This is a genomic window from Fictibacillus sp. FJAT-27399, assembly GCF_001510655.1.
GTDB lineage: Bacteria > Bacillota > Bacilli > Bacillales > Fictibacillaceae > Fictibacillus_C > Fictibacillus_C marinisediminis.
Map to the genome: position 1 here is coordinate 1 of NZ_LMVC01000009.1, position 55,836 is coordinate 55,836.

70 protein-coding genes and 2 other annotated features are annotated in these 55,836 nt (G+C 44.4%); of the genes, 69 read left to right on the top strand and 1 reads right to left on the bottom strand.

The genetic code is table 11. The features are described from left to right. Positions 1-1,027: 1,027 nt before the first annotated feature. From AR335_RS21925 to gltX, 10 genes are all read left to right on the top strand, one after another. Positions 1,028-1,498, top strand: a complete 471-nt coding sequence (locus AR335_RS21925) for a CtsR family transcriptional regulator (protein ID WP_053356229.1) — start codon at positions 1,028-1,030, stop codon at positions 1,496-1,498. Positions 1,499-1,534: 36 nt separating this feature from the next. Continuing rightward, positions 1,535-2,071, top strand: coding sequence for a UvrB/UvrC motif-containing protein (locus AR335_RS21930; protein ID WP_062240182.1), 537 nt, complete (start codon positions 1,535-1,537; stop codon positions 2,069-2,071). Positions 2,072-2,074: 3 nt separating this feature from the next. Next, the gene (locus tag AR335_RS21935; protein WP_062240186.1) at positions 2,075-3,142 is read left to right on the top strand and encodes a protein arginine kinase; all 1,068 of its coding nucleotides are present in this window, start codon (positions 2,075-2,077) and stop codon (positions 3,140-3,142) included. A gap of 25 nt (positions 3,143-3,167) precedes the next feature. Further along, on the top strand, positions 3,168-5,600 hold the full coding sequence (gene clpC / locus AR335_RS21940) for an ATP-dependent protease ATP-binding subunit ClpC (protein ID WP_053356226.1): 2,433 nt from the start codon (positions 3,168-3,170) through the stop codon (positions 5,598-5,600). 220 nt (positions 5,601-5,820) lie between these two features. Further along, the gene (gene radA, locus AR335_RS21945; RefSeq protein ID WP_062240189.1) at positions 5,821-7,197 is read left to right on the top strand and encodes a DNA repair protein RadA; all 1,377 of its coding nucleotides are present in this window, start codon (positions 5,821-5,823) and stop codon (positions 7,195-7,197) included. A gap of 3 nt (positions 7,198-7,200) precedes the next feature. Continuing rightward, entirely contained in the window at positions 7,201-8,274 is a 1,074-nt protein-coding gene (gene disA / locus AR335_RS21950) for a DNA integrity scanning diadenylate cyclase DisA (RefSeq protein ID WP_062240191.1), read from the top strand. A gap of 83 nt (positions 8,275-8,357) precedes the next feature. Continuing rightward, the gene (locus AR335_RS21955) at positions 8,358-9,449 is read left to right on the top strand and encodes a PIN/TRAM domain-containing protein (protein WP_053356223.1); all 1,092 of its coding nucleotides are present in this window, start codon (positions 8,358-8,360) and stop codon (positions 9,447-9,449) included. Between the two features lie 64 nt (positions 9,450-9,513). Then, entirely contained in the window at positions 9,514-10,227 is a 714-nt protein-coding gene (gene ispD, locus AR335_RS21960) for a 2-C-methyl-D-erythritol 4-phosphate cytidylyltransferase (RefSeq protein ID WP_062240194.1), read from the top strand. Next, entirely contained in the window at positions 10,202-10,678 is a 477-nt protein-coding gene (ispF, locus tag AR335_RS21965) for a 2-C-methyl-D-erythritol 2,4-cyclodiphosphate synthase (protein ID WP_062240197.1), read from the top strand. The genes ispD and ispF overlap by 26 nt, the downstream gene beginning before the upstream one ends. Before the next feature lie 50 nt (positions 10,679-10,728). Then, complete coding sequence (gltX, locus tag AR335_RS21970) at positions 10,729-12,195, top strand: glutamate--tRNA ligase (RefSeq protein WP_062240199.1); 1,467 nt, start codon at positions 10,729-10,731, stop codon at positions 12,193-12,195. A gap of 67 nt (positions 12,196-12,262) precedes the next feature. Beyond that, positions 12,263-12,500 (top strand) — a binding site (T-box leader). A gap of 107 nt (positions 12,501-12,607) precedes the next feature. Here gltX and AR335_RS24595 read toward each other — a convergent pair. Beyond that, positions 12,608-12,790, bottom strand: coding sequence for a hypothetical protein (locus AR335_RS24595; protein WP_156419134.1), 183 nt, complete (start codon positions 12,788-12,790; stop codon positions 12,608-12,610). A gap of 54 nt (positions 12,791-12,844) precedes the next feature. Between AR335_RS24595 and epsC the strand changes: the two genes are divergently transcribed. From epsC to AR335_RS22270, 59 genes are all read left to right on the top strand, one after another. Continuing rightward, the gene (gene epsC, locus AR335_RS21980) at positions 12,845-13,495 is read left to right on the top strand and encodes a serine O-acetyltransferase EpsC (protein WP_053356219.1); all 651 of its coding nucleotides are present in this window, start codon (positions 12,845-12,847) and stop codon (positions 13,493-13,495) included. After that, complete coding sequence (gene cysS / locus AR335_RS21985) at positions 13,492-14,892, top strand: cysteine--tRNA ligase (protein ID WP_062240204.1); 1,401 nt, start codon at positions 13,492-13,494, stop codon at positions 14,890-14,892. The genes epsC and cysS overlap by 4 nt, the downstream gene beginning before the upstream one ends. Beyond that, the gene (locus AR335_RS21990; protein WP_062240207.1) at positions 14,893-15,318 is read left to right on the top strand and encodes a Mini-ribonuclease 3; all 426 of its coding nucleotides are present in this window, start codon (positions 14,893-14,895) and stop codon (positions 15,316-15,318) included. It abuts the gene before it with no gap. Beyond that, a complete protein-coding gene (rlmB, locus tag AR335_RS21995; RefSeq protein WP_062240208.1) occupies positions 15,315-16,061 on the top strand; it encodes a 23S rRNA (guanosine(2251)-2'-O)-methyltransferase RlmB in 747 nt (248 codons plus the stop codon). Before AR335_RS21990 ends, rlmB begins: the two co-directional genes overlap by 4 nt. Next, positions 16,061-16,570, top strand: coding sequence for an NYN domain-containing protein (locus AR335_RS22000; protein WP_053356215.1), 510 nt, complete (start codon positions 16,061-16,063; stop codon positions 16,568-16,570). Before rlmB ends, AR335_RS22000 begins: the two co-directional genes overlap by 1 nt. 82 nt (positions 16,571-16,652) lie before the next feature. Next, positions 16,653-17,303 carry an RNA polymerase sporulation sigma factor SigH gene (gene sigH / locus AR335_RS22005; protein WP_053356214.1) on the top strand — a complete coding sequence of 217 codons (651 nt, stop codon included), beginning with the start codon at positions 16,653-16,655 and terminating at the stop codon, positions 17,301-17,303. 182 nt (positions 17,304-17,485) lie between these two features. Continuing rightward, complete coding sequence (gene rpmG, locus AR335_RS22010) at positions 17,486-17,635, top strand: 50S ribosomal protein L33 (protein ID WP_062240211.1); 150 nt, start codon at positions 17,486-17,488, stop codon at positions 17,633-17,635. 206 nt (positions 17,636-17,841) lie between these two features. Next, positions 17,842-18,048, top strand: coding sequence for a preprotein translocase subunit SecE (secE, locus tag AR335_RS22015; protein ID WP_053356212.1), 207 nt, complete (start codon positions 17,842-17,844; stop codon positions 18,046-18,048). 83 nt (positions 18,049-18,131) lie between these two features. Further along, positions 18,132-18,665, top strand: a complete 534-nt coding sequence (gene nusG, locus AR335_RS22020; RefSeq protein ID WP_053356211.1) for a transcription termination/antitermination protein NusG — start codon at positions 18,132-18,134, stop codon at positions 18,663-18,665. Between the two features lie 172 nt (positions 18,666-18,837). Further along, positions 18,838-19,263, top strand: a complete 426-nt coding sequence (rplK, locus tag AR335_RS22025; protein WP_053356210.1) for a 50S ribosomal protein L11 — start codon at positions 18,838-18,840, stop codon at positions 19,261-19,263. A gap of 201 nt (positions 19,264-19,464) precedes the next feature. Then, on the top strand, positions 19,465-20,166 hold the full coding sequence (gene rplA / locus AR335_RS22030; protein ID WP_062240214.1) for a 50S ribosomal protein L1: 702 nt from the start codon (positions 19,465-19,467) through the stop codon (positions 20,164-20,166). A gap of 43 nt (positions 20,167-20,209) precedes the next feature. Continuing rightward, positions 20,210-20,357, top strand: a sequence feature (ribosomal protein L10 leader region). Between the two features lie 40 nt (positions 20,358-20,397). Further along, positions 20,398-20,898 (top strand): 50S ribosomal protein L10, encoded by a 501-nt coding sequence (rplJ, locus tag AR335_RS22035; protein ID WP_062240216.1) that lies wholly within the window; start codon positions 20,398-20,400, stop codon positions 20,896-20,898. Between the two features lie 52 nt (positions 20,899-20,950). Next, complete coding sequence (gene rplL / locus AR335_RS22040; protein ID WP_053356207.1) at positions 20,951-21,313, top strand: 50S ribosomal protein L7/L12; 363 nt, start codon at positions 20,951-20,953, stop codon at positions 21,311-21,313. 332 nt (positions 21,314-21,645) lie between these two features. Next, positions 21,646-22,248 carry a class I SAM-dependent methyltransferase gene (locus AR335_RS22045; protein ID WP_062240219.1) on the top strand — a complete coding sequence of 201 codons (603 nt, stop codon included), beginning with the start codon at positions 21,646-21,648 and terminating at the stop codon, positions 22,246-22,248. Positions 22,249-22,514: 266 nt separating this feature from the next. Continuing rightward, positions 22,515-26,057, top strand: coding sequence for a DNA-directed RNA polymerase subunit beta (rpoB, locus tag AR335_RS22050; protein ID WP_062240222.1), 3,543 nt, complete (start codon positions 22,515-22,517; stop codon positions 26,055-26,057). Positions 26,058-26,087: 30 nt separating this feature from the next. Continuing rightward, positions 26,088-29,714 (top strand): DNA-directed RNA polymerase subunit beta', encoded by a 3,627-nt coding sequence (gene rpoC / locus AR335_RS22055; RefSeq protein ID WP_062240225.1) that lies wholly within the window; start codon positions 26,088-26,090, stop codon positions 29,712-29,714. 83 nt (positions 29,715-29,797) lie between these two features. Then, on the top strand, positions 29,798-30,046 hold the full coding sequence (locus tag AR335_RS22060; protein WP_053356203.1) for a 50S ribosomal protein L7ae-like protein: 249 nt from the start codon (positions 29,798-29,800) through the stop codon (positions 30,044-30,046). 116 nt (positions 30,047-30,162) lie between these two features. Then, entirely contained in the window at positions 30,163-30,585 is a 423-nt protein-coding gene (gene rpsL / locus AR335_RS22065; protein WP_053356202.1) for a 30S ribosomal protein S12, read from the top strand. Between the two features lie 45 nt (positions 30,586-30,630). After that, positions 30,631-31,101 (top strand): 30S ribosomal protein S7, encoded by a 471-nt coding sequence (gene rpsG / locus AR335_RS22070; RefSeq protein WP_053356201.1) that lies wholly within the window; start codon positions 30,631-30,633, stop codon positions 31,099-31,101. An 80-nt stretch (positions 31,102-31,181) separates the two neighbouring features. Beyond that, positions 31,182-33,260, top strand: a complete 2,079-nt coding sequence (fusA, locus tag AR335_RS22075) for an elongation factor G (protein WP_062240228.1) — start codon at positions 31,182-31,184, stop codon at positions 33,258-33,260. Positions 33,261-33,372: 112 nt separating this feature from the next. Next, positions 33,373-34,563 carry an elongation factor Tu gene (gene tuf, locus AR335_RS22080; RefSeq protein WP_062240231.1) on the top strand — a complete coding sequence of 397 codons (1,191 nt, stop codon included), beginning with the start codon at positions 33,373-33,375 and terminating at the stop codon, positions 34,561-34,563. Between the two features lie 371 nt (positions 34,564-34,934). Continuing rightward, positions 34,935-35,243, top strand: coding sequence for a 30S ribosomal protein S10 (rpsJ, locus tag AR335_RS22085; protein WP_053356198.1), 309 nt, complete (start codon positions 34,935-34,937; stop codon positions 35,241-35,243). A gap of 47 nt (positions 35,244-35,290) precedes the next feature. Then, the gene (gene rplC / locus AR335_RS22090) at positions 35,291-35,929 is read left to right on the top strand and encodes a 50S ribosomal protein L3 (protein WP_062240234.1); all 639 of its coding nucleotides are present in this window, start codon (positions 35,291-35,293) and stop codon (positions 35,927-35,929) included. A gap of 17 nt (positions 35,930-35,946) precedes the next feature. Continuing rightward, positions 35,947-36,570: a 50S ribosomal protein L4 gene (rplD, locus tag AR335_RS22095; protein ID WP_053356196.1), complete on the top strand. Its 624-nt coding sequence runs from the start codon at positions 35,947-35,949 to the stop codon at positions 36,568-36,570. Beyond that, positions 36,570-36,857 carry a 50S ribosomal protein L23 gene (gene rplW / locus AR335_RS22100; RefSeq protein WP_053356195.1) on the top strand — a complete coding sequence of 96 codons (288 nt, stop codon included), beginning with the start codon at positions 36,570-36,572 and terminating at the stop codon, positions 36,855-36,857. Before rplD ends, rplW begins: the two co-directional genes overlap by 1 nt. Positions 36,858-36,885: 28 nt before the next feature. Further along, positions 36,886-37,716: a 50S ribosomal protein L2 gene (rplB, locus tag AR335_RS22105; protein WP_062240237.1), complete on the top strand. Its 831-nt coding sequence runs from the start codon at positions 36,886-36,888 to the stop codon at positions 37,714-37,716. 57 nt (positions 37,717-37,773) lie between these two features. Continuing rightward, positions 37,774-38,052, top strand: a complete 279-nt coding sequence (gene rpsS / locus AR335_RS22110; protein ID WP_053356193.1) for a 30S ribosomal protein S19 — start codon at positions 37,774-37,776, stop codon at positions 38,050-38,052. 19 nt (positions 38,053-38,071) lie between these two features. Next, positions 38,072-38,413 (top strand): 50S ribosomal protein L22, encoded by a 342-nt coding sequence (rplV, locus tag AR335_RS22115; RefSeq protein ID WP_007203546.1) that lies wholly within the window; start codon positions 38,072-38,074, stop codon positions 38,411-38,413. Between the two features lie 3 nt (positions 38,414-38,416). Then, complete coding sequence (gene rpsC, locus AR335_RS22120; RefSeq protein WP_062240240.1) at positions 38,417-39,076, top strand: 30S ribosomal protein S3; 660 nt, start codon at positions 38,417-38,419, stop codon at positions 39,074-39,076. A 2-nt stretch (positions 39,077-39,078) separates the two neighbouring features. Further along, a complete protein-coding gene (gene rplP, locus AR335_RS22125; RefSeq protein ID WP_062240243.1) occupies positions 39,079-39,513 on the top strand; it encodes a 50S ribosomal protein L16 in 435 nt (144 codons plus the stop codon). Further along, positions 39,503-39,706: a 50S ribosomal protein L29 gene (rpmC, locus tag AR335_RS22130; RefSeq protein WP_053356190.1), complete on the top strand. Its 204-nt coding sequence runs from the start codon at positions 39,503-39,505 to the stop codon at positions 39,704-39,706. Before rplP ends, rpmC begins: the two co-directional genes overlap by 11 nt. A gap of 21 nt (positions 39,707-39,727) precedes the next feature. Beyond that, positions 39,728-39,991 carry a 30S ribosomal protein S17 gene (gene rpsQ, locus AR335_RS22135; protein WP_053356189.1) on the top strand — a complete coding sequence of 88 codons (264 nt, stop codon included), beginning with the start codon at positions 39,728-39,730 and terminating at the stop codon, positions 39,989-39,991. A 44-nt stretch (positions 39,992-40,035) separates the two neighbouring features. After that, the gene (gene rplN, locus AR335_RS22140) at positions 40,036-40,404 is read left to right on the top strand and encodes a 50S ribosomal protein L14 (protein WP_053356188.1); all 369 of its coding nucleotides are present in this window, start codon (positions 40,036-40,038) and stop codon (positions 40,402-40,404) included. A gap of 62 nt (positions 40,405-40,466) precedes the next feature. Next, positions 40,467-40,775: a 50S ribosomal protein L24 gene (gene rplX / locus AR335_RS22145; RefSeq protein WP_062240289.1), complete on the top strand. Its 309-nt coding sequence runs from the start codon at positions 40,467-40,469 to the stop codon at positions 40,773-40,775. 24 nt (positions 40,776-40,799) lie between these two features. Next, complete coding sequence (rplE, locus tag AR335_RS22150) at positions 40,800-41,339, top strand: 50S ribosomal protein L5 (RefSeq protein ID WP_053356187.1); 540 nt, start codon at positions 40,800-40,802, stop codon at positions 41,337-41,339. 25 nt (positions 41,340-41,364) lie between these two features. Then, positions 41,365-41,550, top strand: a complete 186-nt coding sequence (rpsN, locus tag AR335_RS22155; protein ID WP_007203538.1) for a 30S ribosomal protein S14 — start codon at positions 41,365-41,367, stop codon at positions 41,548-41,550. A gap of 32 nt (positions 41,551-41,582) precedes the next feature. Next, positions 41,583-41,981, top strand: coding sequence for a 30S ribosomal protein S8 (rpsH, locus tag AR335_RS22160; RefSeq protein WP_053356186.1), 399 nt, complete (start codon positions 41,583-41,585; stop codon positions 41,979-41,981). Between the two features lie 28 nt (positions 41,982-42,009). Continuing rightward, on the top strand, positions 42,010-42,549 hold the full coding sequence (rplF, locus tag AR335_RS22165) for a 50S ribosomal protein L6 (RefSeq protein WP_062240246.1): 540 nt from the start codon (positions 42,010-42,012) through the stop codon (positions 42,547-42,549). A 35-nt stretch (positions 42,550-42,584) separates the two neighbouring features. Beyond that, complete coding sequence (gene rplR / locus AR335_RS22170; RefSeq protein WP_053356184.1) at positions 42,585-42,947, top strand: 50S ribosomal protein L18; 363 nt, start codon at positions 42,585-42,587, stop codon at positions 42,945-42,947. A 14-nt stretch (positions 42,948-42,961) separates the two neighbouring features. Next, complete coding sequence (gene rpsE / locus AR335_RS22175; protein ID WP_082316075.1) at positions 42,962-43,462, top strand: 30S ribosomal protein S5; 501 nt, start codon at positions 42,962-42,964, stop codon at positions 43,460-43,462. 14 nt (positions 43,463-43,476) lie between these two features. Further along, entirely contained in the window at positions 43,477-43,665 is a 189-nt protein-coding gene (gene rpmD / locus AR335_RS22180; protein WP_053356182.1) for a 50S ribosomal protein L30, read from the top strand. A gap of 31 nt (positions 43,666-43,696) precedes the next feature. Beyond that, complete coding sequence (gene rplO / locus AR335_RS22185; RefSeq protein WP_053356181.1) at positions 43,697-44,137, top strand: 50S ribosomal protein L15; 441 nt, start codon at positions 43,697-43,699, stop codon at positions 44,135-44,137. Then, complete coding sequence (gene secY / locus AR335_RS22190) at positions 44,137-45,438, top strand: preprotein translocase subunit SecY (protein ID WP_062240248.1); 1,302 nt, start codon at positions 44,137-44,139, stop codon at positions 45,436-45,438. The genes rplO and secY overlap by 1 nt, the downstream gene beginning before the upstream one ends. A 72-nt stretch (positions 45,439-45,510) precedes the next feature. Further along, complete coding sequence (locus AR335_RS22195) at positions 45,511-46,164, top strand: adenylate kinase (protein ID WP_053356179.1); 654 nt, start codon at positions 45,511-45,513, stop codon at positions 46,162-46,164. Beyond that, positions 46,161-46,907, top strand: a complete 747-nt coding sequence (map, locus tag AR335_RS22200) for a type I methionyl aminopeptidase (protein ID WP_062240250.1) — start codon at positions 46,161-46,163, stop codon at positions 46,905-46,907. Before AR335_RS22195 ends, map begins: the two co-directional genes overlap by 4 nt. Before the next feature lie 53 nt (positions 46,908-46,960). Then, a complete protein-coding gene (locus AR335_RS22205) occupies positions 46,961-47,245 on the top strand; it encodes a KOW domain-containing RNA-binding protein (protein ID WP_231689176.1) in 285 nt (94 codons plus the stop codon). Then, positions 47,238-47,456 (top strand): translation initiation factor IF-1, encoded by a 219-nt coding sequence (infA, locus tag AR335_RS22210; protein ID WP_007203527.1) that lies wholly within the window; start codon positions 47,238-47,240, stop codon positions 47,454-47,456. Before AR335_RS22205 ends, infA begins: the two co-directional genes overlap by 8 nt. A gap of 35 nt (positions 47,457-47,491) precedes the next feature. Then, the gene (gene rpmJ, locus AR335_RS22215) at positions 47,492-47,605 is read left to right on the top strand and encodes a 50S ribosomal protein L36 (protein WP_007203526.1); all 114 of its coding nucleotides are present in this window, start codon (positions 47,492-47,494) and stop codon (positions 47,603-47,605) included. A 19-nt stretch (positions 47,606-47,624) separates the two neighbouring features. Beyond that, positions 47,625-47,990, top strand: coding sequence for a 30S ribosomal protein S13 (gene rpsM / locus AR335_RS22220; RefSeq protein WP_062240252.1), 366 nt, complete (start codon positions 47,625-47,627; stop codon positions 47,988-47,990). 21 nt (positions 47,991-48,011) lie between these two features. Beyond that, positions 48,012-48,407 carry a 30S ribosomal protein S11 gene (rpsK, locus tag AR335_RS22225; protein WP_053356175.1) on the top strand — a complete coding sequence of 132 codons (396 nt, stop codon included), beginning with the start codon at positions 48,012-48,014 and terminating at the stop codon, positions 48,405-48,407. A gap of 172 nt (positions 48,408-48,579) precedes the next feature. Beyond that, complete coding sequence (locus tag AR335_RS22230; protein WP_062240254.1) at positions 48,580-49,524, top strand: DNA-directed RNA polymerase subunit alpha; 945 nt, start codon at positions 48,580-48,582, stop codon at positions 49,522-49,524. Positions 49,525-49,611: 87 nt separating this feature from the next. After that, entirely contained in the window at positions 49,612-49,974 is a 363-nt protein-coding gene (rplQ, locus tag AR335_RS22235; RefSeq protein ID WP_053356173.1) for a 50S ribosomal protein L17, read from the top strand. Positions 49,975-50,360: 386 nt separating this feature from the next. After that, a complete protein-coding gene (locus AR335_RS22240) occupies positions 50,361-51,200 on the top strand; it encodes an energy-coupling factor ABC transporter ATP-binding protein (protein ID WP_062240257.1) in 840 nt (279 codons plus the stop codon). After that, positions 51,176-52,048, top strand: a complete 873-nt coding sequence (locus AR335_RS22245) for an energy-coupling factor ABC transporter ATP-binding protein (protein ID WP_062240259.1) — start codon at positions 51,176-51,178, stop codon at positions 52,046-52,048. The genes AR335_RS22240 and AR335_RS22245 overlap by 25 nt, the downstream gene beginning before the upstream one ends. Further along, positions 52,042-52,842: an energy-coupling factor transporter transmembrane component T family protein gene (locus AR335_RS22250; RefSeq protein WP_062240262.1), complete on the top strand. Its 801-nt coding sequence runs from the start codon at positions 52,042-52,044 to the stop codon at positions 52,840-52,842. The genes AR335_RS22245 and AR335_RS22250 overlap by 7 nt, the downstream gene beginning before the upstream one ends. Before the next feature lie 19 nt (positions 52,843-52,861). Next, on the top strand, positions 52,862-53,599 hold the full coding sequence (gene truA, locus AR335_RS22255) for a tRNA pseudouridine(38-40) synthase TruA (RefSeq protein ID WP_062240265.1): 738 nt from the start codon (positions 52,862-52,864) through the stop codon (positions 53,597-53,599). Between the two features lie 276 nt (positions 53,600-53,875). After that, complete coding sequence (rplM, locus tag AR335_RS22260) at positions 53,876-54,313, top strand: 50S ribosomal protein L13 (RefSeq protein ID WP_007203517.1); 438 nt, start codon at positions 53,876-53,878, stop codon at positions 54,311-54,313. Positions 54,314-54,331: 18 nt separating this feature from the next. After that, on the top strand, positions 54,332-54,724 hold the full coding sequence (gene rpsI / locus AR335_RS22265) for a 30S ribosomal protein S9 (protein WP_053356167.1): 393 nt from the start codon (positions 54,332-54,334) through the stop codon (positions 54,722-54,724). A 145-nt stretch (positions 54,725-54,869) separates the two neighbouring features. Further along, on the top strand, positions 54,870-55,583 hold the full coding sequence (locus AR335_RS22270; RefSeq protein WP_062240268.1) for a DUF421 domain-containing protein: 714 nt from the start codon (positions 54,870-54,872) through the stop codon (positions 55,581-55,583). Positions 55,584-55,836: the final 253 nt, after the last annotated feature.

Sequence of the window (55,836 nt, forward strand, 5' to 3'; positions counted from 1 at the left end):
CCTAAATCTAATTGGTTTATAGTAGAATTATTCAAAAGACAAAGTCTCCTCTCATGGTTCTGGACAAACCCGAGAGTACTTTGTCTTTTTTTATTTGTCCACTATAAAATGCTTACACATACTTTTATACATCATCGCCAACGCCGCAAGTAAACCCACCAATTCCGCAAGTAACGCTCCCGGACAACAAAGCAGAACCTTCGAAACCGTATCCATTAGCCACAAAATGATGATTTTCAAAGAGAACACGAAAGGATAAAGCCTATACAAACTAATTACTTGTTCTATTTTTCATAAAACCATCGAGGGATCAACCAAATGAGGTGGTCTGCATCTCGCTGCTTAGGGCGTGCTCGGAGCAAAGGAAATTCGATGGTTAGCCATAGCGAAGAGGTCACACCCGTTCCCACACCGAACACGCGTCAATGGTAGTTGGGGGCATGCCCCTGTATAAGTAGGACGTTGCCAGGCACGAATGAAGCACTGTTGGATTATCCAGTGGTGCTTTTTTGTATGTTCTTTTTTATGACAATGATGGGTTTGGCATGTAAAGGCTGAAAAGTCGCACGTAAAGTCTCCATTCCCGCATGTAAACCCTTCAAAGTCGCACGTAAAAAGGCCAAAGCCGCATGTAAACCGTACAAACCCGCAAGTAACGCTCCCAAATCACCCAAGGGCAGGCCGTCTAGATCATTCTTATTCCGCCCCGCAGCCCTCCAATCGTACAAAAAAGGAAATTAAAAAACCTCTCATTAGTCCCTTTTTCAACAAAACCCAAACACCGCACAAAACTTTTAAAATCTAAAACTTCCTTGAGACCAGGCTCTGTAAAGTGTTGTCTGTTTTCGACACTGAAAAGTCTTCAATTGTTACGATTAATCCCAAAAATATCGGGTAATACTGTGATAGAAACAGCTAGTCCCCCAATCATGCGAAAAGTATACATTAGTTGCATAAACCCTGAAAAAGCGTCTATAATATAATTGTATAGTCAAAGATAGTCAAAGTCAGAGGGGAGGGGAGCAGGTTGAAAAATATCTCAGACATCATTGAAGCATATTTAAAGCAGGTCATCGCGGGATCAAATGAGACGTTCATTGAAATCAAGCGTACGGATATTGCTGAAAAGTTCCAGTGTGTCCCTTCCCAAATTAATTATGTCATCAACACCCGTTTTACGGTGGAAAAAGGCTTTGTTGTAGAGAGTAAACGGGGCGGCGGGGGATACATTCGAATCATTAAAGTCAAAACAGAGAATTATGTCGACCTTATTGATCAGCTGCTGCTTCTTATCAATGATCGTATTTCACAAGGAAATGCGGAGAATGTTATTTTGCGGTTGCTTGATGAGCAGATCGTATCCGAACGCGAGGCGAGGATTATGCTAAGCGTGACAGATCGCTCTGTTTTACACGTGTTAGACCTTCCTGAACGTGATCAATTAAGAGCTGAATTATTAAAAGCAATGATTCGGACATTAAAATTTAGAACCAGATAACGATGTATCACATTTATTAATAGGGAGGGGAAAAAAATGTTCTGCCAGGAATGCAATGAGCGGCCTGCCACTTTACATTTTACGAAGATTGTAAACGGCAAGAAAACAGAATTCCATATTTGTGAGCATTGTGCAAAAGAAAAAGGAGAATTCCTTCCGGGGTCGAATACTTTCTCTATTCATCAGCTGCTCTCTGGATTGCTTTATGGAGATCCTTCCATTTCGGGAACGACTTCTCCAGGACTTTCTCAACAGTCGGTCCAGGCTTGCCCTCAGTGCGGCATGACCTACAATCAGTTTGCCAAATCCGGCAGATTTGGCTGCAGCCATTGCTACGAAGTTTTTGATTCGAAGCTGGACCCTATTTTAAAGAGGGTGCATGGCGGGAATACAAGACATGCCGGGAAAATTCCGAAACGGATTGGCAGCGGGCTTCAAGAAAAACGCGAATTGGAAAAATTAAAGCAAGCGATGCAGCAGTATATTTTAAATGAGGAATTTGAGAAAGCGGCAGAGACCCGTGATCAAATTCGGCTTTTGGAAAAGCAAAAGAACCGGGAAAAGGGGGAATAGAGCATGTCACTTGAACATTTTATAAGTGAAGCTATCAGTCCCTGGATGAAAAAAGAAGGACCTGATTCAGATATTGTGTTAAGCAGTAGAATCCGGCTGGCCCGAAACCTCGAAAAATATAATTTTCCAGATCTGGCTTCCAAGGAGGAATCAGAGGCTGTTATTCAGACATTAGCGGGGGCTTGTAAGGAAAATAGCTGCGGGAATTTCGGAGAGTTTGAAATTCTTCATCTCGACCAGCTAAAACCTCTCGCAAAAAGGGTATTGGTAGAGAAGCACTTAATCAGCCCTCATCTTGCAGAACAATCAAAGTTTGGTGCAGTGATGCTTAATCATGATGAGTCTGTGAGCATCATGGTCAATGAAGAAGACCATCTCCGGATCCAGTGCCTTTTTTCGGGTTTCCAGCTGAATGAGGCTTTAACCCTCGCAGCTGAATTGGATGACTGGATCGAACAAAAGGTGGATTATGCGTTTGATGAGGAACGAGGCTACCTGACCAGCTGCCCGACGAATGTTGGAACAGGATTGCGTGCTTCTGTTATGATGCATCTGCCAGCTCTGGTCTTAACGAAACAAATCAGCCGTATTATACCGGCAATCAACCAGCTGGGTCTCGTAGTCCGTGGGATATATGGGGAAGGAACGGAAGCTCAGGGCAATGTTTTTCAAATCTCCAACCAGATAACCCTTGGAAAATCAGAAGAAGATATTGTAGAGGATTTGCGGGGTGTCGTCCTTCAGCTTATTCAGCAAGAGAGAACAGCAAGAAAAACTCTGCAGGACGGTTTGAAAATCCAGCTTGAAGACCGGATCTTCAGGTCGTATGGAGTTCTGGCGAACAGCCGGATCATCCAATCGAAGGAAGCTGCACAGTGCCTATCCGACGTCAGGCTGGGAATAGACCTTGGAATTGTTGAAGGAATTTCCCGATCCATATTAAATGAATTAATGATACTTACAAAACCGGGCTTTTTGCAGCAATATGCCAATGAAATGTTGAATCCTGATGAGCGTGATATCCGTAGGGCAACGCTAATAAGGGAAAGAATCAAACTTGAAGAAGCTTAAAATTTGAATGGGAGTGTGAATGATTATGATGTTTGGTCGATTTACAGAACGAGCTCAAAAGGTACTTGCGCTGGCACAGGAAGAAGCAATCCGTTTAGGCCATAATAATGTTGGCACCGAGCACATTCTGCTTGGCTTGATCCGTGAGGGTGAAGGAATTGCCGCTAAGGCGCTTCACGTTCTTGGTCTTGGACCTGAAAAGATCCAAAAAGAAGTAGAAACCTTAATTGGACGCGGCCAGGAATCCGTGCAAACCATCCATTACACTCCAAGAGCAAAAAAGGTTATTGAACTATCCATGGATGAAGCCCGTAAACTGGGACATTCTTACGTGGGCACGGAGCACATCCTGCTAGGACTGATCCGTGAGGGTGAAGGAGTGGCAGCCCGTGTACTGAATAATCTCGGAGTGAGCTTGAATAAGGCTCGCCAGCAGGTGCTTCAGCTTCTTGGAAGCAATGAGGCATCATCCAATCACCGGGGTTCTTCTACGAACGCGAACACACCGACACTTGACAGCCTTGCAAGAGATCTGACGGCGATTGCGAAGGATGGAAGCCTTGATCCAGTCATCGGCCGTTCTAAAGAGATTCAAAGGGTCATTGAGGTACTGAGCCGCAGAACGAAGAACAACCCAGTCCTCATCGGTGAGCCGGGTGTTGGTAAAACGGCGATTGCAGAAGGTCTTGCTCAGCAGATCATCAATAATGAAGTTCCGGAAACGCTTCGTGATAAAAGGGTCATGACACTCGATATGGGAACGGTCGTTGCCGGTACCAAGTATCGCGGTGAATTTGAAGACCGTCTCAAGAAAGTCATGGATGAGATCCGCCAGGCGGGGAACATCATTCTATTTATCGATGAGCTGCACACATTGATTGGAGCAGGCGGAGCAGAAGGCGCCATCGATGCATCGAATATTCTTAAACCGGCCCTTGCCCGCGGTGAGCTTCAATGTATCGGAGCGACCACACTGGATGAGTACCGAAAATATATTGAAAAGGATGCAGCGCTTGAACGCCGCTTCCAGCCAATCACAGTAAATGAGCCGACAAAAGATGAAAGTACACAGATTTTGCAAGGTCTCCGCGACCGTTATGAAGCGCATCACCGTGTCACCATTACTGATGATGCCATCGAAGCAGCCGTAACGCTGTCTGATCGTTACATTTCCGATCGCTTCCTACCGGATAAAGCGATTGACCTGATCGACGAGGCAGCTTCCAAAGTGAGACTGCGTTCCTATACTGCACCGCCAAACCTAAAAGAGCTTGAACTGAAGCTTGAAGAAGTTCGCAAGGAGAAAGATGCTGCTGTTCAAAGCCAGGAGTTTGAAAAAGCAGCTTCCTTAAGAGATACTGAGCAGCGTCTTCGCGAGGAACTTGAGAAAACGAAGAACGTATGGAAAGAAAAGCAAGGTCAGGAGAATACAGAGGTAACACCAGAGGATATCGCGCAGGTCGTCTCCAGCTGGACCGGCGTTCCAGTCTCCAAACTGGCTGAAGAAGAAACGGAACGCCTGTTGAAGCTGGAAGAGATTCTTCATAACCGTGTCATAGGGCAAAATGAAGCGGTTCAGTCCATCTCAAAAGCGATTCGCAGAGCCCGTGCCGGCTTGAAAGATCCGAAGCGTCCGATCGGTTCGTTCATCTTCTTGGGACCTACTGGAGTAGGTAAAACCGAGCTGGCCCGTGCGGTAGCCGAATCCCTGTTCGGTGATGAGGATGCGATCATCCGCATTGATATGTCTGAGTACATGGAGAAACATACGACTTCACGACTCGTTGGTTCACCTCCAGGCTATGTAGGACATGAGGAAGGCGGACAGCTGACAGAAAAAGTACGACGCAAGCCATACTCTGTTATCCTGCTTGACGAGATCGAAAAAGCGCATCCTGAAGTGTTCAACATTCTGCTTCAAGTGCTTGAAGACGGACGCCTGACAGATTCTAAAGGGCGTACAGTAGACTTCCGCAACACCGTCGTCATCATGACATCCAACGTTGGAGCCAGCACGCTCAAGCGCAACAGCTCTCTAGGGTTTACGGTTCACACGGAAGATCAGCAGTATAATGACATGAAAACGAAAGTGATGGCTGAGCTGAAAAAAGCCTTCCGTCCAGAGTTTTTAAACCGTATTGATGAGATTATTGTCTTCCATGCCCTTGAAAAGACACATCTCAAACAGATCGTTACACTTATGGCCGATTCACTTATCAAACGTTTGAAAGATCAGGGCATCGAGATCGAAATCACTGAAGCGGCACTCGATAAGATCACCGATGAAGGCTATGATCCGGAGTATGGAGCGCGTCCATTGCGCAGAGCCCTTCAGCGTAAGATCGAGGATCGCCTGTCAGAAGAACTGCTAAGAGGAAACATCAGCAAAGGAAACACCGTCAAAATTGATGTGGATAATAATGACTTTGTTGTTGAGACCGTCGGTGCTACATCGTAAATGATGGGATTTGTCCAATTGTATAGAAATAAATACAAAAACCCGGGAGGCAGTCACGTCTTCCGGGTTTTTGTCGAATCATTTTCTGTATTTTATCTAAATTCCAAATGCCCCCATTGGAAAGAGAGCCTGCTTTTTTGATAAGATAAAGACAGCAAGATTAAAAAAAGAGAGAATGGTCCAGCTGCTCCATAGCAGTCTGGAAATAGAGGAGAAATGGATGGCCAAAAACAAGTCTGTTTTTATGTGCCAGGAATGTGGGTATGAATCACCGAAATGGATGGGAAAATGCCCGGGATGCAACAAATGGAACACGATGGTGGAAGAAGTCATCAAGCGTGATACCCAGACAAGAGGCCTGACAACTTCTTCGGCTTCAGGCACCCAGCAAAAGCCCCAATCCATAGTTGATATAAAAAGTGAACAGGAGCCGCGCATCAACACTCATACGATTGAGCTGAACCGGGTGCTCGGCGGAGGGATTGTTCCTGGTTCATTGGTGCTCGTTGGAGGAGATCCTGGAATCGGGAAGTCCACCCTTCTGCTGCAAACCTCGGCAAAACTGGCCCAGCACGGGCAAAAAGTGCTTTATATTTCAGGTGAAGAATCAGTAAAACAGACGAAACTCCGGTCTGACCGGCTGAATATATCGGCGGGAGATCTTTTTGTCCTGTCTGAAACTGACCTTGATCTTATTGAAAAAGCCGTAACAGAAATCAATCCGTCGGTCGTCATCATCGACTCCATACAGACGGTCTACCGTCCGGAGGTCACAAGTGCCCCGGGAAGTGTCTCTCAGGTCCGGGAGTGCACGTCCCATTTTATGAGGATTGCCAAGACGAAAGGGATTGCTATTTTTATCGTCGGACACGTAACGAAGGAAGGTGCGATTGCCGGACCGAGAATGCTTGAGCATATGGTGGATGCGGTGCTTTACTTTGAAGGTGAGCGGCATCACACGTACAGAATCTTGCGTGCAGTCAAAAACCGCTTTGGATCAACCAATGAGATCGGTGTGTTTGAGATGAAGGAGCTTGGGCTGTCAGAAGTCCTCAATCCTTCTGAAATTTTTCTTGAGGAGCGTTCAAAAGGAGTAGCCGGATCGACTGTTGTTGCTTCTTTGGAAGGAACAAGGCCAATGCTTGTAGAAATACAGGCATTAGTATCCCCTACAAGTTTTGGAAATCCGAGAAGGATGGCAACAGGCATCGATCATAACCGAGTCTCATTGCTTATGGCGGTCCTTGAAAAAAGGGTGGGCCTCCTGCTTCAGAATCAGGACGCCTATTTAAACGTCGCCGGCGGTGTGCGTCTGGATGAACCAGCTGTTGATCTGGCCGTTGCCGTAAGCATAGCATCGAGCTTTCGGGATGCTCCTACCCGGCCGACAGATGTTATGATCGGGGAAGTCGGCCTGACAGGAGAAGTGCGGCGGGTTTCAAGAATCGACCAGCGGATTCATGAAGCTGCGAAACTTGGTTTCGAGCGGGCGATTATTCCGGATAAAAACCTCGGGGGATGGACAATCCCTAAAGGAATTGAAGTGATTGGTGTGTCTACTGTTGAAGAGGCATTGCACTATACTTTGGGAGGATAAGGTATGGATCATATACTAAGAGAAGCGATCATCAGCAACATGCTCCAGCTCGTTGCGCCAGGAACACCCCTCAGAGAGGGTATAGACAATGTACTCCGCGCCAATACTGGCGGCCTCATTGTTGTCGGCTATAATGATAAAGTTACACAGCTTGTTGACGGAGGATTCTCCATCAACTGTAAATATTCCCCGGCATCTCTTTATGAGCTCGCTAAGATGGATGGAGCCATCATCCTGAGTGAAGATGCCTCTCGCATCCTATATGCCAATACGCAATTGGTGCCTGACACGTCTATTCCGTCTACCGAAACCGGAATCCGGCACAGGACTGCTGAGCGTGTAGCCCGGCAGACCGGAAATCTTGTTATATCGATATCTCAGAGACGTAATGTCATCACACTCTATCAAGGTGTGATCCGCTATTCATTGAAAGACATCGGTGTCATTTTAACAAAAGCAAACCAGGCCATCCAGACCCTCGAAAAATACAAGGTTGTGTTCGACCAGAGCGTAACAAACCTTGGTGCTCTTGAATTTGAGGAGCTTGTGACATTTCAGGAGGTCTCCCAGGTCATCCACCGTATTGAAATGGTTCTAAGAATAAAGAGCGAAATCATAAAATATGTTAATGAATTGGGTGTAGAGGGAAGATTAATACGGATGCAGATGGAAGAACTTGTATCTAACATAGAAGATGAGGCAGTTCTTTTAATCAAAGATTATGTAAAAGACAGAAAACATGACCCGGCACACATTCTCCGTCAGCTCAAAAAGCTTTCCAGCGACGAGCTGTTTGATGAAAATGTCATTGTGAAACTGCTGGGACACTCCCCTTCTTCCAATGTGCAGGATGAAACCGTTCATCCGCGTGGCTACCGCATCCTTTCAAAGATTCCAAGGCTGCCGACGCTCATTGTGGAAAATTTAATCGGAACATTCGACAGTCTTCCGAGTATTTTGAGAGCTTCTATCAAAGAGCTGGATGAAGTAGAGGGCATCGGAGAAATCCGTGCCAAGAAAATTAAAGACGGCCTGAAACGGATTCAGGAGCAGCTTTTTGTAGACAGGCATATATAAATGGGTAATTTTTATGGAAATTATCAAAAGAGCACGTTTCAAAACAGACAATCTGTAAATAATGGTTAAGGGAGGTGAAATGCATGCTTAAAAGATTTGTACAGCTGTTTTTTGTTGTTGTTGGTGGCATGCTTGGTTTTATCTATGTCCCTGACATTATCCGTATTCTCAATTTGGGTGATCTGCCGTCAGAATTGACTTCATCTTATGCGGGCGCCGTCTTAGGGGCACTTATATTCTTTTTATCTACGTTTTGGGTGACTGATTATATTGTTGGGCTGATCCGGTGGGTGGAAGAAACCGTCGTAAAAGCTCCGGTCACTGATGTTCTTTTTGGAACGATGGGACTTATATTCGGACTTATAGTTGCTTTTTTTGTACAACTTCCTCTTAATAACATCAATATTGTGGTGTTCAGTTCGGTTCTGCCCATATTTCTAACGTTGTTATTAGGCTACCTCGGTTTCCAGGTTGGTTTTAAAAAGCGGGATGAGCTGATTAATCTGTTCTCCATTAACCGCTCAGGAAAAGAACGGAAAAAGGATACGGAAGAAGAAAAGCTTAAAGGAAAATATAAGATTCTAGATACGAGCGTCATCATTGACGGAAGAATCGCGGATATCTGCCAGACCGGTTTCCTTGAAGGCCCGCTCATTATTCCTCGCTTTGTGCTGGAAGAACTTCAGCATATTGCCGACTCGTCCGATGTATTGAAACGGAACAGAGGAAGGCGCGGACTTGATATTCTCAACCGCATCCAAAAGGAACTATCCATCAAAGTGGAGATCTACGAAGGCGACTTTGAAGAAGTGAGCGAAGTGGACAGCAAATTGGTGAAACTCGCCCAGCTTCTGTCCGGTATCGTTGTAACGAATGATTTTAATTTAAACAAAGTATGCGAGCTTCAAAATGTGTTAGTATTGAACATAAATGACCTTGCCAACGCGGTGAAACCGGTCGTATTGCCTGGTGAAGAATTGATCGTGCAGGTGATAAAAGACGGCAAGGAGCATAACCAGGGTGTTGGCTATCTTGATGACGGAACGATGATCGTGGTGGAAGAAGGCCGAAACTATATCGGTAAGACCATCGATGTCCTCGTGACGAGCGTACTGCAGACTTCTGCGGGACGGATGATTTTTGCCAAGCCGAAACTTCTGGAGAAAGCTTTATAATTAACGAGCTTACAAGAGAGCGATGGATTTCTCTGTACGCGGTATAGTGTGGTGGAGAAGGTTGTTGGAATATAGCGTAGTCATTCCTGCTGCAGGCCAGGGAAAAAGGATGAATGCAGGAAAGAACAAACAATGGATCGAACTGAACGGGAGACCGCTCATTGCTCATACACTTTCTGTATTTGAGCAAGATCCGTGGTGCCGGGAAATCATCCTGGCTGTGAATCGGTTAGAACAGGCTCAATTTCAAGAATTGGCTGAAAATGGGCGTTTTCAAAAGATTGCCCGGATTGTTGAAGGCGGGGCAGAACGGCAGCACAGTGTTTTTGAAGGATTAAAAGCAGTGCAGCACACGGACCTGGCACTGATTCATGATGGTGCACGCCCTTTTGTGGAAAGAGAAAACATTCATGAACTTGTGCTGAAAGCGAATGAAACAGGAGCGGCCATTTTGGCTGTTCCTTTAAAAGATACGGTAAAAAAAGCAACAGGCGGAACCGTGAGTGAAACGGTAGACCGTGCGAGCTTGTGGGCTGTCCAGACCCCACAAGCTTTTCGTCTTCCCGTCGTACTGGACGCTCACCGGGTGGCAGCTGAAGCTGATTTTCTCGGAACGGACGATGCGAGCCTCGTAGAAAAAATGAACTACCCTGTATCCATAGTCGAGGGAGATTATTTAAACATTAAATTAACAACGGTGCATGACATACTATTCGCCAATGCCATTTTGGCACAAAGGGAGAGGGAAAAACATGATTCGAGTGGGACAAGGCTATGATGTACACCAGCTCGTCGAAGGGCGCCCTCTGATTATCGGAGGTATCACTATTCCTTATGAAAAGGGGCTGCTCGGCCATTCAGACGCTGATGTTCTGCTTCATGCCGTAACCGACGCGTTGCTCGGAGCAGCGGGTGAAGGCGATATCGGCAAGCATTTTCCGGACACAGATGAGGCTTTTAAAGATGCGGATTCTAAAAAACTGCTTCAGGAGTCGTGGGAATTTGTAAAGAACAAAGGCTATATTCTAGGAAACGTCGATTGCACAATCATTGCGCAAAAGCCAAAGATGGCTCCATACATTGAAGAGATGCGAAGTGTAATCGCCGGGATTTTCGGAGCAGAAACGGACCAGATTAATGTGAAAGCGACAACGACTGAGAAGCTGGGTTTTACAGGCCGCAGTGAAGGGATCGCCGCAAACGCAGTCATCCTTATTACAAAAATATAGACAAAGTGTTACAATGGGAAAAGCAAAAAAAATATCGAGGTGGAATTGAAATGTCAAACGAAGTAAGGGTAAGGTATGCACCAAGCCCAACAGGACATTTACATATAGGGAACGCAAGAACAGCATTGTTTAACTATTTGTTTGCCCGCCACAATAACGGCAAGCTTATCATCCGTATTGAGGATACTGACCAAAAACGAAACATCCAGGGCGGAGTGGAAAGCCAGCTGACGTACTTAAAATGGCTGGGCATCGATTGGGATGAAAGCATAGATGTAGGCGGGGAGTATGGACCGTATACTCAGATGGAGCGCCTGGATATTTACAAAAAACACTATGAGGACTTGTTAGACCGCGGTCTGGCTTATCCTTGCTACTGTACTGAGGAAGAGCTAGAAGCATCACGTGAGGAACAGGTCGCTAAAAATGAAACTCCGCACTATTCAGGCAAATGCCGCCATTTGACGGAGGATGAACGTAAAGCGCTGGAAGCGGAAGGAAGAAAGCCAAGTATTCGTTTTGCTGTGCCGGCAGACCATACGTATGCGTTTGATGATATGGTAAAAGGACATGTTTCGTTTGATTCCAATGGGATTGGCGACTATGTCATCGTGAAAAAAGACGGCATTCCGACTTATAACTTTGCAGTTGCCATAGATGATCACTTGATGAAGATCTCTCACGTATTGCGTGGAGATGATCATATCTCCAATACACCGAAACAGCTTATGGTATATGAAGCGTTTGGCTGGGAGCCGCCAGTGTTTGGCCATATGACGCTCATTTTTAATGAAAACCGCAAGAAACTGAGCAAACGCGATGAGTCCATCATCCAGTTTATTGAACAGTACGAACAGCTGGGATACATTCCTGAAGCTTTGTTCAACTTCATTACCTTGCTTGGCTGGTCTCCGGTTGGAGAAGAAGAGATCTTCACGAAGGAAGAGTTCATTGAAATCTTTGATCCTTCCAGACTGTCAAAAGCACCCGCTATTTTTGACAAGCAGAAGCTGCTTTGGGTAAACAACCAATACATGAAAAAGCAAGACCTTGAAACAGTGATGGAACTTACCCTTCCGCATCTTATTGAAGCAGGAAGGCTCAAAGAGAACATGACTGAGGAAGACCGCGAGTGGGCATCCAGGCTCATCGCCCTCTATCAGGAAAAATTAAGCTATGGCGCTGAGATCGTGGAACAGACAGATGTCTTCTTTAAGGATCAGATTGAATATGAAGAAGAAGCGCTTGAAGTTTTGAAAGGCGAAACGGTTCCTGAAGTCATCGCTGCCTTTAAAGGCCATGTCGAAGCGATCACGGATTTCTCTGCGGAGGAAGTGAAAGCGGCGATTAAAGCGACACAAAAGGAAACGAAGCAAAAAGGGAAAAATCTGTTCATGCCGATTCGCGTGGCGACTACAGGCCAGACGCATGGTCCAGATCTTCCTCAAGCTATCTCATTGTTTGGCAAGGAAGAGATCCTGAAACGCCTGGATAAAACAGCATCCCGCCTATCATAATTTTTTGTCAGGCAAAATTAGTTAACATTTTGCTCCTAATGTAATATATTAAAAGAAATTAATTACAGCGACAGCAAGGATGAGGAGAGTAAGTTTGCCATTTTCCTATCAGAGAGAACCGCCATGGGCTGAGAGCGGTTTATGAAAAGGAAACTGAAATGCACCTCGGAGCCTTTTATCGAACCGATACAGTAGATAAAAGCGGCCCTCCACGTTACGGAGTACAAGGAGAACAGCAAAAATACGGCGTTATATTCCGTTTTTGCTGTTAAACAGAGTGGAACCGCGCAAAAAGCGTCTCTGTGCATACGCACAGTGGCGCTTTTTTTGTTGGAGCGGGCAGAGCAAGGGCCATGGATAAGTTTACTGGCGGAAATGAAGGGTTTACTGTCCGAAAGTGCACATTTACTGTCTAAAATGAAAATTTACTGGCGAAAAGCACACGTTTACCGGCCAAATGGGGATTACGGTAAACTAGCGGTTCGGCAGCTGCAGGAGCTTCAGCTTTTCTCGATCCAGCTTCAGCAGGCAGGGCCTCGGCCGCTTCACACTCCCACCACAACACAAAAAGCGTGTTGCTGTGTAAGTGTTCCACCGTCTTTCGGCCCTAAACGCCTGCTTCAGCTTTTCTAACTAAGGGGGGATTACAATGTGGAAACGCATGAGGGAGGATATACAGGCTGTCTTTGAGAATGATCCGGCAGCGCGCAGCAAGCTGGAGGTGGTTCTTACCTACTCTGGCCTGCATGCAATATGGGCACATCGGCTGGCACATAAGTTATTCAAACGAAACTTTTTGTTTTGGGCCCGCGTCGTTTCGCAGATCAGCCGCTTTTTTACAGGAATTGAGATTCATCCGGGTGCACAGATCGGGCACCGGTTTTTTATAGACCATGGTATGGGTGTGGTCATAGGGGAGACCTGTATTATCGGTAATGATGTTACCTTGTATCAGGGGGTAACACTTGGTGGTACTGGTAAAGAAAAAGGGAAACGCCACCCGACCATTGAGGACCATGCTTTAATTGCGACAGGTGCAAAAGTATTGGGATCCATCACAATTGGGAAACATTCTAAGGTAGGAGCAGGATCTGTTGTTTTGCGGGATGTACCTCCGAATTCGACAGTTGTTGGGATTCCTGGTCGGATTGTTATCCAGGATGGAATGAAAATTGGCAAAGAACTGGATCATTGTAACCTGCCTGATCCGGTGGCCTCTCAGTTCAGAGAGGTTCAGGAAGAGCTGGAACGATTGCAGGAAGAGATTGAACGTTTACGAAAGGGAAGTGAAGTACGATGAGTTTAGTTATTTATAATACGTTGACGCGTCAAAAAGAGGTATTCAAACCTCTCGAAGAAGGGAAAGTAAAGATGTATGTATGCGGACCAACCGTCTACAATTATATTCATATTGGCAACGCGCGTCCGGCCATCGTCTTTGATACCGTAAGACGCTATCTCGAATATCGCGGCTATGATGTAAACTTTATTTCCAACTTTACGGATGTGGATGACAAACTCATTAAGGCGGCAAAAGAGCTTGGTACTGATGTGCCAGCAGTCGCAGAGCGTTTTATCCAATCCTATCATGAAGATGTTTGCGCGTTGGGTGTACAAAAAGCGGATCACCACCCGCGGGTGACCGAAACGATGCCTGAAATCATTGATTTTATCAGCAAGCTGATAGAAAAAGGTTATGCATATGAAGCAAAAGGCGATGTTTATTTTAAAACCCGCTCGTTTGAAGGATACGGCAAGCTTTCTCATCAGTCGATCGATGACCTTCGTTCGGGTGCACGTATCGAAGTGGGGGAAATTAAGAAGGATCCGTTGGATTTCGCATTGTGGAAAGCGGCGAAAGAAGGGGAGATCTTCTGGGAAAGCCCTTGGGGCAATGGACGTCCGGGATGGCATATCGAGTGCTCGGCCATGGCTAAAAAATACCTTGGTGATTCCATTGATATTCATGGCGGCGGCCAGGATCTTACCTTTCCGCATCACGAAAATGAGATTGCTCAGTCTGAAGCCCTGAACGAAGCGCCGATGGCCAAGTATTGGATGCATAACGGCTATATTAATATCAATAACGAAAAAATGTCCAAATCGCTTGGGAATTTTGTTCTCGTCCATGACATGATCAAAGAATATGATCCTCAAGTCATCCGCTTTTTCATAATGGCGGTTCACTACCGAAATCCGATCAATTTCAGTGATGAACTGCTTCAAAGCGCACATGCCAGTTTGAATCGAATCCGTACAGCATACGAGAACTTGAAACACAGACAGGAAGTCAGTGCTGACCTGGCGGAAGATACAGCAGTTTGGGAAGCGAAAGTTTCGCAGTTTAAAAAGGACTTTATTTCTGAGATGGATGATGATTTTAATACAGCCAACGGAATTGCTGTCTTGTTTGACGCGGCTAGGGAAGCTAACGTTTACCTGCAGTCTGAAAACACATCCAAAAGTGTGCTGTCTGATTTTATCACCCTCTTTGAAGAGCTTACCGGGGTACTTGGTTTGACTCTATCGGCAGAAAAAGAACTGCTTGATGAAGAAATTGAAGCACTGATCGAAGAACGCAACAAATCAAGAAAAGACCGTAATTTTGCGAGAGCAGATGAAATTCGTGACCAGCTGAAGGATATGAACATCATCCTGGAGGATACTCCGCAGGGTGTCCGCTGGAAGAGGCAATAAATGAGCAGACAGATTTCGAGTTCGGATATAAAACAACTGAACGGGATGACGCTGGCTTACATGGGAGATGCTGTACTTGAAACATTTGTACGGCATCACCTCATCCATACCGGCCAGGTGAAACCGAACCGGCTTCATACCCTGGCAACCAAATATGTTTCAGCCAAGGCCCAGGCTTCTGTTGTTATTCGCTTGCTTGACGAGAAATTTTTTGACGAAGAGGAAGTTAGTGTCATTATGCGGGGCAGAAACGCAAAGCAAGGTTCCGTGCCCAAAAACACAGATGTACAAACGTACAGGTATGGGACAGGCTTTGAAGCGATTATTGGCTATCATCATCTGCTTGGGAATGAAGAGCGGTTACAGACCATTTTTGAAAAAGTAGTTTCTTTCGTCGAACAGGCGGGAGAGGGAGGAAAAAAATGAGCGAAGAATTTATTATTGGCAGAAACCCTGTACTTGAGGTATTGCGTGCGGGAAGAGACATAAACAAAATATTTGTAGGGGAAGGCTCACAGAAAGGGCCGGTCAGCCAGGTCATTCATATGGCGAAGGAGAACAATGTCATCGTGCAGTTTGTTCCGAAGCGCAAACTCGATCTGCTGAGTGACGGAGGCAATCACCAAGGAGTGATCGCTGCAGTTGCCGCATACGAATATTCAGAGATCGATGATTTATTTAAAAAAGCAGAGGAAAAAGGTGAAGAGCCTTTCTTCATCATCCTTGATGAGATTGAAGATCCCCACAACCTCGGATCCATTATGCGTACGGCAGACGCAGCAGGCGCCCACGGAATTATCATCCCTAAGCGGAGGGCGGTCGGATTGACGGCCGCTGTAGCAAAAGCCTCAACTGGAGCGATCGAATATATTCCGGTCGTGCGTGTGACCAACATCGTACAAACAATGAAAGAGCTTAAGGAGCGCGGCATTTGGTTTGTAGGAGCCGATATGAAAGGAAAGGAAGATTACAGGGAAGCCGGACTTGATATGCCAATCGGACTTGTCATCGGAAGTGAAGGCAAGGGCATGGGCAGGCTGGTTAAAGATACGTGTGACTTTCTTGTACGGCTGCCGATGGAAGGGAAAGTTACTTCTCTCAATGCTTCAGTCGCAGCCGGCCTTTTATTGTATGAGGTTTACCGCAAACGCCATCCGCTGTCATCATAATGGATAATATTTTACTCGTTGATGGCTATAATGTCATAGGCGCCTGGCCTGAACTCCGGTCATTAAAGGATACGGACTTTGCAAAAGCACGCGATATCCTGATTGAAAAAATGGCAGAGTATCAGGCCTTTACAGGCTGCCGGGTCATCATTGTATTCGATGCCCATATGGTAGCTGGAATGGAGAAGAAAGCAAAGAATTACAAGGTTGAAGTGATTTTCACAAGGGAAAACGAAACGGCCGATGAAAGAATCGAGAGGCTGGCTTCAGAGTACAAAAATGTGAATACCCGCATCTTTGTAGCAACCTCCGATTATACGGAGCAATGGGTTGTTTTTGCCAAAGGCGCTTTAAGAAAGTCATCCCGAGAGCTAAAGGTCGAAATGGACGATATAGAGAAAAGAATTGAGCGGAAAGTCAAGAAAGCGAGAGAACGAAACTTTTCCAGCATCTCCCTGTCCGAGGAAGTAGCTGAAATATTCGAAAAATGGCGAAGAGGTCAAAAATAAACAATCTTGACGCTTTTTCATGACATGCTGTATAATATTGTTATATTTTGCCTTGCATTCAGGCTCTGACGGGGGGATTGTCGTGAGCATTTACCTCAAAGAAATGACGGTTCTGGATTATGAACAGATTGAAGATGAAAGTCTGGTTGAACATGTCCATGAAGGAGACAGTGCTGCACTGGAATTTTTAATTAACAAGTATAAAAATTTCGTGCGCGCAAAAGCTAGATCCTACTTTTTAATCGGAGCTGACCGGGAGGATATTATCCAGGAAGGCATGATTGGCCTTTATAAGGCAATCAGGGATTATAAAGAGGACAAGCTTTCATCCTTTAAGGCTTTTGCCGAACTGTGCATCACGCGGCAAATGATAACGGCTATTAAGACAGCCACAAGGCAGAAACATATTCCGCTCAATTCCTATGTATCATTGGACAAGCCGATCTATGATGAAGAATCGGACAGGACGCTGATGGATGTAATTTGCGGGACGAAGGTTACCGATCCGGAAGAGTTGATCATTAACCAGGAAGAGTTTGATGATATTGAACTGAAAATGGGAGAGATATTGAGTGATCTCGAGCGTAAAGTGCTGATGCTCTACCTGGACGGAAGATCGTATCAGGAAATTTCGATCGATCTGGACAGGCATGTGAAATCGATCGACAATGCATTGCAGCGGGTGAAGAGGAAGCTCGAACGATATCTTGAGTTAAGAGAAATAACGTTATAAGCAGGGATCCCCCTGCTTTTCTTTTTTTATTTCAATAAAGTTTTCCGGAACGCGAAAGGGCACGATCTTCTCTCATGAGCCGTTCCGACCTTTATTGACAAGCCTTTTGGGCTGTGATAATGTGGTAAAAGTAGTATAGATATTGTGGATGAGTGGGTCTTAACAGCACAGAAGGTGTTATTATGCGAAAAAAAGTTATTTTAGCCTGCGGTCAATGCAACAGCCGAAATTATACCACCATGAAAAACCAGGCGGAAAATCCTGAACGTATCGAGGTTAAAAAGTTCTGCAGTCATTGCAATGCGCACACTACCCACAAAGAAACGAAATAAAAGGCCGGCTAGCCGGCTGTTTTCAAAGTAAGAAAGGTAAGACTGTGAGGAATTCGGCAGGGCTATGTCTAGCTGCAGCGCCCAAGGACGAAAACTAACTTCTTTTTTCGTCACTGGTCCTCGAAGGACGACATTTGAAACTATCTCGTCCCAGATCGCTTGCGCTTTTCTTACTCATATATCAATCAGGTAATGGGGGTAACATGATGGCTGACATTGCTGAAAAAACAAGGAAATCACCTGCAAAGTTTTTATCCGATGTTAAGAAGGAAATGAAAAAGGTAAGCTGGCCGAAACGTGATGAGCTGATCCGCTATACAACTATAACGGTCGTAACAGTGGTTTTGATGGCAATCTTTTTCTGGGCAGTTGATCTTGGTATTTCGAAGCTTATTGAACTCATTTTAGACTAGTTTGATTATATAGAAACATAACTGGATACAATGCTAGAGTATATCCGCTTAGGAGGGAAAGGACACGGGTTGTCCCGATGAATATGGAAAAAAACTGGTATGTCGTTCATACTTATTCAGGGTATGAAAACAAAGTGAAAACGAACCTGGAAAAGCGCGTGGAATCAATGGGAATGTCGGACAAGATCTTCCGTGTACTGGTTCCTGTTGAAGAAGAAACAGAAATCAAGAACGGCAAAACAAAAACCGCTATGAAAAAGGTGTTTCCTGGATATGTTTTGACTGAAATGGTCATGACGGATGATTCATGGTATGTGGTTCGAAATACGCCGGGTGTTACAGGATTCGTCGGATCTGCAGGAGCGGGTTCAAAACCGACTCCGCTCTTGCCTGAAGAGGTTGAACACATTCTTAAAGGCATGGGCATGGAAGAGCCTCGCATCGAAGTGGATTATGAGCTGAAGGAAGCGGTCAAAGTTAAAGAAGGACCGTTTGCTGACTTTGTCGGTACCATCGAAGAAATCGATCCGACAAAACGAAAACTCAAAGTTCACGTGAATATGTTTGGCCGAGAAACCCCGGTTGAATTAGATTTCAACCAGGTCGTCAAGCTTTAATTTTTGAAGTAATTTCAAAAACACTTGAAATCCAACTTTAAAAGTGATAGACTTTTTAATGTTTGATATTTCTAAACAACTGCTTTCTCCTAAGCAAGGGGGAAGCGTATTTTTGAGTGGGAGGGTATATCATACCCATATACCACATCACGGACTTAAGGAGGTGTGTCGCGTGGCTAAAAAGGTTATTAAAATGGTAAAGCTTCAGATCCCTGCTGGCAAAGCAAATCCGGCACCACCGGTTGGACCTGCACTAGGACAAGCTGGTGTTAACATCATGGGATTCTGTAAAGAGTTTAACGCTCGTACTGCTGATCAAGCTGGTTTAATCATTCCGGTTGAAATCACGGTTTTTGAAGACCGTTCATTTACATTCATCACTAAAACTCCTCCGGCTGCTGTTCTACTTAAAGTAGCTGCTGGAATCGAGTCTGGTTCAGGTGAGCCGAACAAGAAAAAAGTTGCAACTGTAAAACGTGATAAAGTTCGCGAAATTGCAGAATCAAAAATGCCTGACCTAAACGCTGCAAATGTTGAATCTGCAATGCGTATGGTTGAAGGTACAGCACGCAGCATGGGAATTGTTATCGAAGACTAATTCTAATGCTTCCAAAGGGTTGCGAGTAAAGGAGACATCCTACCGGTAACGGTTCGCAACCTTTATTAATGGAACCAAAGCCGGACGGAACGCGCGATAATCATCGGCGTTCCCAAAAAGGCATGGCGGCCTCAAAATCTCGAGAGACCGCTTAAGTGGGAGGAATATCCGCTAAACCACATAAGGGAGGAAATTTTTACAATGGCTAAAAAAGGAAAGAAATACCAAGAAGCGGCTAAATTAGTAGACCGCCAAAAATCTTATGAAGCTTCTGAAGCAATCGAGCTTGTTAAAAAGACTGCGACAGCTAAGTTTGATGAGTCTGTAGAAGTAGCAGTACGTCTTGGAGTAGATCCTAAGAAAGCGGACCAACAAGTTCGTGGCGCTGTAGTACTTCCGCACGGAACTGGCAAAACTCAACGTGTGCTAGTATTTGCTAAAGGCGAAAAAGCGAAAGAAGCAGAAGCTGCTGGAGCAGATTTCGTAGGCGATACTGACTACATCAACAAAATCCAACAAGGTTGGTTTGATTTTGATGTAATCGTAGCAACACCAGACATGATGGCTGAAGTTGGCCGTCTTGGACGCGTATTAGGGCCAAAAGGTTTAATGCCTAACCCTAAAACTGGTACAGTTACATTTGAAGTTGAAAAAGCGGTTAACGATATTAAAGCTGGTAAAGTAGAATATCGTGTAGATAAAGCTGGAAACATTCACGTGCCGATCGGTAAAGTTTCTTTCGACAACGACAAGTTGACTGAGAACCTTGGTACAATCATCGACACATTGCTTAAAGTGAAACCAGCTGCTGCGAAAGGGACTTATGTTCGTAACGTAGCAATCTCTTCTACAATGGGACCTGGAATCAAAATTAACCCATCTAACTTTTCTCTTAAAAAATAGTTGACACACATTAATTAGACTGTTATAGTTGTTAATGTTGTAAATAAATATCTATGTCATGCCGTAGACAGCGGGGGCTTAATGCTTAATTATCCTGCCGAGGTGTGTAGCACAGAATAAATCAATTATTGATTGCTTAATTTCTGACACTACGCCTTCATGTCTAACATGAAGGCTTTTCTTATGGCTACGGTATGAAGATGACTAGACTATTCTACAGGAGGTGTAAGGATGAGCAGTATTCTTGAAACTAAGAAGCAATTGGTTTCTGATATCGCTGGACAATTGCGTGAGAGCAAATCAACAATTCTTGTTGACTATCGCGGTTTGACTGTAGCGGCAGTAACTGAGCTTCGTAAACAACTTCGTGATGCTGGGATCGAGTTTAAAGTATACAAAAACTCAATGGCTCGACGTGCAGCTGACGAAACTGGCTTATCTGAGCTTAATGAGCATTTGGTTGGTCCTACAGCGATTGCGTTCAGCAATGACGATGTAGTAGCTCCAGCTAAAATTCTTAACAACTTTGCTAAGGAAAATGATGCTCTTGAGATCAAAGCAGGTGTAATTGAAGGCCGTATCGCATCGGTTGAGGAAGTTAAAGCTCTTGCAGATCTTCCATCACGTGAAGGACTTCTTTCTATGTTACTCAGCGTGCTTCAAGCGCCAATTCGCAACTTTGCGTTGGTTACTAAAGCAGTTGCTGAACAAAAGGAAGAACAAGGCGCATAAGCTTTGCGTTTTAACTGATTTATAGATTTAACTAACTAAGGAGGAAATTATAATGTCTAAAGAAATCATTGAAAGCTTAAAAACTATGACAGTTTTAGAACTTAACGACCTAGTTAAGGCAATTGAAGAAGAGTTTGGTGTTACTGCTGCAGCTCCTGTAGCTGTAGCTGGTGGAGCTGCTGGTGCAGACGCTGCTGCTGAGCAAACTGAGTTTGATTTAGTTCTTACAAGCGCTGGCGCTTCTAAGATCAAAGTTATCAAAGTAGTTCGTGAGCTTACAGGCCTTGGTCTTAAAGAAGCTAAAGAACTAGTTGACGGCGCTCCAAGCAATGTTAAAGAAGGCATTGCTAAAGAAGAAGCTGAAGAAATGAAAGCTAAACTTGAAGAAGTTGGAGCTTCTGTAGAAGTTAAGTAATTTTAAATCAAAAAGGGGTTCGCCAACAGGCGGACCTTTTTATTTGGAAGATAAGAAAGCATGAAAACTATGGAGCATTCGGCGAAGTATTGTCCAGCTCCATCGCCCAGGGCTGAAAACGTATTTCTTGTTTTCGGCATAAGTCCTCGGAGGACGAATTGAAAAACCACAATTCGTCTTAGGTCGCTTCACTCTTGCCCCTCAACACAAAAAGCGTGTTGCCGTGCATGAGTTCCAGCGCTTGTCGGACTTAAACAGGGCACTTGCGCTTATCTTGAGTAATCTTGGTCATACTGATAACAGGAATTCCTTTTAAGGAAAGGAAGATGAACATGGGTGGTCATTATTATTCTGAGCGGCCGGACGTAAAGAGCGATCCGAAAAACTGGACGTTTACGCTTAGAAACCATGAGTTCAAATTCACATCTGATTCCGGTGTCTTTTCAAAAAAGGAAGTGGACTTCGGAAGCCGATTGCTGATTGAAGAATTTGTATCTCCGGGAATTGAAGGAGATTATTTGGATGTTGGATGCGGCTATGGACCGATTGGACTCGCGATTGCTAAAGAAAATTCTGGCCGGCGTGTGCTGATGGTGGACATTAACGAGCGCGCCCTGGAATTGTCTGCGGAAAACGCGAAGAAAAACGGGATCTCCAACATCGAAGTGCGAAAAAGCAGCCTGTTTGAAAATGTTGCAGAAATGGGATTTGCGGCCATTCTTACAAATCCGCCCATCCGTGCAGGAAAAAAGGTTGTCCATCAGCTGTTTGAAGATTCGTATGATAAATTGCAGACTGATGGGGAATTATGGATCGTCATTCAAAAGAAACAAGGTGCTCCATCTGCGATTGAAAAACTTCAGTCCGTATTTGCGGAAGTGGAGACTGTTTCAAAAAGTAAAGGGTACTATATTATTCGAGCGATAAAACGTTGACTCTGTATGGAGTCTATGCTAATATTATAAAATGCCAATGAATTCACATTTTCTGCCCTTGTGTTCAAATGCAGAAAAAACCTCGATATTATAACCTTTTAAGGTATATCAAGAGAAGAATTTGGACAAAATTATATAATCTGTTGCTCGATTGAAATTGTGGTTTTTATAAAAACCCTTTTTCTTTTTGTCTTTCTGACATTCAATAATAGAATGTTAGAGTATATAGGAACAAGAAAAAACGCTGGATTTGAGGGGTGAATCAGTTGACAGGTCAACTAGTTCAGTTTGGACGCCACCGCCAACGAAGAAGTTACGCAAGAATTAGCGAAGTGCTTGAATTACCGAACTTAATCGAAATTCAAACTGCTTCCTATCAATGGTTTCTTGATGAGGGACTGCGTGAAATGTTCCAGGACATTTCGCCGATTGAAGATTTCACTGGAAATCTCGTGCTAGAGTTTATTGACTATAGCCTCGGAGAGCCAAAGTATCCTGTGGAAGAATCAAAAGAGCGTGATGTAACTTATGCTGCGCCGCTTCGTGTAAAGGTGCGTCTCATTAATAAAGAGACTGGCGAAGTGAAAGAGCAAGAAGTATTTATGGGAGATTTCCCGTTAATGACAGATACAGGCACGTTTGTGATCAACGGTGCTGAACGTGTAATTGTTTCCCAGCTTGTTCGTTCACCAAGTGTCTATTACAGTGAAAAGATTGATAAAAACGGTAAAAGGGGTTTCACTGCCACTGTTATACCAAACCGAGGTGCCTGGCTTGAGTTCGAAACAGACGCCAAAGATATAGTATATGTGCGCATTGACCGCACTAGGAAAATTCCTATTACCGTATTGCTTCGCGCATTAGGGTTTGGGTCTGATCAAGAAATCATCGACTTGCTTGGGGAAGATGAGTATTTAAGAAATACCCTTGATAAAGACAATACAGAAGGTACGGAAAAAGCACTCCTAGAAATCTATGAGCGCCTTCGCCCCGGCGAACCTCCTACTGTTGATAACGCCAAGAGTTTGTTAGACTCACGCTTCTTTGATCCGAAGCGTTATGATCTTGCAAGTGTAGGACGTTATAAAATCAATAAAAAGCTTCATATTAAAAACCGCTTATTCAACCAAAAGCTGGCTGAAACCCTGGCTGATCCAGAAACGGGCGAAGTGCTTGCTGAAGCAGGGACACTACTCGACCGCCGTACACTGGACAAGATACTTCCTTATCTTGAGAACGGCATTGGTTTCCGTCATGTGACTCCGGCAGGCGGGGTAGCTGAAGATCAGGATATTCCGCTTCAGTCTATTAACATTTATGCTCCGGATGATGCTGATGGAGAGCGCGTTATTAAAGTAATTGGCAATGCTTATGTTGAGAAATCAGTTAAGAACATTACGGTTTCTGACATCATTGCATCTATTAACTACTTCTTCAACTTGCTTCATAGTGTTGGTAATACAGATGATATTGACCACCTTGGAAACCGCCGCTTGCGCTCTGTGGGCGAGCTTCTCCAAAATCAGTTCCGCATCGGGTTGTCCCGTATGGAACGTGTTGTTCGCGAACGTATGTCGATACAAGATACAAATGCGATTACACCACAGGCACTGATCAATATTCGCCCTGTTATTGCTGCGATCAAAGAGTTCTTCGGAAGCTCTCAGCTTTCTCAGTTTATGGACCAGACCAACCCACTTGCAGAACTTACGCATAAACGCCGTCTTTCAGCCCTAGGGCCCGGCGGACTTACGCGTGAGCGCGCAGGGTTCGAAGTCCGTGACGTTCACTACTCCCACTATGGCCGTATGTGTCCGATTGAAACACCTGAGGGACCGAATATCGGTTTGATCAACTCATTATCAAGCTATGCAAAAGTAAACGAGTACGGCTTTATTGAAACACCATATCGCCGTGTAGATCCTGAGACTGGTAAAGTAACAGGACGAATCGATTACCTGACAGCTGATGAAGAAGACAACTATGTGGTAGCACAGGCGAACTCCCTTCTTGGTGAAGACGGGGAATTCCTGAACGAAGACGTCATCGCACGTTTCCGCGGTGAAAACACCATTGTCAGACGCGATCGCATCGACTATATGGACGTATCACCGAAACAGGTCGTATCCGCCGCTACAGCTTGTATTCCTTTCCTTGAAAATGATGACTCCAACCGTGCACTGATGGGTGCGAACATGCAGCGTCAAGCGGTTCCTCTAATGGTACCGGAAGCACCAGTCGTCGGAACAGGAATGGAGCATGTGTCTGCAAAAGATTCTGGTGCGGCTGTTATCTGTAAATACGAAGGAATTGTTGAGAAGGTTACTGCGAAACAAGTTCAAGTACGCCGCATTGAAACTATTGACGGGAAAGAAGTAGAAGGTCAGCTTGACCGCTACAACTGCCTTAAATTCATTCGTTCCAACCAAGGAACTTGCTATAACCAGCGTCCGATTGTCAGTAAAGGCGACCGTGTAGTTAAAGGAGAAATTCTTGCAGACGGACCATCCATGGAAAAAGGAGAACTCGCTCTTGGGCGAAACGTTCTTGTCGGCTTCATGACATGGGAAGGCTATAACTATGAAGATGCGGTCATCATGAGCGAACGACTGGTAAAAGATGATGTATACACATCCATCCATATTGAAGAATATGAATCAGAAGCCCGTGATACGAAATTAGGTCCGGAAGAGATTACAAGAGATATCCCGAACGTAGGGGAAGAAGCTCTTCGCAATCTGGATGACCGTGGAATTATTCGTATCGGTGCGGAAGTGAAAGATGGAGACATCCTCGTGGGTAAAGTTACACCTAAAGGGGTTACTGAACTTACAGCTGAAGAACGCCTTCTTCACGCGATCTTTGGTGAAAAAGCGCGTGAAGTCCGTGATACATCACTTCGTGTGCCTCACGGCGGAGATGGAATCATTCTGGATGTTAAAGTATTTAACCGTGAAGACGGCGACGAGCTTCCTCCAGGAGTGAATCAGCTGGTGCGTGCTTATATCGTACAGAAGCGTAAGATCCACGAAGGAGATAAGATGGCGGGCCGCCACGGAAATAAAGGTGTAATCTCCCGCATCATGCCGGAAGAAGATATGCCGTTCCTTCCAGATGGAACACCTATTGATATCATGTTGAACCCTCTGGGTGTACCTTCCCGTATGAACATCGGCCAGGTGCTTGAGCTTCACCTTGGTATGGCTGCAAGACAGCTTGGCGTTCACATGGCAACACCGGTATTTGACGGTGCACGTGAAGAAGATGTTTGGGCAACCATTGAAGAAGCGGGAATGGCCCGAGATGGTAAAACCGTTCTTTATGACGGAAGAACTGGAGTTCCGTTTGACAACCGTGTTTCAGTTGGTGTCATGTACATGATCAAACTGGCTCACATGGTCGATGACAAACTTCACGCACGTTCTACTGGACCATACTCCCTTGTTACCCAGCAGCCGCTCGGCGGTAAGGCACAGTTTGGTGGACAGCGTTTCGGTGAGATGGAGGTTTGGGCACTCGAAGCATATGGTGCTGCTTATACTCTTCAAGAAATTCTCACCGTCAAATCCGATGATGTTGTGGGCCGTGTGAAAACATACGAAGCCATCGTCAAGGGTGAGAACGTACCAGAACCTGGAGTTCCTGAATCATTCAAAGTATTGATCAAAGAGCTTCAATCACTCGGAATGGACGTTAAGATCATGTCCGGTGACGATAAGGAAATTGAAATGCGCGAGCTTGATGATGAAGAAGATCAAGCAAATGAAAAGCTTAATTTAAATCTTGAATCTTACACTGTAAGTGAATAAAAACAGGATATCATAAGGGAGGTTTGCTCCTTGATAGACGTAAACAATTTTGAGTATATGAAAATAGGCCTCGCTTCTCCTGATAAGATCCGTTCTTGGTCAAGAGGAGAAGTGAAAAAACCAGAAACGATCAACTATCGTACACTTAAGCCTGAAAAAGACGGTTTGTTCTGTGAACGTATTTTCGGACCTCAAAAGGACTGGGAATGCCATTGCGGAAAATACAAACGTGTCCGCTATAAAGGTGTCGTATGTGATCGCTGTGGCGTAGAAGTAACTCGTGCTAAAGTTCGACGTGACCGTATGGGTCACATCGAACTTGCTGCACCTGTTTCGCACATTTGGTATTTCAAAGGAATACCAAGCCGTATGGGTCTTGTACTCGATATGTCTCCAAGAGCACTGGAAGAAGTTATTTACTTTGCATCTTACGTGGTGACAGATACGGGTGAAACGCCGCTGGAGAAAAAGCAGCTGCTTTCTGAAAAAGAATACCGTTCATACCGTGAAAAATACGGTCAAGGGTTTACTGCACAAATGGGCGCAGAAGCCATCAGACGCCTTCTTGAAGACATCGACCTTGTAAAAGAAGTCGATCAGCTGAAAGAAGAGCTGAAAACTGCACAGGGACAGCGTCGTACCCGTGCAATCAAGCGTCTTGAAGTGCTTGAAGCGTTCCGTCATTCCGGCAACGAACCGTTCTGGATGATCCTGGATGTTCTTCCTGTTATTCCGCCTGAGCTTCGCCCAATGGTGCAGCTTGACGGAGGACGTTTTGCAACATCTGACTTGAATGACTTGTACCGCCGTGTTATTAACCGTAATAACCGTTTGAAGCGTCTTTTGGATTTAGGTGCGCCGAATATCATCGTACAGAATGAAAAACGTATGCTTCAAGAAGCGGTAGATGCTCTAATCGACAACGGACGACGCGGCCGTCCTGTAACAGGTCCTGGTAACCGTCCGCTAAAATCACTATCCCATATGTTAAAAGGGAAACAAGGCCGTTTCCGTCAAAACCTTCTTGGTAAGCGTGTTGACTACTCTGGCCGTTCCGTTATCGTAGTAGGTCCTCACCTTAAGATGTACCAATGCGGTCTTCCTAAGGAAATGGCACTTGAGCTCTTCAAGCCTTTCGTTATGAAAGAGCTTGTTGCCAAAGGTCTTGCTCATAACATTAAGAGCGCGAAACGCAAGGTTGAACGTGTTCAGGCGGAAGTATGGGATGTTCTTGAAGATGTAATCAGAGAGCATCCGGTATTGCTGAACCGTGCCCCGACTCTTCACAGACTAGGGATCCAGGCGTTCGAACCTACACTGGTTGAAGGACGCGCTATCCGTCTTCACCCACTCGTATGTACAGCTTACAACGCTGACTTTGATGGTGACCAAATGGCGGTTCACGTACCTTTATCAGCTGAAGCACAAGCTGAGGCACGCATTCTTATGCTGGCTGCACAAAACATCTTGAACCCGAAAGATGGTAAACCGGTTGTTACACCATCTCAGGATATGGTACTGGGTAACTACTACCTTACGATGGAGCGTGCAGGTGCGATTGGTGAAGGGTCTGTGTTTAAAGATGCGAACGAAGCAATCGTTGCGTACGAAAATGGCTATGTCCATCTTCATACCCGTATTGCTGTTCCGGTATCCACTTTAAACAAGCCTTCATTTAAAGAACACCAGCAAAATATGATGTTAATGACGACTGTCGGAAAACTTCTATTTAACGAGATTCTTCCTGAGTCATTCCCATACATCAACGAGCCAACAACAGCTAACCTGCAAATTGAAACGCCTGAGAAGTATTTCCTTCCTCAAGCTGCGAACATCAAAGAAGTAATCGCTAAGCATGATGAAGTAGAGCCGTTTAAAAAAGGAATTCTCGGTAAAATCATTGCAGAAGTGTTCAAACGATTCAAAATTACTGAAACATCCAAGATGCTTGACCGCATGAAAGAGCTTGGATTCAAATATTCAACAAAAGCAGGGATTACCGTTGGTGTTTCTGACATCGTCGTATTGCCTGAGAAACAAGTCATCCTATCCGCAGCTGAAGAAAAAGTTACTACGGTAACGAAACAGTTCCGCCGCGGTCTGATTACAGAAGACGAGCGTTATGAGCGCGTCATCAACATCTGGAGCAAGGCGAAGGATGAGATTCAGCAAAAACTAATGCTTACCCTTGATAAGAGAAACCCAATCTTCATGATGAGTGACTCTGGTGCCCGTGGTAACGCATCTAACTTTACACAGCTTGCCGGTATGCGTGGTCTCATGGCCAACCCGGCTGGTAAAATCATCGAATTGCCGATCAAGTCCAGTTTCCGTGAAGGTCTGACGGTACTCGAATACTTTATCTCTACACATGGTGCGCGTAAAGGTCTTGCCGATACAGCACTTAAAACAGCTGACTCAGGTTACTTGACTCGCCGTCTTGTAGACGTAGCTCAGGACGTTATCGTCCGTGAAGATGACTGTGGAACGGACCGTGGTCTAACAGTTGCGGCTATTAAAGAAGGCAATGAAGTAATCGAGAACCTATACGAGCGTTTAGTCGGGCGTACAGTGTTCAGAACAGTGTACCACCCGGAAACAAACGAGGTTCTTGTCAGCAAAAACGAGCAAATTACGGAAGATTCAGCAGCAGCAGTAGTTGATGCAGGAATTGAAGAAGTAACGCTTCGTTCAGTATTTACTTGTGATACCCGTCATGGTGTTTGTAAAAAATGTTACGGACGCAACCTGGCAACAGGATCTGATGTTGAAGTCGGTGAAGCTGTCGGTATCATCGCTGCCCAATCAATCGGGGAGCCAGGAACACAGCTTACAATGCGTACCTTCCATACAGGCGGGGTAGCAGGAGACGATATCACTCAAGGTTTACCGCGTATCCAGGAGTTGTTTGAAGCACGTAACCCGAAAGGTCAGGCGCTAATCTCTGAGCTTGAAGGTACAGTGATCAATATTAATGAGTCTAAAGAGAAGCGTGAAATCCTTGTTCAAGGTGAGATTGAAACTAGATCTTACACTGTGCCATACGGCGCCCGCATTAAAGTTGCAGAAGGCGATGCTGTGGTTGCAGGGCAAGTTCTTACTGAAGGTTCAATCGACCCGAAAGAATTGATCAAAGTTAAAGGTGCAGAAGGCGTTCAAGAATACTTGCTGCGTGAAGTTCAAAAAGTATACCGTATGCAAGGGGTAGAAATTGGCGACAAACACGTAGAGGTAATGGTTCGCCAGATGCTTCGTAAAGTCCGTATCATTGATGCCGGCCACACTGATGTTCTGCCAGGCGCATTGATGGATATTCACGCCTTTACCGATGTGAACAGAAAGGTTCTTCTTCAAGGCGGCATTCCTGCTACAGGACGCCCTGTATTGCTTGGTATTACCAAAGCATCTCTTGAAACTGAATCGTTCTTGTCTGCAGCATCCTTCCAGGAAACAACACGTGTCCTGACAGATGCAGCAATCAAAGGTAAACGTGATGAATTGCTCGGATTGAAAGAGAACGTAATCATCGGTAAGCTGATCCCGGCTGGTACTGGAATGTCCCTTTACAGAAATGTAGGAATGGATTCTCCTGTATCAACAGAAGAAAGTGAAACTGCTGATGATCACGAAGCAACAGAGCTAGTCTCACAAGATTAATAAGAGAAGTGTTGACATTGGGAGCACAACAGTGATATTATATCTGAGTGCTCCTAAGAATTGTTACTTTGGAGGATATAACGATGTCTTATGAAAAAGTGACACAGGCTTCTGATTTTATCGTAGGAACTAAGCAAACCATTAAGGCTTTGCAAAACGGGGAAGTTAAAGAGCTCGTCGTTGCCGATGATGCTGACCCTCGTGTAACCGGTAAAGTATTACAGATTGCACAGGAAAGACTTGTCCCGATTACGAGAGTCGATTCCATGAAAAAGCTTGGCAAAGCTTGCGGAATTGATGTTGGAGCCGCAACTGTTGCGATAAAAGGATAAAATAAATGTTTTTGCGACGTCACCCGCGTGGCCTCTCGCAAAAACTTTCTTTTGTCCAAAGATGAACCACCTGGTTCAGTGGTCTTAGAAAAACGTAAGGAAAGGAGGAAAAACAAATGCCTACAATTAATCAATTGGTTCGTAAAGGCCGTGAGTCAAAAGGTAAAAAATCTGACTCTCCAGCTCTTAACAAAGGCTACAACAGCTTCAAAAAAGCTCAAACCAACGTTTCCTCTCCGCAAAAACGTGGAGTATGTACTCGTGTTGGTACGATGACACCGAAGAAACCGAACTCGGCTCTTCGTAAATACGCTCGTGTACGTTTAACCAACGGAATTGAAGTGACTGCTTACATCCCTGGGATCGGGCACAACCTTCAAGAGCATAGCGTAGTGTTGATCCGTGGCGGACGTGTAAAAGACTTACCAGGGGTACGTTACCACATCGTTCGTGGTGCGCTTGATACTGCTGGTGTTAACAACCGTATGCAAGGCCGTTCTAAATACGGAACTAAGCGTCCTAAAGCTGCTAAAAAGTAAGCTTTTAAATAATGCGTAAATAAATAGGAGAAAGGAGGGGACACAATGCCTCGTAAAGGACCTGTATCTCGTCGTGATGTGTTGCCTGATCCAATTTACAAGTCTAAACTTGTAACTCGTCTAATCAACAAAATTATGATTGACGGTAAAAGAGGAGTAGCACAAACCATTCTTTATAATGCATTTGACATTATCAAAGAACGTACAAACACAGAACCTATGGAAGTATTCGAACAAGCTCTTAAGAACATCATGCCTGTACTTGAAGTTCGTGCCCGCCGTGTTGGTGGAGCTAACTACCAAGTTCCAGTTGAAGTTCGCCCTGAGCGCCGTACGACTCTAGGACTTCGCTGGTTAACAAACTACGCTCGTCTTCGTGGGGAAAAGACAATGGAAGAACGTCTTGCTAACGAAATCATGGATGCTGCTAACAATGCTGGAGCATCAGTGAAGAAGCGTGAAGATATGCACAAAATGGCAGAAGCGAACAAAGCGTTTGCTCACTACCGCTGGTAAAAATACAAGAGACAGTTTCTTAACTGTCTCTATCACACTATAAAAAATCATTTTCCTATGTATAGGAAGGAGAGAAATTCATGGCAAGAGAATTCTCCTTAAAAAATACGCGTAATATCGGTATCATGGCTCACATCGATGCTGGTAAAACAACGACAACTGAACGTGTACTATACTATACAGGTCGTATCCATAAAATTGGTGAAACTCATGAAGGAGCTTCACAAATGGACTGGATGGAGCAGGAACAAGAGCGCGGAATCACAATTACTTCCGCTGCAACAACTGCTCAGTGGAAAGGTCACCGTATCAACATCATTGATACTCCTGGACACGTAGACTTTACAGTAGAAGTAGAACGTTCATTGCGTGTATTAGACGGAGCTGTAGCTGTACTCGATGCTCAGTCTGGGGTTGAACCGCAAACTGAAACAGTATGGCGTCAAGCAACAACTTACGGGGTTCCCCGTGTAGTATTCGTTAACAAAATGGACAAGATCGGTGCTGACTTCCTTTACTCTGTAAAGACTCTTCATGACCGTCTTGGTGCAAATGCGCACCCAATTCAGCTTCCTATCGGTGCTGAAGACCAATTTGAGGCAATCATCGACCTAATCGAGATGAAAGCTGTATTCTACGGAAACGACCTTGGAACTGACATTGAAGTAGGCGAAATTCCTGCTGAACATGTTGAGCTAGCTGAAGAGTACCGTGGAAAACTTATCGAAGCGGTAGCTGAGCTTGATGAAGAATTGATGATGAAGTACTTAGAAGGCGAAGAGATTACAAACGAAGAAATCAAAGCAGGTATCCGTCAAGGAACTTGTAACGTTGAATTCTTCCCTGTAATCTGTGGATCTGCATTTAAGAACAAAGGTGTTCAGCTAATGCTGGATGCAGTTCTTGACTACTTGCCAGCTCCAGTCGATGTAGAAGCAATCAAGGGTACACTCCCTGATTCTGAAGAAGAAGTAACTCGCGAATCAAGCGACGAAGCTCCATTCTCTGCATTGGCATTTAAAGTTATGACTGACCCTTATGTCGGTAAACTTACATTCTTCCGCGTATACTCCGGAACATTGAACTCAGGTTCATATGTACAGAACTCTACTAAAGGCAAGCGTGAGCGCGTTGGACGTATCCTTCAAATGCACGCAAACCACCGTGAAGAGATCTCTGCAGTATATGCTGGTGATATCGCAGCAGCTGTAGGTTTGAAAGATACAACAACTGGTGATACTCTCTGTGATGAGAAATCCCAAGTTATCCTAGAATCTATGGTATTCCCTGAGCCGGTAATCCACTTATCTATCGAGCCTAAATCTAAGGCCGACCAAGATAAAATGGGTATGGCCCTTGCGAAACTTGCTGAAGAAGATCCTACTTTCAGAACTGAAACTGACGAAGAAACTGGACAAACGATCATCGGGGGAATGGGTGAACTTCACCTTGATATCCTTGTTGACCGTATGAAACGTGAATTCAAAGTTGAAGCTAACGTAGGTGCTCCACAGGTTGCTTACCGTGAAACAATCCGCCAAGCGGCTAAAGTTGAAGGTAAGTTCGTACGTCAGTCCGGTGGTCGTGGACAATACGGTCACGTTTGGATCGAATTCGAACCAGGTGAAGAAGGATCTGGATTCGTATTCGAAAACAAAATCGTCGGTGGTGTTGTTCCTCGTGAATACGTCCCAGCGGTACAAGCCGGTATCGAAGAATCAATGAAAAATGGTATGCTTGCAGGATTCCCATTGCTTGATCTTAAAGCAAGAATCGTTGACGGTTCATACCATGACGTTGACTCCAACGAAATGGCGTTTAAAATTGCCGGATCAATGGCACTTAAAAACGCGAAAGCAAAATGTGACCCTGCAATTCTTGAGCCGATCATGAAAGTTGAAGTAACGGTTCCTGAAGAGTACATGGGAGACATCATGGGTGACGTAACTTCCCGACGCGGACGCGTTGAGGGTATGGAAGCCCGCGGTACTGCTCAAATCGTTAAAGCGATGGTACCACTAGCTGAAATGTTTGGTTATGCAACATCTCTTCGTTCTCGTACACAAGGGCGCGGAACTTATTCCATGCACTTCGATCATTACGAAGAAGTACCAAAATCAATTTCAGAAGAAATCATCAAAAAATCAACTGGTCAATAATTCTTGCCAGTTGTAACATGCTTGCTTTTCATGTAATCTAAAATAGGCAGACAACCTGTCTGTTTTATAAAAAAATAAATTTTTTTACACATATTAAGGAGGAATCTTTCTCATGGCTAAAGAGAAATTTGATCGTTCCAAAACGCATGCCAATATTGGTACAATCGGTCACGTTGACCACGGTAAAACAACTTTAACAGCTGCAATTACTTCTGTACTTGCAAAGAAATCTGGTAAAGGTCAAGCTATGGCTTACGACCAAATCGACGGTGCTCCAGAAGAGCGCGAACGTGGAATCACAATCTCAACTGCACACGTTGAGTACGAAACTGATTCTCGTCACTATGCACACGTAGACTGCCCAGGACATGCTGACTATGTTAAAAACATGATCACTGGTGCTGCACAAATGGACGGAGGGATCCTAGTAGTATCTGCTGCTGACGGCCCAATGCCACAAACTCGTGAGCACATCCTTCTTTCTCGTCAAGTAGGTGTACCTTACCTAGTAGTATTCTTGAACAAATGTGACATGGTTGATGACGAAGAGCTTCTTGAACTAGTTGAAATGGAAGTTCGTGACCTTCTTACTGAGTACGATTTCCCAGGAGACGATGTTCCTGTAATCAAAGGTTCTGCTCTTAAAGCTCTTGAAGGAGACGCTGAGTGGGAAGCTAAAATCATCGAACTTATGGACGCAGTTGACGAGTACATCCCAACTCCTCCACGTGACACTGAAAAACCATTTATGATGCCTGTTGAGGACGTATTCTCAATCACTGGCCGTGGTACTGTTGCTACTGGACGTGTTGAGCGTGGACAAGTTAAAGTCGGAGACGTTATCGAGATCCTTGGTCTTACTGAAGAGCCAAAATCAACAACTGTAACTGGTGTTGAAATGTTCCGTAAACTTCTTGACTATGCTGAAGCTGGTGACAACATCGGTGCACTTCTTCGTGGGGTTTCCCGTGACGATGTTGAGCGTGGACAAGTTCTTGCTAAGCCAGGAACTGTTAAAGCTCACACTAAATTCAAATCAGAAGTATACGTACTTTCTAAAGAAGAGGGTGGACGTCATACTCCATTCTTCTCTAACTACCGTCCTCAGTTCTACTTCCGTACAACTGACGTAACTGGTATCATCCAACTTCCAGAAGGAACTGAAATGGTTATGCCTGGAGACAACATCGAAATGACTGTTGAACTAATCGCTCCAATCGCGATCGAAGAAGGAACTAAGTTCTCTATTCGTGAAGGTGGACGTACAGTAGGCGCTGGAGTAGTATCATCTATCCAAGCGTAAGTTCATTTCTCAAAAAAGCATCCCTTTATGGGATGCTTTTTTTATGTTCCTTAAAACAGAAGGCTTAGCTGTGTTTTATTTATATAGAAGAAACCCGTTTTTTTATTATTGGTAATTCCCGATCAGACCTTGCTTTTACAGGGTTGAGGGCCTATAATAGAAAAAGTGTGCGGCTGATGAAAATATTTATAAGAATAGCTTGCAATGGGCAGCTGTTTTTACTATAATAAGTAATGTTGGTCATTCATTTGCGATGATCCGGAAGGTTGCTGACACACCCGGCCCCATTGCCATGGCGGATGTCTGTCAGGTTAAATTTCCGTGGGAGTAATGTCTGTTTATCAAAATGGGCGAATAAAGGAGGGAAAATAATGGCAAAGCAAAAGATTCGTATTCGATTAAAAGCATATGATCACAGAATTCTTGATCAATCTGCTGAGAAAATTGTTGAGACAGCAAAACGTTCTGGTGCAAAAGTATCCGGACCAATTCCGCTTCCAACTGAAAAAGCTATTTACACAATCCTGCGTGCGGTGCACAAATATAAGGATTCTCGTGAGCAGTTCGAAATGCGTACTCATAAGCGTTTGATCGATATCATCGAACCAACGCCGCAAACTGTTGATTCATTAATGCGTTTGGATCTTCCATCTGGCGTTGACATTGAAATCAAACTATAAGAATTAACATATAAAAAATTTAAAACAATCAATAGGAGGTGTGACTAATGGCCAAAGGAATCTTAGGTAAAAAAGTAGGAATGACTCAAGTATTCGCAGAGAACGGTGATCTTATCCCAGTTACTGTAGTTGAAGTTACTCCAAACGTTGTTCTTCAAAAGAAAACTGCTGAAAACGACGGTTACGAAGCAATCCAATTAGGATTTGATGATAAGAAAGAAAGCCGTGTGAACAGGCCTGCAAAAGGGCATGCTGCTAAAGCTAACACAAACCCTAAGCGCTTCGTTAAAGAATTCCGCAATGTACAAGGCGCGGATTTTGAAGTTGGTCAGGAAGTCAAGGTAGATATTTTCGCAGAAGGTGACGTTGTAGACGTAACCGGAACATCAAAAGGTAAAGGATTCCAAGGTGTAATTAAACGCCACGGACAATCCCGCGGACCTATGAGCCACGGTTCCCGTTACCACCGTCGTCCTGGTTCTATGGGTGCAGTTGACCCTAACCGTGTATTCAAAGGTAAAAACCTACCTGGACGTACAGGCGGAGATACAATTACTGTTCAAAACCTAGAAGTTGTAAAAGTTGATGCTGAGCGCAACTTACTTCTTATCAAAGGTAACGTACCTGGTGCGAAAAAGAGCTACGTTACAATCAATGCAGCTGTAAAAGCTAAAGAAGCTAAATAAGAAGGGAGGATACATCGATGCCTAAAGTAGCTATTTACAAACAAGATGGTTCTCAAGCTGGCGATTTAGAGCTTAATGCTTCCGTTTTCGGTATTGAACCAAACCAAAATGTATTATTTGATGCTGTAATCATGCAGCAAGCGTCACTTCGTCAAGGTAACCACGACGTGAAAAACCGTTCTGAAGTTGCCGGTGGTGGACGCAAACCATGGAGACAAAAAGGAACTGGACGTGCTCGTCAAGGTTCAATCCGTTCTCCGCAATGGGTAGGCGGTGGAGTCGTTTTCGGACCAACGCCAAGAAGCTATTCTTACAAATTGCCTAAGAAAGTTCGCCGTTTAGCTATTAAATCTGCACTTTCTTCAAAGGTAATCGATAATAACCTAGTAGTTCTTGATGCTCTTTCTTTGGATGCTCCAAAGACTAAAGACATGAAGCAAGTACTGACAAATCTATCCGCAGATCGCAAAGCACTTGTTGTGACAGGAGATTTCAACGAATTTGTTGCTTTATCTGCTCGTAACATCCCTGGTGTAACTGTTGTTACAGCAACTGGTGTTAATGTGCTTGATGTGCTTAACCACGACAAGCTTGTTATGACAAGAGACGCTGTGGAAAAAGTAGAGGAGGTGCTTGCATAATGGATGCACGTGATATTATTAAGCGCCCCGTAATTACAGAGCGTTCTACTGAAATTATGGCTGACGGAAAATACACTTTCGAAGTTGACACTCGCGCAACAAAGACTCAAATCAAAATTGCGTTGGAAGACATTTTCGGAATTAAAGTTGCATCAGTAAACACTGCGAACTACAAAGGGAAATTCAAACGTGTAGGTCGTCATACTGGTTATACTTCAAAACGTAAAAAAGCAATCATTACTTTAACTCCAGGAAGCAAAGAATTGGACTTCTTTGAAGGAGTTTAAGATCAACAAGTAAAGGAGGGAAACACAAATGGGTATCAAAAAGTTTAAACCGATCACTAACGGTCGCCGTGGTATGACTCAGCTTGACTTTGCTGAAATTACTACTGACCAACCAGAAAAATCATTGCTTGCACCACTAAGCAAAAAAGCCGGACGCAACAACCAAGGTAAACTTACTGTTCGTCACCAAGGCGGTGGGCACAAGCGTAAATACAGAATCATCGACTTTAAACGCAACAAAGATGGAATACCAGGACGCGTTGCTACAATCGAGTATGATCCAAACCGTACTGCAAACATCGCGCTAATCAACTATGTTGATGGTGAAAAACGTTACATCCTAGCTCCTAAAGGACTTAAAGTAGGCCAAGAAATCATGTCTGGCGTTGGCGCTGACATTAAAGTAGGGAATGCACTTCCACTAGCGAACATTCCTGTAGGTTCTACAATCCACAACATCGAGCTAAAACCTGGCAAAGGCGGACAGCTTGCTCGTTCTGCTGGTGCTGAAGCTCAACTTCTTGGTAAAGAAGAAAAGTATGCTCTTGTTCGTTTAGGCTCTGGAGAAGTTCGTATGATCCTTCTAACTTGCCGTGCAACAATCGGTCAAGTAGGTAACCTTGAGCATGAACTTGTTAACGTAGGTAAAGCAGGTCGCTCTCGCTGGATGGGTATCCGTCCAACAGTTCGTGGTTCTGTAATGAACCCTAACGATCACCCACACGGTGGTGGTGAAGGACGCGCTCCAATCGGACGTAAATCACCAATGTCACCATGGGGCAAACCGACTCTTGGCTACAAGACTCGTAAGAAAAACAAAACAACCGACAAGTACATCGTACGCCGTCGTAAAAAATAACGTGTTTGTTCTACGGTTCAATCGAACCGTAGCGCAGTCGCGAAGGGAGGTTCACGTATGGGTCGCAGTTTGAAAAAAGGACCTTTTGTTGATGACCACTTAATGAAAAAAGTTGAAGGCTTGAACGAAACTAATGACAAAAAAGTTGTTAAAACTTGGTCTCGCCGTTCTACAATTTTCCCGGAATTCATCGGACACACATTAGCAGTATATGATGGACGTAAGCATGTGCCGGTTTATGTTACAGAAGACATGGTCGGACATAAGTTGGGTGAATTTGCACCAACTCGTACTTACAAAGGTCATGCCGCTGATGATAAGAAAACAAGACGTTAATTGAGGGGAGGTACACAAAATGCAAGCAAAAGCTGTTGCTAAACAAGTGCGTATTGCTCCTCGTAAGGCTAGAATTGTTATCGATCTGATTCGAGGTAAGCAAGTAGGCGAAGCACTTGCGATCTTACGCCTAACACCAAAAGCTGCTTCTCCAGTGATTGAAAAGGTGTTAAAGTCTGCTATCGCAAACGCGGAACACAACTATGAAATGGAACCAAACAACCTTGTGGTATCATCTGCATTCGTAGATGAAGGCATTACGTTAAAACGTTTCCGTCCTCGTGCAATGGGACGTGCAAGCCGTATTAACAAGCGTACTAGCCACATCACTATCGTTGTTTCTGAAAAGAAGGAGGGATAAGACGTGGGTCAAAAAGTAAATCCGATAGGACTACGTATTGGCGTCATCCGTGACTGGGAGTCAAAGTGGTACGCTGACAAAGACTATGCTGATCTATTACACGAAGATCTTAAAATTCGTAATTATATCGAAAAGCGTTTAAAAGACGCGGCTGTATCCGGCGTTGAAATCGAACGTGCAGCTAACCGCGTAAACATCACGATCAAAACTGCTAAGCCTGGTATGGTTATCGGTAAGGGTGGTACTGAAGTCGAAGCACTTCGTAAAGCACTTAACGAACTAACTGGCAAGCGAGTACATGTAAACATCTTTGAAATCAAGCAAGCTGATGTTGATGCTAAGCTTGTTGCTGAAAATATTGCTCGTCAATTGGAAAACCGTGTGTCTTTCCGTCGTGCAATGAAGCAATCGATCCAACGTTCTATGCGTGCTGGAGCAAAAGGAATCAAGACAGAAGTATCAGGACGTCTTGGTGGAGCAGATATCGCTCGTTCAGAATCTTACAGTGAAGGAACTGTTCCTCTTCATACCCTTCGTGCAGACATCGACTACGGAACTGCAGAAGCAGACACAACTTACGGTAAAATCGGCGTTAAAATCTGGATCTACCGTGGGGAAGTCCTTCCAACAAGAGGAACGAAAAAAGCGGAAGGAGGAAAATAATTATGTTATTGCCAAAACGTGTTAAATACCGCCGTGAACACCGCGGGAAAATGCGCGGACGTGCAAAAGGCGGAGCTGAAATAGCATTCGGCGAATATGGTTTGCAAGCTGTTGAAGCATCTTGGATCACAAACCGCCAGATCGAAGCAGCTCGTATCGCGATGACTCGTTACATGAAGCGTGGCGGTAAAGTATGGATTAAAATTTTCCCATCTAAACCTTATACAGCTAAACCTCTAGAAGTCCGAATGGGTTCTGGTAAAGGGGCGCCTGAAGGTTGGGTTGCTGTAGTAAAACCAGGAAAAATCATGTTTGAAATCGCTGGTGTATCCGAAGAAGTAGCTCGCGAAGCACTTCGTCTTGCTGCACACAAGCTTCCTGTGAAATGTAAATTTGTAAAACGCGAAGAAGTGGGTGGTGACACTAATGAAGGCTAATGATATCCGTAACTTGACCACTGCTGAAATTGAACAAAACGCTAAGTCTTTGAAAGAAGAGCTTTTCAATCTTCGCTTTCAACTAGCTACAGGTCAATTAGAAAACCCTGCCCGCATTCGTGAAGTTCGTAAAGCAATTGCCCGTGCAAAAACTGTTTTACGTGAAAGAGAGCTAGGGATTACTAACGCTTAACATTGAGAGGAGGTTCGCACAATGAGTGAACGTAACCAGCGTAAAGTTTATGTTGGCCGTGTTGTATCTGACAAGATGGACAAAACAATCACTGTGCTTGTAGAGACTTACAAAAAACACCCTTTATATAACAAGCGTGTTAAGTACTCTAAGAAATTTAAAGCTCATGATGAAAACAACACTGCAAGAGTAAATGATATGGTAAGAATCATGGAAACTCGTCCGCTTTCTAAAGACAAACGTTTCCGTTTAGTAGAAGTGGTTGAAGTAGCAGTAGTTATTTAATATATGTTCGGATCGAAAATGTATCCGAAAGGAGGTCAATTCGCATGATTCAACAAGAGACTCGTTTAAAAGTAGCTGACAACTCAGGTGCTCGTGAGTTACTTTGTATTAAAGTTCTTGGTGGTTCTGGACGTAAATACGCAAACGTTGGTGACATCATCGTCTGTTCTGTAAAATCTGCAACACCAGGCGGCGTTGTTAAGAAAGGTGATGTCGTTAAAGCGGTTGTTGTTCGTACGAAACGCGGAATGCGCCGTAACGATGGATCTTCCATCCGTTTTGACGAAAACGCAGCAGTAATCGTTCGTGATGACAAGGGTCCTCGTGGTACTCGTATTTTTGGACCAGTTGCACGTGAACTTCGTGACAAACAATTCATGAAGATCGTATCACTTGCTCCAGAAGTACTTTAATTATCAATAGAATGCAAGGCTCAAAAAGTAGGCTTGTAAGGAGGTGCAACACGCTCATGCCAATGCATGTAAAAAAAGGCGATAAAGTACAAGTGATTTCTGGTAAGGATAAAGGCAAACAAGGAGTAATTCTTGAAGCTTATCCGAAACAAAATCGTGTCCTTGTAGAAGGCGTTAATATCGTTAAGAAACACGCGAAACCGTCTCAGGCTAATCCACAAGGTGGAATCGTAAGCCAAGAAGCTCCGGTTCACGTTTCTAACGTAATGCCTCTTGATCCAAAGACTGGTGCTCCTACCCGTGTAGGTCACAAAGAAGTCGATGGTAAAAAAGTTCGTGTAGCTAAATCAGGTGAATTTTTAGATAAATAATAGCAGTGAAAGGAGGGCATCTTGATGAACCGTCTACAAGAGCGTTATAAAAGTGAGATTGTTCCTTCTCTAGTAGAGAAGTTTAACTACACTTCTGTAATGGAAGTTCCAAAGATCGAAAAAATCGTAATCAACATGGGTGTTGGTGACGCAGTTTCCAACTCTAAAGTATTGGACACAGCAGTTGAAGAGCTAACAGCTATCGCTGGTCAAAAGCCAGTAATCACTCGTGCTAAGAAATCTATCGCAGGCTTCAAGCTTCGTGAAGGGATGCCGATCGGTACAAAAGTAACTCTTCGCGGAGACCGCATGTTTGATTTCTTAGACAAACTAATCTCTGTTACACTTCCACGTGTACGTGACTTCCGTGGTATTTCAAAGAAAGCTTTTGATGGCCGTGGTAACTACACTCTTGGTGTAAAAGAACAATTGATCTTCCCGGAGATCGATTATGATAAAGTTAACAAAGTTCGCGGTATGGACATCGTTATCGTAACGACTGCCAACACGGACGAAGAGGCACGTGAGCTATTGACTCAAGTAGGAATGCCTTTCCAAAAATAATCTTTTAGCCAAAGGAGGTAAACCCGTGGCAAAGAAATCTATGATTGCTAAGCAACAACGCCAGCAAAAGTTCAAAGTGCAGGAATACACTCGCTGTGAACGATGCGGGCGTCCTCATTCAGTAATCCGCAAGTTTAAACTATGCCGTATTTGCTTTAGAGAACTTGCTTATAAAGGTCAAATTCCTGGTGTTAAAAAAGCCAGCTGGTAATACCCTGAACAAAGGGAAGGAGGTAAATATCAATGGTCATGACAGATCCAATTGCAGATATGCTTACTCGTATTCGCAACGCTAACACTGTTCGTCACGATAAATTAGAGGTTCCTGGCTCAACGATTAAGAAAGAAATCGCAGAAATCCTCAAGCGTGAAGGCTTTGTACGTGATGTGGAATACATTGAAGATAATAAACAAGGGATGATTCGCATCTTCCTTAAATACGGTTCTAACAATGAACGTGTAATTACTGGTCTTAAACGTATCAGTAAGCCTGGACTACGTGTTTATGCAAAATCAACTGAACTTCCACGAGTACTTGGAGGATTAGGGATTGCACTAGTATCGACTTCTAAAGGCGTTCTAACTGACAAAGAAGCTCGCCAGCAACAAGTCGGCGGCGAAGTATTAGCATACGTTTGGTAAAAATTAAGCAGCGAATGGAGGTGTCATTATGTCTCGCATAGGTAATAAACCTGTTGAAATCCCAAGCGGCGTAACAGTTGATTTGAAGGAGAACAACCTTGTCACTGTTAAAGGTCCTAAGGGTGAACTAACTCGTAAATTCCACAACGATATTAAAATCAATGTGGCTGAAAGCACAATCACTTTTGAGCGCCCGAGCGATCACAAAGATCATCGTGCTTTACACGGAACAACTAGAAGCGTACTTAACAACATGGTTGTTGGTGTTACAACTGGATATGAAAGAGCACTAGATATCATTGGTGTAGGTTACCGTGCTTCTAAGTCTGGTAACAAACTTATCCTTAACGTTGGATACTCTCATCCAGTAGAAATCGTTCCTGAAAAAGGAATTGACATTGATGTTCCTTCTAACACGAAAGTAATTGTTAAAGGTATCGATAAAGAACGCGTTGGCGAAATCGCAGCAAACATCCGTTCAGTACGTGCTCCTGAGCCTTACAAAGGTAAAGGTATCCGTTATGAAGGTGAGTTTGTACGACGCAAAGAAGGTAAGACTGGTAAATAAGGCCGTTAAGAAGTTAGCGGAAAGGAGTGCATAGGATGATCACTAAAGCGGATAAAAATGTCGCTCGTAAAAAAAGACATGCTCGTGTTCGCCGCTCTGTAATCGGAACAGCACAACGTCCTCGTTTGAACGTATTCCGTTCTACCAAGCATATTTATGCTCAACTGATCGATGATCAAAACGGAGTTACAATCGCATCTGCCTCTTCATTAGATAAAGGCGTTGATGTTAAAAACGGCGGTAACGTTGAAGCTGCTAAGGCAATTGGCGAAGCCATTGCTAAACGCGGTGCAGAAAAAGGCGTTAAAGTAGTAGTATTCGACCGTGGCGGATATCTATATCATGGACGTGTAAAAGCATTAGCTGATGCAGCCCGTGAGGCTGGGTTAGAATTTTAATAGAAGGAGGGAAACTGATGCGTATCGACCCTAATAAACTTGAACTTGAAGAACGTGTCGTAACGGTCAACCGTGTAGCGAAGGTTGTAAAAGGTGGACGTCGTTTCCGCTTTGCTGCAGTCGTTGTCGTTGGTGACAAAAATGGTCATGTCGGATTTGGTACTGGTAAAGCACAAGAAGTACCAGATGCTATCCGTAAAGCAATTGAAGACGCAAAGAAAAATCTTATTACAGTACCAGTTGTTCGTACAACGATCCCTCACCAAATTACAGGACAATTTGGCGCAGGAAAAGTATTGCTTAAGCCTGCTTCTGAGGGTACTGGAGTTATCGCGGGCGGACCTGTCCGTGCGGTACTAGAACTTGCTGGTGTTGGCGATATTCTTTCTAAATCTCTTGGATCTAACAACCCGATCAACATGGTGCGTGCTACGATCGAAGGATTAAGAAATCTTAAACGCGCTGAGGACGTTGCGAAACTTCGCGGCAAATCAGTAGAAGAGCTTTTAGGTTAAGGAGGGAATAGTAGATGGCTAAGAAATTAGAAATCACCCTCACACGCAGTGTTATCGGTCGTCCTGAGAATCAGCGTGTAACTGTTAAGACTCTAGGTCTTAGAAAAATGCATCAAACGGTTGTTCACGAAGATAACGCAGCAATCCGTGGAATGGTTAACAAGGTATCTCACCTTTTAACTGTTACTGAAATCGACGCGTAAAACGATAAATAAATCATGAGGAGGTGCTCAGATGAAACTTCATGAGTTGAAACCAGCTGAAGGATCCCGTTCAACACGCAACCGTGTAGGACGCGGTATCGGATCAGGAAATGGTAAAACCAGTGGACGTGGTCACAAAGGACAAAAGGCTCGTTCTGGTGGAGGAGTTCGTCCGGGATTTGAGGGTGGACAAAATCCATTAGCACGTCGTTTGCCTAAACGTGGATTCACAAACCCAACTCGTAAAGAGTACTCAATTGTTAATCTTGAAAAACTTGCTCGTTTTGAAGAAGGAACAGAGGTAACTCCAGAACTTCTTATCGAAACTGGCGTAGTAAGCAAAGAAAATAGCGGCATTAAAGTTCTAGGAAATGGCAAGTTAGGAGTTAAGCTTACAGTTAAGGCCCACAAATTCTCTGCTTCTGCTAAAGAAGCTATTGAAGCGGCCGGCGGAAAAACTGAGGTGATCTAATGTTCCGGACAATCTCCAACATTATGCGTGTGGGTGATCTGAGAAACAAGATTCTTTTTACACTTTTGATGCTGATCGTTTTCAGGATCGGAACATTTATTCCTGTTCCAGGTGTGAATCGCGAAGTTCTCCAGTTTGGCACTGAAAATAACGCAAGTATTTTTGGATTCTTGAACACGTTCGGTGGTGGGGCATTAAAAAACTTCTCCATCTTTGCAATGGGTATCATGCCATACATTACAGCATCAATCATTGTTCAGCTGCTTCAGATGGATGTGGTTCCTAAATTTACGGAGTGGAGTAAACAAGGGGAAGTGGGCCGACGCAAGCTGGCTCAGTTCACCAGGTACGGAACGATTGTCCTCGGCTTTATCCAAGCTGTAGGGATGTCAATAGGTTTTAACAACCTGTTCCCTGGGCTGATCTCAGATCCGGGAATCATGACGTATTTGTTTATTGCGTTAGTATTGACTGCAGGAACTGCCTTCTTGATGTGGTTAGGTGAGCAGATTACCCTTAAGGGAATTGGAAATGGGATTTCCGTTCTCATTTTCGCGGGGATTGTCGCAGCTATTCCTACAGCAGTTAACCAGATATATGCAGCGCAATTCAAAGGCGCAAACGATCAGCTGTTTATGCATATTGTAACTGTACTTCTGTTACTGATCGCTATTATCTTAGTTGTTGTCGGCGTTATCTTTATTCAACAAGGTTTGCGTAAAATCCCGATTCAGTATGCAAAACGAGTCGTCGGAAATAAGCCTGTTGGCGGTCAATCCACGCACTTGCCGATCAAAGTCAATGCAGCAGGAGTTATCCCGGTTATCTTTTCGATTTCCTTGATTATCACTCCGCGTACGGTTGCCGGCTTTTTCGAGCAAAACAGTGTGACCAAATGGATTGTCAATACGTTTGACTACACCCAGCCAGTCGGAATGATTATATATGCGCTTTTAATTATTGGATTTTCGTACTTCTATACTTTCATTCAAGTCAACCCAGAACAAATGGCAGACAACTTGAAGAAACAGGGCGGTTATATTCCCGGCATTCGTCCAGGAGCTAACACTCAGGCGTATATTACGAAAATTTTATATCGATTAACTTTTGTAGGATCTCTATTCCTTGCGTTGATCGCTATTCTCCCGGTAATCTTTACAGCAATTCCAGGGCTTAACCTTCCGCCTTCTATCCGAATCGGCGGAACGAGCATACTGATTGTTGTAGGTGTGGCATTAGACACGATGAAGCAGATTGAGAGCCAGTTGATCAAACGGCATTACAAAGGCTTCATTAAGTAGAGGAAAGGGAAGAGCCTTTTCTTCCCAAACCCTCAGTCTATTGACTAGATTAGTGACGTATGGAGGGATTAGATGTATCTTGTATTAATGGGATTGCCTGGTGCCGGTAAAGGGACACAGGCAGAACAAATTGTTGAACAGTACGGAATTCCTCATATTTCTACTGGAGATATGTTTCGCGCAGCGATAAAAGAAGGTACTCCTCTCGGTCTGAAGGCAAAGTCATATATGGATTCCGGCAACTTGGTTCCGGATGATGTAACGATCGGAATTGTCCGTGAACGTCTTGCCAAAGATGACTGTGAAAAAGGATTCCTGCTTGATGGTTTCCCTCGTACTGTTGCTCAAGCTGAAGCGCTTGAGGAAATTCTTCGCGATTTGGAACGCCAGATTGATTATGTACTCAATATTTCTGTTGATACAGATAAATTGATGCAGCGGTTGACTGGCCGCCGGGTTTGCCCGGAATGCGGAGCCACTTATCATGTGATTTTCAATCCGCCTAAAGTGGATGGAAAATGTGACAAGGACGGCACTGAATTAATTCAACGCAAAGATGATAACGAAGAGACTGTTCGTACCCGCTTGGAAGTAAACATGGAGCAATCCAAACCTTTGCTTGATTTCTATAAAGAAAAAGGTTACCTCAAGAACATTGATGGCGATCAGGAAATCAATAAAGTGTATAACGATATCAACAAACTTATTGGAGGGTTGGCAAAATGATTATCTGCAAAACGCCGCGGGAGATAGAAATCATGCGGGAAGCAGGGAGAATCGTTGCCCTAACTCACCAAGAGTTAAAGAAACACATTATACCTGGTGTGACAACGAAAGAACTGGATAACATTGCTGAAAAGTTTATTCGCAGCCAGGGTGCAATCCCTTCATTCAAGGATTATAATGGATTTACGGGAAGCATCTGTACTTCCGTTAATGAAGAGCTTGTACATGGAATCCCAGGAAGGCGTGTATTGAACCATGGCGACATTATCTCTTTAGATATTGGGGCGAAATACAAAGGCTATCATGGGGATTCAGCCTGGACGTACGGGGTTGGAGAGATTTCTGAGGAATCTCAAAAGCTTCTCGATGTAACCGAGCAATCTCTATTCAAAGGATTAGAGAAAGCGAAGGCAGGTGCCAGACTAACAGACATTTCTCATGACATTCAAGTATATGCAGAAGCTGAAGGGTTCTCTGTTGTACGAGAGTACGTGGGTCATGGAGTCGGCCAGGAATTGCATGAAGATCCGCAAATTCCTCATTACGGACCGCCCGGCAAAGGGCCGATCCTAAAAAAGGGAATGGTATTGGCTGTTGAGCCGATGATCAATGCTGGATCTCGTTACGTTCGAACATTATCCGATAACTGGACGGTTGTCACAACGGATGGCAAATGGTGTGCTCACTTCGAACATACCATCGCTATTACGGAGGAAGGTTACGAAATCTTAACAAAGATCTAGGTGAAGGTGATATAATGGTTAGCGATTCTGAATCGGTACCGCAAATAGGTCAGATGGTTCGAATCATAAAGGGAAGAGACGCTGAGAAATTAGGTGTCATTGTAAATATCCTGGATGATCGTTTTGTACTTATAGCCGATGGCGATAAACGCAAATATGATCGCGCCAAACGTAAAAACCTGATTCACTTAGAACTTCTTGATTTTATTTCTCCGGAAGTTGCAAGAAGCATTCTTGAAACAGGCCGTGTAACTAATGGCAAACTACGGTACGCAGTAGCGAAGTTTTCCGACGAGAAAGTCATTGCTCTGAAGAAGGGAGACCATATCGATGGCTAAAGATGATGTAATTGAGGTAGAAGGTACGGTAATCGAACCACTGCCAAACGCCATGTTCCGAGTGGAGCTTGAGAATGGACATAAAATTCTAGCGCACGTTTCTGGTAAGATCCGTATGCACTACATTCGTATATTACCAGGGGATAAAGTAACCGTAGAATTGTCTCCATATGACTTATCACGTGGTCGTATAACGTATCGCTTTAAATAAAAAATCGTACTCCGTGACATAAGGAGGTTTAAAAGATGAAGGTTAGACCATCAGTCAAACCCATTTGTGAAAAATGTAAAGTTATTCGTCGTAGAGGTACTGTTATGGTGATCTGCGAAAACCCGAAACACAAGCAAAAACAAGGTTAATCCAAGGAGGTGCTAAATTATGGCACGTATTGCAGGAGTGGACGTTCCACGCGATAAGCGTATTGTCATTTCACTAACATATATCTTTGGAATCGGGAAAGCTAAAGCACAACAAGTTCTTGCTGAAGCTGGCGTATCTGAAGAAACTCGTGTTCGTGATCTTACAGAAGATGAATTAAACAAAATTCGTGAAGCGATCGACAAAATTAAAGTTGAAGGTGACCTTCGCCGTGAAGTGTCTCTTAACATTAAACGTCTTATTGAAATCGGCAGCTACCGTGGGGTCCGCCACCGTCGCGGTCTTCCAGTTCGCGGTCAGAATACGAAAAACAACTCTCGTACTCGTAAAGGACCTCGTCGTACAGTAGCGAATAAGAAAAAGTAAGAGTAAAGGAGGTAAACTCTAATGGCTAAGCAACGTAAAACTAACACACGTAAACGTCGTGTCAAAAAGAATATTGAGACTGGTATCGCGCATATTCGTTCGACTTTCAACAACACGATCATTACGATTACTGATACACACGGGAATGCAATCTCTTGGGCTACATCTGGCCACTTAGGATTCAAAGGTTCTCGTAAATCAACTCCGTTCGCAGCGCAAATGGCAGCTGAAACTGCTGGTAAAACTGCAATGGAAAATGGCATGAAAACACTAGAGGTTTCTGTTAAAGGCCCTGGTGCTGGCCGTGAAGCTGCAATCCGTGCCCTTCAAGCGGTAGGTTTAGAAGTAACAGCTATTCGCGATGTTACACCTGTTCCTCATAACGGATGCCGTCCTCCAAAACGCCGCCGCGTGTAACAATAGTTACACTCTTCGGTATAAAGTATGCATAGCCTGTCTATAATGGGTATGTATACTATTAGTTTTGGTGAAGAACACTAATTAGTTGTTTAAGTCGGGAATGCCATTGGGGAATTTCGGCTGGGTTCTGCCCGGTCGAGGTTCGACGTTTGAAGGAGGGTTTAGTTGAATGATCGAAATCGAAAAGCCAAGAATTGAAACGGTTGAAATCAGCGACGATGCCACATATGGAAAGTTTGTTGTTGAACCACTTGAACGTGGATATGGTACTACACTGGGCAACTCCTTACGTCGTATCCTATTATCCTCACTGCCTGGTGCAGCTGTTACATCAATTCAGATTAATGGAGTATTGCATGAGTTCTCAACAGTTGAAGGTGTTGTAGAAGACGTTACTACGATCATCCTTAACTTGAAAAAGCTTGCGATGAAGATTTATTCTGAAGAAGATAAAACATTGGAAATAGATGTACAGGGTGAGGGAGTCGTTACAGCTGGTGACATTACACATGACAGTGATGTGGAAATTTTGAATCCGGACCTTCATATTGCTACTCTTGCAGAAGGCGCTCATTTCCAAATGAAGCTGAATGCAAAGAGAGGCCGCGGTTACGTTCAGGCGGAAGGCAATAAGAGTGAAGATCTACCAATCGGAGTTATTCCGGTGGATTCAATTTACACACCAATTTCTCGTGTGAACTACCAGGTAGAAAATACCCGCGTTGGACAAGTGACAAACTATGACAAGCTTACATTTGACATTTGGACAGATGGAAGCATCCGTCCTGAAGAGGCAGTTTCTCTTGGAGCGAAGATCATTACCGAACATTTGAATATATTTGTCGGACTAACCGATCAAGCGCAAAAAGCTGAAATTATGGTTGAAAAAGAAGAAGACCAAAAGGAAAAAGTTCTTGAAATGACGATTGAAGAACTTGATCTTTCTGTGCGTTCTTACAACTGCCTTAAGCGCGCTGGTATTAATACAGTTCAAGAACTTGCTAATAAATCAGAAGAAGACATGATGAAAGTTCGCAACCTCGGTAAGAAGTCTCTTGAAGAAGTTCAAGAAAAACTTGACGAGCTCGGGCTTTCATTACGTGCTGACGATTAATCTGACAGACTAGAATTTGCTTTTTCACAGGTGACTGTTTTTATAAACAGCCCCTGTCTGCAAAAAGCACAGAAGGAGGGAATAGACATGGCATACCAAAAGTTGGGTCGTGTTTCAGCTGTTCGCCGCGCAATGCTGCGTGACTTAGCAACTGACTTAATTATCAACGATCGTATCGAAACAACAGAAGCACGTGCTAAAGAAGTACGTAAATTTGTTGAAAAGATGATCACGCTTGGTAAGCGTGGAGACCTTCACGCACGCCGTCAAGCTGCAAGTTTCGTACGAAACGAAGTAGCTAACGAAGAATCAGGACAAAAGGCAATTCAAAAACTATTTAGTGACCTTGGACCTCGTTATGCTGAGCGTAATGGTGGTTACACTCGTATCGCTAAAATCGGTCCTCGCCGTGGTGACGGTGCACCTATGGTCATCATCGAATTAGTTTAATAGTGAATAAAGGGCGGGACAGGGTCGTAAAGATCGTTTCTTGCCCTTTTTTTATTTGTCCTCAAAAGAGGTCAAATAAAAAAAGAAAGCATCCTGAATCAGTGCCAGGCACCTCACTTCACTTTCAGGTGCCTGGCACGGAAAAACATCCTGCAAAGGAAGATAAAAGCTGGTCCTGAAAGGGTCAGTACATGTTTTTAAGGTAAGCATTGCTGACTTAAAAGATGTTATTTCCGTGATGCAAATCACAAATGTAGTAACGCTTCGATTAGTTACTTAAATATCTGGAGTCAGGCACCTGAATGTAAAAAACGGTGCCAGACACCATTTCAGGAAGTAAAGTGTTTTTTCAAAGAAGTAATAGCTGAGCTGAGGGGGAGAAAAGCGTGAAGGAACTGATATCGGTCAATAACGTTTCCTTCCAGTACCCGAGCGAGGAGAAAACCACACTGGCGGATTTAAGCCTCTCGGTGTACCAAGGAGAATGGCTGGCGATTGTCGGCCATAACGGGTCCGGAAAATCTACACTGGCTAAATTGCTCAACGGGCTGCTTCTGCCTTCTTCAGGAGAGATAAAGGTAGAAGACTACACAACGACAAACGAACAAGAACTATGGGAGATCAGAAGGCGGGTCGGCATCGTTTTTCAAAATCCGGACAACCAGTTCGTCGGGACAAGTGTCAGAGACGATGTGGCGTTTGGGTTGGAAAACTTCGGTGTGCCCCGTGAAGAGATGATTTCTCGTATTGAACAAAGCATTCAGCGTGTAAAGATGCAGGAGTTTATTGAAAGTGAACCTCACCATCTTTCAGGCGGCCAGAAGCAGCGTGTTGCCATTGCCGGCATCATTGCCCAAAAGCCGTCTATCATCATCCTCGATGAAGCGACTTCCATGCTGGATCCGATGGGCCGGAAAGAAGTCATCGACACGGTGAAACAACTGAACGAGGAGGAAGGGATTACCGTTATCTCCATTACGCATGATCTGGAGGAAGCGGTCCGTGCTGACCGGGTCATGGTCATGAAACAAGGTTCCATCCTCACGACAGGAAGTCCGAGACAAGTGTTCCAGAACGAGTCGTTATTGCTGGATGCCGGCTTGGATCTGCCGTTCTCCCTTAAACTCGGATTAGCGCTTAAGGAAAATGGGATAGGCTTAAAAGAACAACATTTAACACAGGAAGAATTGGTGGGTGCATTATGGACATTAAAATCAACAACCTAACCCATCGCTACAAGCCTGGAACGCCTTTTGAGCGGCTTGCACTAAAGGATGTGAATCTATCTATTCCATCGGGCTCATTCCTTGCAGTCATCGGTCACACGGGTTCTGGGAAGTCGACGCTCATTCAGCATTTGAACGGCCTGTTAAAGCCATCTGAAGGCACCATACAGGTTGGGGACCTGACGATTGCTGCCAATGAGAAAAAGAAACAGCTAAAAGCCCTGCGCAAAAGAGTAGGTATTGTCTTTCAATATCCAGAACATCAGTTATTTGATGAAACGGTGGAGAAGGATGTCATGTTCGGTCCGATGAACTTCGGGCAGAGTGAAGAAGCAGCCAGAAAAACAGCTCGAGAGATGGTTAAGCTTGTCGGGCTTCCGGATGAGGTACTGCAAAAGTCACCTTTTGACTTGAGCGGCGGACAGATGCGGCGGGTAGCTATCGCAGGTGTTCTTGCGATGCAGCCTGAAGTGCTGATTCTGGATGAGCCGACAGCGGGGCTAGATCCAAAGGGGCGCAAAGAGATCATGGACTTATTCCGTGCCCTTCATGATCAGCGTAAGACGACGACCATCCTTGTTACGCATTCCATGGAGGATGCTGCGTATTATGCGGACCATATTGTTGTCATGGATAAAGGATCCACCTATCTAGAAGGCACTCCTGCGGAAATCTTTGATAAACGGGACGAGCTTCAGGCCGTTGGGCTGGATGTGCCGGAAACGGTTCAGTTTTTGCTCAAGTGGCAGGAGTTGACGAAGAATCCAATGAAACTATCCTCTTTTACCATTGAAGAAACAGCTAAAGCCATTGCGGCTGACTTCGGCAAAGGAGGGTCAATATGCTAGATAACGTGATCATTGGGCAGTATATTCCGGGCTGTTCCGTCATCCACAAGATGGACCCGCGTGCGAAGCTGCTTAGCATCTTTTTGTTTATTTTCGTGGTCTTTCTGGCCAATAACTGGCTGACCTATGTCCTGCTCGGCATTTTTGCAGCGGGTGCTATGCTGTCATCCCAGGTATCGCTCCGTTATATCTATAAAGGGCTTAAACCCATTTTTCTTATTGTCATTTTTACATTCATCCTGCACATTGTGATGACGAAGCAAGGCGATGTCATCTACCACCTGGGATGGCTGAAGATTTATGAAGGCGGCTTAAGGCAAGGGGTATTCATCTCACTTCGTCTCGTCTATCTCGTGGTCATCACATCATTGCTGACGCTGACCACCACACCGATCGATATAACAGATGGACTTGAATACTTACTGTCTCCTTTTAAAAAGATAAAGCTGCCCGTTCATGAGTTTGCCCTCATGATGTCCATTTCTCTCCGCTTCATTCCTACGCTGCTGCAGGAAACGGAGAAAATCATGAAGGCACAGATGGCCCGGGGTGCAGAGTTTACAACCGGTCCTATAAAAGAGCGCGTCAAAGCGTTTGTTCCGCTGCTGGTGCCTTTGTTTATCTCATCCTTTAAACGGGCGGAAGACCTGGCTCTCGCAATGGAAGCCCGCGGTTACCGAGGGGGAGAGGGCAGGACGAGGCTGCGCATTCTGGAATGGAAACTCAGGGATACAGCCTCTCTGCTCATTCTGCTTGCATTGGCCGTCGTTCTTTTCGTATTCCGAACGCATTAATCTTAAGGGAGTTTGATGTATGCAGCGCTGGAAAGCTACCGTAAGCTATGATGGCACCTTGTTTGCCGGCTATCAGGTGCAGCCGGAGGGCCGTACTGTACAGAGTGAGATTGAACGGAGCCTGGCCAAAATGCATAAAGGCGAGGATCTGCGCATCTCGGCTTCTGGAAGGACAGATGCAGGAGTCCATGCCATTGGGCAGGTATGTCACTTTGACAGCCCGTTGGCCATTGCCGGAGACCGTTGGCAGAAAGCCCTGAATGCGCTGCTGCCCAGTGATATACGCATCACGAAAGTGGAAGCTGTTGCTCCGGATTTTCATGCGCGTTTCAGTGCACAGAAGAAGGAGTATCATTATCGGCTATTGACCTGCAGTCAGCCAGATGTTTTCCGCCGGCATTATGCGTATCATTTTCCTTATTCTCTAAATCGTGACGCCTTGGAAGAGGGCATGAGGATGTTCTTGGGAACACACGACTTTACATCATTTTCCTCGGCCCGTTCCACTGTTGAGGACAAAATACGTACCATCTACCGTTTTGAAATGGACACGTCTACAGACGAGATCATTTTTAAAGTGAGCGGGAGCGGGTTTTTGTATAACATGGTCAGAATCATGATTGGCACTCTTCTTGATGCAGGCCAGGGCAGGATCGAGCCGAAGGAAATCGAAGCTATGCTGCAGGAGAAGAACCGGATTGCTGCAGGAAAGACGGCTCCTCCGCATGGATTATACTTATATCACGTCACCTATTAAAATTATAAAAAAAACATGTAGTAATTTTATAAAAAATTACCTAGTGATTTTATAAAAAATCACCTTATAAATTCCGCGACACACTTGACATCGTTGTTTATATGTTATAAGATATTCTTTGGTATTTCTAAGATTATCTCCCTGCCCCGGAAGATAATTCGGCGAAATGTTTAGTAATTCAAAAATGTTCAGCGAACCGTATTTTACTGTGAGTTTGAACAGCATTCATAAAAAAATTGAGCGATTTAGCGAATGAAGATACAGGAGGGAAAATTCATGCGTACGACATTCATGGCGAAAGCTTCTGAAGTAGAACGTAAGTGGTTATTGATCGACGCTGAAGGAAAGACTTTAGGTCGTCTTGCAAGTGAAGTTGCAGCAATCCTTCGCGGAAAACACAAACCAACTTTTACACCACATGTTGATACTGGAGATCATGTAATCCTAATCAACGCAGAAAAAATTCATCTAACAGGTAAAAAGTTAAGTGACAAGATTTACTACCGCCACACTGGACACCCAGGTGGACTTCGCACAAGAACTGCATTAGAAATGCGTACAACTCGTTCTGAGCAAATGCTTGAATTAGCGATCAAAGGTATGCTTCCTAAGAACAGCCTTGGCCGTCAAATGATCAAAAAGCTTCACGTATATGCTGGAGCTGAGCACCAACACCAAGCACAAAAGCCAGAAAAATACGAATTACGCGGATAATAAAAGGGAGGTATTCACGTGGCACAAGTACAATATTACGGTACTGGGCGTCGTAAGCACTCCGTTGCTCGCGTACGTTTAGTTCCTGGTGATGGCCGTATCGTAATCAACGGTCGCAGCATTGACGAATATTTCGGTTTAGAAACATTAAAACTTATCGTAAGACAGCCCCTTAACGAAACAGCTACAGAAGGTAACTACGACGTTCTTGTAACTGTTCAAGGTGGAGGATATACAGGACAAGCAGGAGCAATCCGTCATGGTATCTCTCGCGCTCTTCTACAAGCAGATCCAGAATTCCGCGGCAACCTTAAGTCTGCTGGATTCTTGACTCGTGACGCTCGTATGAAAGAACGTAAGAAATACGGTCTTAAAGGCGCTCGTCGTGCACCACAGTTCTCAAAACGTTAATCTTTACGTTTCAAGGCTCTCAAGCATTTTGCTTGGGGGTCTTTTTTGTTGTTCAGGCACTTAATCTTCACTTTGAGCTCATGTTCCTTTCGCTACTCGTAAACAATAGGGTATAAAAGATCGAGTTTTCTGAAGGAGGGACATGATGTCGGAGTTAATGGAAGTCTTTTTGAGGACCTTGCTTGCCTTTGCCTTGTTTATAGCAATTGCCCGGCTGCTTGGAAAGCAAACTTTGTCGTATCTGACACTGAATCATTTTATAGCTGCTGCCACTCTTGGATCGATCACCGCTAACCTGGCATTTAATCTTAATATTGAGACATGGCATACAGTGCTCGCAATGATTACCTTCTTTGTTACCTCCATCCTCATTCTTTTTTGGACGGTAAAAAGCAGAAAGGCGCGCAGGTGGATATCGGGAGAACCGACAGTACTGATTGAAGACGGAACCATTTTGGAGAAAAACATGGGGAAAGCAAAATTTACGATTGATAACCTGAACCAGCTTCTTAGAGAGAAGGGGGTATTTGATATCAATGAGGTCCAATATGCTATCCTGGAAACAAACGGAGGCATCTCTGTTCAAAAAAAGCCGCCATTCAGGATGCTTACGCGACAAGACATGGGTATTGCCTCCCAAAAGAATGACGCGAAGTTTCCTGTGGAGCTTATTATGGAAAAACAAGTTCTGACGCAAAACCTTATGCAGAATAATTTATCGGAAGCCTGGCTGCAGGAGGAGTTAAACAAGAAAAACCTCACCCTGTCAGAGGTTTACTATGCGGTAAAAGGAACGAACGGCAACCTGTATTTTGACTGTTATAAAGACAAGCTGGAGGCTCCGATTGATAAGGAATAACGGTTAAACAAGCGTTTAAGCTTTTGATCCGTCCAGCTTCAACTCCTAGAGACCCGTGTACTTCGGTCTTTGTCAGAAAACAAAAAGCGTTTTATGACAAAGCCCTCCAGTGCTTATCGTCTCTAAACAGTCGTTTCAGCATCTCTTTTTTCCCATCATTTACGCAGGATGATGCTTTACTCTTTTGCAAAAGATGTAGTTAAGGGTGAACCCATTAATTATATAGATATGTAATTGGCGCATCTGCGCGGGA

What these genes read in the sequence shown, in the direction of transcription:
- AR335_RS21930 (WP_062240182.1), top strand. Translation starts at nt 1,535, where the DNA reads ATGTTCTGCCAGGAATGCAATGAGCGGCCTGCCACTTTACATTTTACG.
- AR335_RS21935 (WP_062240186.1), top strand. Translation starts at nt 2,075, where the DNA reads ATGTCACTTGAACATTTTATAAGTGAAGCTATCAGTCCCTGGATGAAA.
- clpC (WP_053356226.1), top strand. Translation starts at nt 3,168, where the DNA reads ATGATGTTTGGTCGATTTACAGAACGAGCTCAAAAGGTACTTGCGCTG.
- radA (WP_062240189.1), top strand. Translation starts at nt 5,821, where the DNA reads ATGGCCAAAAACAAGTCTGTTTTTATGTGCCAGGAATGTGGGTATGAA.
- disA (WP_062240191.1), top strand. Translation starts at nt 7,201, where the DNA reads ATGGATCATATACTAAGAGAAGCGATCATCAGCAACATGCTCCAGCTC.
- AR335_RS21955 (WP_053356223.1), top strand. Translation starts at nt 8,358, where the DNA reads ATGCTTAAAAGATTTGTACAGCTGTTTTTTGTTGTTGTTGGTGGCATG.
- ispF (WP_062240197.1), top strand. Translation starts at nt 10,202, where the DNA reads ATGATTCGAGTGGGACAAGGCTATGATGTACACCAGCTCGTCGAAGGG.
- gltX (WP_062240199.1), top strand. Translation starts at nt 10,729, where the DNA reads ATGTCAAACGAAGTAAGGGTAAGGTATGCACCAAGCCCAACAGGACAT.
- epsC (WP_053356219.1), top strand. Translation starts at nt 12,845, where the DNA reads ATGTGGAAACGCATGAGGGAGGATATACAGGCTGTCTTTGAGAATGAT.
- cysS (WP_062240204.1), top strand. Translation starts at nt 13,492, where the DNA reads ATGAGTTTAGTTATTTATAATACGTTGACGCGTCAAAAAGAGGTATTC.
- AR335_RS21990 (WP_062240207.1), top strand. Translation starts at nt 14,893, where the DNA reads ATGAGCAGACAGATTTCGAGTTCGGATATAAAACAACTGAACGGGATG.
- rlmB (WP_062240208.1), top strand. Translation starts at nt 15,315, where the DNA reads ATGAGCGAAGAATTTATTATTGGCAGAAACCCTGTACTTGAGGTATTG.
- AR335_RS22000 (WP_053356215.1), top strand. Translation starts at nt 16,061, where the DNA reads ATGGATAATATTTTACTCGTTGATGGCTATAATGTCATAGGCGCCTGG.
- rpmG (WP_062240211.1), top strand. Translation starts at nt 17,486, where the DNA reads ATGCGAAAAAAAGTTATTTTAGCCTGCGGTCAATGCAACAGCCGAAAT.
- secE (WP_053356212.1), top strand. Translation starts at nt 17,842, where the DNA reads ATGGCTGACATTGCTGAAAAAACAAGGAAATCACCTGCAAAGTTTTTA.
- nusG (WP_053356211.1), top strand. Translation starts at nt 18,132, where the DNA reads ATGGAAAAAAACTGGTATGTCGTTCATACTTATTCAGGGTATGAAAAC.
- rplA (WP_062240214.1), top strand. Translation starts at nt 19,465, where the DNA reads ATGGCTAAAAAAGGAAAGAAATACCAAGAAGCGGCTAAATTAGTAGAC.
- rplJ (WP_062240216.1), top strand. Translation starts at nt 20,398, where the DNA reads ATGAGCAGTATTCTTGAAACTAAGAAGCAATTGGTTTCTGATATCGCT.
- rplL (WP_053356207.1), top strand. Translation starts at nt 20,951, where the DNA reads ATGTCTAAAGAAATCATTGAAAGCTTAAAAACTATGACAGTTTTAGAA.
- AR335_RS22045 (WP_062240219.1), top strand. Translation starts at nt 21,646, where the DNA reads ATGGGTGGTCATTATTATTCTGAGCGGCCGGACGTAAAGAGCGATCCG.
- AR335_RS22060 (WP_053356203.1), top strand. Translation starts at nt 29,798, where the DNA reads ATGTCTTATGAAAAAGTGACACAGGCTTCTGATTTTATCGTAGGAACT.
- rpsL (WP_053356202.1), top strand. Translation starts at nt 30,163, where the DNA reads ATGCCTACAATTAATCAATTGGTTCGTAAAGGCCGTGAGTCAAAAGGT.
- rpsG (WP_053356201.1), top strand. Translation starts at nt 30,631, where the DNA reads ATGCCTCGTAAAGGACCTGTATCTCGTCGTGATGTGTTGCCTGATCCA.
- fusA (WP_062240228.1), top strand. Translation starts at nt 31,182, where the DNA reads ATGGCAAGAGAATTCTCCTTAAAAAATACGCGTAATATCGGTATCATG.
- tuf (WP_062240231.1), top strand. Translation starts at nt 33,373, where the DNA reads ATGGCTAAAGAGAAATTTGATCGTTCCAAAACGCATGCCAATATTGGT.
- rpsJ (WP_053356198.1), top strand. Translation starts at nt 34,935, where the DNA reads ATGGCAAAGCAAAAGATTCGTATTCGATTAAAAGCATATGATCACAGA.
- rplC (WP_062240234.1), top strand. Translation starts at nt 35,291, where the DNA reads ATGGCCAAAGGAATCTTAGGTAAAAAAGTAGGAATGACTCAAGTATTC.
- rplD (WP_053356196.1), top strand. Translation starts at nt 35,947, where the DNA reads ATGCCTAAAGTAGCTATTTACAAACAAGATGGTTCTCAAGCTGGCGAT.
- rplW (WP_053356195.1), top strand. Translation starts at nt 36,570, where the DNA reads ATGGATGCACGTGATATTATTAAGCGCCCCGTAATTACAGAGCGTTCT.
- rplB (WP_062240237.1), top strand. Translation starts at nt 36,886, where the DNA reads ATGGGTATCAAAAAGTTTAAACCGATCACTAACGGTCGCCGTGGTATG.
- rpsS (WP_053356193.1), top strand. Translation starts at nt 37,774, where the DNA reads ATGGGTCGCAGTTTGAAAAAAGGACCTTTTGTTGATGACCACTTAATG.
- rplV (WP_007203546.1), top strand. Translation starts at nt 38,072, where the DNA reads ATGCAAGCAAAAGCTGTTGCTAAACAAGTGCGTATTGCTCCTCGTAAG.
- rplP (WP_062240243.1), top strand. Translation starts at nt 39,079, where the DNA reads ATGTTATTGCCAAAACGTGTTAAATACCGCCGTGAACACCGCGGGAAA.
- rpmC (WP_053356190.1), top strand. Translation starts at nt 39,503, where the DNA reads ATGAAGGCTAATGATATCCGTAACTTGACCACTGCTGAAATTGAACAA.
- rpsQ (WP_053356189.1), top strand. Translation starts at nt 39,728, where the DNA reads ATGAGTGAACGTAACCAGCGTAAAGTTTATGTTGGCCGTGTTGTATCT.
- rplN (WP_053356188.1), top strand. Translation starts at nt 40,036, where the DNA reads ATGATTCAACAAGAGACTCGTTTAAAAGTAGCTGACAACTCAGGTGCT.
- rplX (WP_062240289.1), top strand. Translation starts at nt 40,467, where the DNA reads ATGCATGTAAAAAAAGGCGATAAAGTACAAGTGATTTCTGGTAAGGAT.
- rplE (WP_053356187.1), top strand. Translation starts at nt 40,800, where the DNA reads ATGAACCGTCTACAAGAGCGTTATAAAAGTGAGATTGTTCCTTCTCTA.
- rpsH (WP_053356186.1), top strand. Translation starts at nt 41,583, where the DNA reads ATGGTCATGACAGATCCAATTGCAGATATGCTTACTCGTATTCGCAAC.
- rplF (WP_062240246.1), top strand. Translation starts at nt 42,010, where the DNA reads ATGTCTCGCATAGGTAATAAACCTGTTGAAATCCCAAGCGGCGTAACA.
- rplR (WP_053356184.1), top strand. Translation starts at nt 42,585, where the DNA reads ATGATCACTAAAGCGGATAAAAATGTCGCTCGTAAAAAAAGACATGCT.
- rpmD (WP_053356182.1), top strand. Translation starts at nt 43,477, where the DNA reads ATGGCTAAGAAATTAGAAATCACCCTCACACGCAGTGTTATCGGTCGT.
- rplO (WP_053356181.1), top strand. Translation starts at nt 43,697, where the DNA reads ATGAAACTTCATGAGTTGAAACCAGCTGAAGGATCCCGTTCAACACGC.
- secY (WP_062240248.1), top strand. Translation starts at nt 44,137, where the DNA reads ATGTTCCGGACAATCTCCAACATTATGCGTGTGGGTGATCTGAGAAAC.
- AR335_RS22195 (WP_053356179.1), top strand. Translation starts at nt 45,511, where the DNA reads ATGTATCTTGTATTAATGGGATTGCCTGGTGCCGGTAAAGGGACACAG.
- map (WP_062240250.1), top strand. Translation starts at nt 46,161, where the DNA reads ATGATTATCTGCAAAACGCCGCGGGAGATAGAAATCATGCGGGAAGCA.
- AR335_RS22205 (WP_231689176.1), top strand. Translation starts at nt 46,961, where the DNA reads ATGGTTCGAATCATAAAGGGAAGAGACGCTGAGAAATTAGGTGTCATT.
- infA (WP_007203527.1), top strand. Translation starts at nt 47,238, where the DNA reads ATGGCTAAAGATGATGTAATTGAGGTAGAAGGTACGGTAATCGAACCA.
- rpmJ (WP_007203526.1), top strand. Translation starts at nt 47,492, where the DNA reads ATGAAGGTTAGACCATCAGTCAAACCCATTTGTGAAAAATGTAAAGTT.
- rpsM (WP_062240252.1), top strand. Translation starts at nt 47,625, where the DNA reads ATGGCACGTATTGCAGGAGTGGACGTTCCACGCGATAAGCGTATTGTC.
- rpsK (WP_053356175.1), top strand. Translation starts at nt 48,012, where the DNA reads ATGGCTAAGCAACGTAAAACTAACACACGTAAACGTCGTGTCAAAAAG.
- AR335_RS22230 (WP_062240254.1), top strand. Translation starts at nt 48,580, where the DNA reads ATGATCGAAATCGAAAAGCCAAGAATTGAAACGGTTGAAATCAGCGAC.
- rplQ (WP_053356173.1), top strand. Translation starts at nt 49,612, where the DNA reads ATGGCATACCAAAAGTTGGGTCGTGTTTCAGCTGTTCGCCGCGCAATG.
- AR335_RS22245 (WP_062240259.1), top strand. Translation starts at nt 51,176, where the DNA reads ATGGACATTAAAATCAACAACCTAACCCATCGCTACAAGCCTGGAACG.
- AR335_RS22250 (WP_062240262.1), top strand. Translation starts at nt 52,042, where the DNA reads ATGCTAGATAACGTGATCATTGGGCAGTATATTCCGGGCTGTTCCGTC.
- truA (WP_062240265.1), top strand. Translation starts at nt 52,862, where the DNA reads ATGCAGCGCTGGAAAGCTACCGTAAGCTATGATGGCACCTTGTTTGCC.
- rplM (WP_007203517.1), top strand. Translation starts at nt 53,876, where the DNA reads ATGCGTACGACATTCATGGCGAAAGCTTCTGAAGTAGAACGTAAGTGG.
- AR335_RS22270 (WP_062240268.1), top strand. Translation starts at nt 54,870, where the DNA reads ATGTCGGAGTTAATGGAAGTCTTTTTGAGGACCTTGCTTGCCTTTGCC.